The organism is Stenotrophomonas sp. Sm2128 (assembly GCF_030985535.1).
Taxonomy (GTDB): domain Bacteria; phylum Pseudomonadota; class Gammaproteobacteria; order Xanthomonadales; family Xanthomonadaceae; genus Stenotrophomonas; species Stenotrophomonas maltophilia.
This window is the reverse complement of record NZ_JAPTFQ010000023.1, coordinates 1-56,628: the sequence shown is the minus strand read 5'-3', so window position 1 is coordinate 56,628 and position 56,628 is coordinate 1. Positions and strand designations below refer to the sequence as shown.

Genomic DNA, 56,628 nt, shown 5'->3' with positions numbered 1-56,628 from the left:
CGCCGCGGGTCGGCGCAGTGTTCTCGCCGGCCGGGCGCAACGGCGTGCTGCCGAAGTCGTCCGGCAGCTTCCAGCCAAAGCGCACTTCACCGCCGAGGTTGGCCTTGGTTTCCAGGTTGCCGATCGACCCGCCGTAGTGGCTGATCGCGTCCCAACCCCAGCCGTCGGCATTGATGCTGGCATCGCCGGGCCAGCGGCGCATGCGCTCATGGGTCAGCATGAACAGCGGCTCGTTGTGCAACTGGTTGTCCCAGCCCTTGAATTTCTCGTCGCCCAGCACTTCGTGCACGGCATTCTGCACCTGCTTGCCCTGTGCCCACGGGCCGACCACGCCCAGCGTCAGCTGGGTGGTCTGCAGGCGGTCGCCGCTGCGCGCATTGAAACCGAAGTTTGCGATCAGTACGCCGGCGTAAGGACGGTCGTCCTCGATCAGGTCCCTGCGGCTGAAATCGGTCGGGGTGAAGATGCCCTGGCCGATGCTGAAGATCATGTTCTGCTGCTCGAACCTGCCCGGATGCAGCCCTTCCAGGTACTGGTTCACCCAGCGCGCCATGCGCGGCAGGCAGGGGTCGTCGGTGTAGTCGACCAGATTGGGCGAGACCAGGGTCAACAGCGCACCGTTGGTGTAGCCCTGGTCCTGGTGGCGGCCACCAAACAGGTCGTTGTCAACGCGGAAGTTGATCTGCGGCGGGTGGTCGCGCATCGCGTCCGGGCCACATTGTTCGGCCGCCTGGGCGGCAAGGGGGAGGGCAGAGGCCAGCAGGCCGGCCAGCCCCAGGGCTGCGACACTACGCATGGATGGAATGCTCATGGGGAAGGGGACGGTTTTCGGTCGTTATATGCAACGCTACGGTACTCGCGCCCGCGCGGCGGAACGAGCACGTTCGAATCACTTGTCTGTTCCGAAAACAACATTGTCCAGCGGACACAATTTGTTACCCGCGCAAGCGCCGCGGGTCTGGTGTGAAGGTGACCACTGGCCGCCATACGATGCCTGGGCCAGTGCGTGACAGCAGATTGCAGTCAGCTGCCGTTGGGCTTTCGGCCCACGCCTCTGGGTGGCCTGCAACGCAGCAGGCCGCCGGTGCCGTCTTTGACGTTGATGAATACTCTTGGGTTTGTTGCCCTGCGGCCCGATAATGGGTCCATGGAAATCAAGTCCGACAACCCCGACCACGGCTTCCAGTTCCCCGGCCAGTTCGAGCTCAGCGCCATGGGCCCGGCCAACCGCGGCCTGGAACATGAGCTCCCCCGCCTGCTGCTGGCTGCCGGCATCGATGTCGTCAATGAACGCATCAGCTGGAAGCATTCCTCCAACGGCAAGTACGTGTCCGTCCGCATCGTGTTCAAGGCTGAGAGCCGCGAACAGTACGACCTGGCGCACCAGGCGCTGCGCGACCACCCGGAAGTGAAGTGGACGCTGTAGCCGACAGCTGCCCGGCTGAAGCCGCCCCCGAGGACCGCGCGCCGCGTCCGGCGCTGGTGCGTGACCTTGGCCGCCAGGCGTACGAGCCGGTGTGGCGCGCCATGCAGCGCTTCACCGACCAGCGCAGCGACACCGATGCCGACGAATTGTGGGTGGTCGAACACGACCCGGTGTTCACCCTGGGCCAGGCCGGCAAGGATGAGCATGTGCTGGCGCCGGGCGATATTCCGGTGCTGCATGTGGACCGTGGCGGCCAGGTGACCTATCACGGCCCCGGCCAGATCGTGGTCTACCCGCTGCTGCGCCTGCCGCGCCTGGGCATCGGTGTGCGCGATTACGTGTGCCGCATCGAGCAGGCCATCATCGATACGCTGGGCGAGTGGAACATCGGTGCCGAACGCCGCGAGGGCGCCCCGGGCGTCTATGTCGGCGGCGCCAAGATCGCTGCGCTCGGCATCCGCGTGCGTCGCGGCTGCACCTTCCACGGGTTGGCCTTCAATGTGGCCATGGACCTGGAGCCCTTCCACCGCATCAATCCCTGTGGCTATCAGGGGTTGCAGGTGACCTCGGTGGTAGACTTGGGCGGTCCCTCCGGGATGGAGGCCGTCAAGCCGGTGCTGCTGGACCACCTGGCCCGCCAGTTCGGCCTGCTGCTGCAGCACACCCCCGAACTGCCCGATCTTTCTGCGGCCGCCTGACCGCCCCCGGAACTGCCATGACTGAAACCACCGCCCGTTCCATTCCCCTGCAGATCGTGCAGGGCGACTCCCCGTCCGCCGCGCCGTTGCAGGCCGGGGTCAAGCAGCTGGGCGGTGACAAGATCAACCGCTCGCCGGTGCAGTTCGCCGACGCGCCGGTGCTGCGCAAGCCGTCCTGGATCCGCGTGCGCATTCCTTCGGGCAATGCCGTGCAGAACCTGAAGGCCAAGCTGCGCGAAAACCGCCTGGTGACCGTGTGCGAGGAAGCCAGCTGCCCGAACATCCACGAGTGCTTCGGCCACGGCACCGCCACCTTCATGATCCTGGGCGAGGTCTGCACCCGCCGCTGCTCGTTCTGCGACGTGGCCCACGGCCGCCCGAAGCCGCCGGATGCCAACGAACCGGCCAGCCTCGGCCAGACCGTGGCCGACATGGGCCTGAAGTACGTGGTGGTGACCAGCGTGGACCGCGATGACCTGCGCGACGGTGGTGCCCAGCACTTCGTCGACTGCATCACCGCCATTCGCGAGAAGTCGCCGGGCACCCGCATCGAAGTGCTGACCCCGGACTTCCGTGGCAAGGGCCGCATGGAGCGCGCGCTGGAGATCCTGGCGCAGAACCCGCCGGATGTGTTCAACCACAACATCGAGACCGTGCCGGACCTGTACCGCAACGTGCGCCCGGGTGCGGACTACCAGTGGTCGCTGAACCTGCTGAAGAACTTCAAGGCGCAGCATCCGGACGTGCCGACCAAGAGCGGTATCATGCTCGGCCTGGGCGAGGACTTCGAACAGATCAAGGCCACCCTGCGCGACCTGCGCGCACACGACGTGGACATGATCACCATCGGCCAGTACCTGCAGCCGACCGCACACCACCACCCGGTGCTGAAGTACTGGACCCCGGAAGACTACAAGGCGCTGGAAGACTACGGCTACGAGCTGGGCTTCAGCCACGTGGCCTCCGGCCCGATGGTGCGCTCGTCGTACCACGCCGACGTGCAGGCCAAGGGCGCCGGCGTCTCCTGAGGTGGGTGCGGGCCGTTGGTCCGCACGCCTTCGCCAGCCATGGCCTGGCGTTGCCAATGGGTGTCACCACCCTCCTGGTGGGTGCGGACCGTTGGTCCGCACGCCTTCGCCTGCATTCACAATTTGCTACACCGGCCCGGCTAGGCTGGTTTTCCACCGAGCGCGGCCGGGTGACAAACCCGGCAACTTTCGGCACTGTCGTGGTGTCTTAACACCCCGCAGTCTCCCCCTTGGCAAGGCGCCTTCGAGCACGTCAATGAAATTCAAAGCCCCCGCATTCCTGATGGCCCTGGCGCTGGTCGCGCCACTGGCGTTGGCGGCCAAGGCCGACTCGCCCGCATTGCCCGCGGCGGCCACCGCCGACCAGGTGACCACGTCCAAGCTGGTGTACGGCCTGCTGTCCGACAGCCGCTACGCCTACCGCCCGCGCGCGCTGGACGAGGCCACCTCCAAGGACGTGTTCAAGCGCTATCTGGAAACGCTTGACGGCGGCAAGCAGTACTTCACCCAGGCCGACGTGGCGCGCTTCGCACCGTTCGAGGCCAACATCGCCTCGGCCATCCGGGGCGGCGAGCTGGAGCCGGCGTTCCAGGTGTTCGCTGTCTACAAGCAGCGCGTCGGCGAGCGCGTGGCGTACGCGCGCAAGCTGCTCAAGCAGGAGCCGGACTTCACCACCGACGAGCGCTTCGAGTACGACCGCAAGAAGGTGCCGTGGGCGGCCAGCAGTGCCGAGCTCGATGAGCTGTGGCGCAAGTCGGTGAAGAACGATTGGCTGCGCCTGAAGCTGGCCGGCAAGAAGCCGGATGACATCCGCAAGACGCTGGACAAGCGCTACGCGACGCTGGAGAAGTCGGTCAATGAACTGAAGGGCGAAGACGTCTTCCAGTTCTTCATGAATTCGTACACCAGTGCCGTTGACCCGCACACGGATTACTTCACCCCGCGCACCGCCGAGAACTTCAACCAGGCGATGTCGCTGTCGCTGGAAGGCATCGGTGCGCAGCTGCAGCGCCAGGACGATGTGGTGGTCATCCGCGAGATCATTGCCGGTGGCCCGGCCGCGGTGGATGGCACGCTGAAGCCGGGTGACCGCATCGTCGGCGTTGGCCAGGGCAAGTCCGGCCTGGTCGAGGACGTGATCGGCTGGCGCATCGACGATGTCGTGGCCAAGATCCGCGGCGCCAAGGACACCCAGGTCAAGCTGGAATTCATCCCGGCTGCCGAAGGCGCCGATGGCAAGCACCACACCCTGGTGCTGACCCGCCAGAAGGTGCGCCTGGCCGAACAGGCCGCCAAGGGCGAGACCATGACCATCCCGGCTGCCAACGGCGAGCCCGCACGCAGGATCGGTGTGATCAAGCTGCCGACCTTCTACCAGGACTTCGAAGGCCGTCGCCGCAATGCCGCCGACTACGCCTCGGCCACCCGCGACGTGGCCAAGCTGCTGGCCGGCTTCAAGAACGACAAGCTGGACGGCGTGGTGCTGGACCTGCGCAACAACGGCGGTGGTTCGCTGGATGAAGCGATCGAACTGACCGGCCTGTTCATCGAACAGGGGCCGGTGGTGCAGGTGCGCGAATCCGGTGGCCGCGTCACCGTCAACAGCGACCGCAACCAGGGCGTGGCGTGGGATGGCCCGCTGGCGGTGCTGATCAACCGTGGTTCGGCCTCGGCCTCGGAGATCTTCGCTGGCGCCATCCAGGACTACGGTCGCGGCCTGGTGATCGGTGAAACCAGCTTCGGCAAGGGCACCGTACAGAACATCGTCGACCTTGACCGCTGGCCGAGTGGCGAGACCCAGCGCTTCGGCCAGGTCAAGCTGACCATTGCCCAGTTCTTCCGCATCAGCGGCAGCAGCACCCAGCACAAGGGCGTGGTGCCGGACCTGGCGTTCCCGGCCAGCGTCGATGCCACCGAATTCGGCGAGAGCACCTACGACAACGCACTGCCGTGGACCCGCATCGCCGCCGTGCCGCACACCCAGTACGGCAACTTCGCGCCGTTGCTGCCGAAGCTGGAAACCCGTCACGACGCGCGCATCGCCACCGACAAGGAGTTCCAGTGGTGGAACGAGGACGTGCAGCAGTTCCGCACCGAAGCGGCGAAGAAGTACATCTCGCTCAACGAGGCGACCCGTCGCGCTGAGCGCGAGCGCCAGGATACCCAGCGCAAGGAGCGCCAGGTGCAGCGCAAGGAGCTGGGCCTGGCCCTGGACCCGCTGGCCGATGACAGCAGCGATGACGGCCTGACCGGCAACGAGCGCGACATCGTCAAGGATGCCGCGCGCGAGAAGGCTGCCGAAAAGCGCCCGGACCCGCTGCTGCGCGAGTCAGCCTCGATCCTGGCCGACGCGGTGAACCTGCTGGCCAACGACCGCCCGCTGTCGGCGCAGGTGCTGCCGCAGTCCACCGGTGCCGGCCGCTGGGCGGACTGAGCCGGCGACGGCATGTGATACCGGAGGGGCCGGCATTGCCGGCCCTTTTTTCGTTTGGGGGACCTCGTTCACGGTAGCGCCGTGCCATGCGTGGCGGGGCGAAGTGCCACAAACGACTTAATCCCCTCCGTCCCCTTTTCCGTGCATGAACCGGCAGCAACGGCGGGGGCTGGCGGGCGTACTTTCGACCTGCCGCACACGGTCGCAGGACTACCCTTGGCGGTACCGTCCTCGCAGGAGTACCCATGCGGGCCTCCCGTCTTTCCAGTGTTGCCGTGGCGCTCGCCAGCGCCCTGATCCTGTCGGCCTGTGGTGGCCGCGTCGCCGACAGCACGTTGCTTCGCGAATCCTTTGATTCCGGCGACACCTTCTCGCGCACCGTCGATGGCCGTCCCGGTGACGCCTGCGAGGCCGCACGGCGCACACTGCTCAGCCAGGGCTATGCCATCGCCCGTTCCGACGCGGCGCAGGTGGAAGGCAACAAGAACTTCCAGCCGCGCGAGGACGATCACGAGCAGCTGGTGCTGCGTATTTCCTGCGCACCGCGCGGGAGCCAGACACTGGTATTCGTCAGTGCCGTGCAGGATCGCTATGCGTTGAAGAAGAGTCCGACCTCGGCCAGTGTTGGCGTCGGTGCGCTCGGATCTGTATCGCTGCCGTTCGGCAGCAATGACGACTCGCTGGTGAAAGTGGCCAGCAGCACGGTTACCGATGCTGAGTTCTATCGTCGCTTCTTCCAGCGCCTGCAACAGTACCTCCCGGCGGAGGCAGGCAAGCCCGTTCCGCCTGTGGTCACAACCCCGGAGCCCGCACCGGCGAGCACGGACCAGGATTGAACGTGCGCGGCAGATGGATGGGTGTGGCCCTGCTGCTGCCCGCGCTGGGCGCAGCAGCCACGCCGCTGGACTGTACACAAGGCCTGCTGCAGCGCCTGGGGTGGCGCTTCGAAACACGCGCGATCGGTGCACCGCAGGTGCATGGTGGCCCTGTGTGCACGCGCGCGTCGCTGCCGGAGGCTCAGGCGGCAGGCGATCTGCGCGTGAAATGGCCGGCGGACATGCCCGCTGCAGCGCGCAAGGCGTTGCTGCAGCAGGTGCTGGACGACCCGGCTACGGTTTGCGCCTACGCCTTCCAGCTGGGTGCAGCCACGCAACGTGCAGCTGCTGCATTGCAGGGCAATGCAGGATTCCGCTTCTCTGGCCTGCAGCTCGGTTGGATCGGCTTCGGCCTGCACGGCGCACAGGCGCAAGGCTGGCAGCGCACGCGAAGCTTCGGCCGTGGTTTCGTGCCCATTACGGGCAACAGCCAGGCGCTGCAGGCGTTCTACAGCGGCAATGTGCGCGCCGAATGTGGAGTCGGTCGCCAAGTCGCACAACTGGCCACCCAGCGCGAGCTGTATGGCGATGCGGCCTTCGACGCTGGATTCTCCGCAGAAGAACTGTCGATCGGTACGTTCCTCGCGCTGCACGATACCGACAGCATCCTGCTTGGCGCACACGCCGGTGACTACTTCGCCGATGGCAAGGCGGTGCGCACCTCGGCGATGGGCCGCCAGGCCTTCGTCGGTGTGCCTGGTTTCATCGAGCATGTGGACGACAAGGGCACGCTGGACGACCTGAGCAACCAGGCCGAAAACTTCGTGGTGGTGTCGGTGGGCGAGGAGGCCGCGCAGGCGTTGGCCGCGCACGGCGGCCTTGCCTGGTACGACCAGCGCAATGCCGAGCTGTGGGCGCTGGCGCAGGACATCCCGCGTATCGGCCGGCGCTACTTCGAACGCCTGTTGTTCGAGCGCGACCCGGACCTTCGTGCACGGCTGGAACCGCGCTACCACGCCACGCTGGCACGCATGGACCGCCTGCTGGACGATCCGTTCTACCAGCAGTTCGTGATCTATGTGCATCCGCGCGGTATACGTCCCATCGGCTACCACATCGCCCGCCTGCTTGACCGCAACCCGCGAACCCCCTTTTCGATCGACCTGGCGGTGCACAATCTGCATACCACGCTCTACCGGCGTTGGCGCGAGGCGCAGCTGCGCCACTGCGCGGCTACCGGCAGGCCAGGCAGCCTGACCCTAGACCCCAACTGAAGGTGAAACAATGGATATTGCAATGATCGGCCTCGGCCGCATGGGCGCCAACATGGCCCAGCGCCTGCATCGCGGCGGCCACCGCGTCGTCGGCTACGACCCGGGCGAAGGTGCCCGCCAGCGCGCCGCCGAGGCAGGCCTGGAGGTGGTCGATTCGCTGGCCGCCGCGGTGGCCGCGCTGCCGGTGCCGCGCGTGGTGTGGCTGATGGTGCCGGCCGGCGAAACCGTCGACCAGACCCTGGGCCAGCTGACTCCGCACCTGGCCGAGGGTGACATCGTCATCGACGGCGGCAACTCCAACTACCAGGACTCGGTCCGTCGCGCCAAGGCGCTGGCCGAAGACGACCTGGGCTACGTCGACTGCGGCACCAGCGGTGGCGTGTGGGGCCTGCAGGAAGGCTACAGCCTGATGGTCGGTGGTGAAGCGGCGGTGGTGGAGCAGATCGCACCGCTGCTGCGTACGCTGGCACCGGCCGAAGATCGTGGATGGGGTCGTGTCGGCCCGTCCGGCGCTGGCCACTTCACCAAGATGGTCCACAACGGCATCGAGTACGGAATGATGCAGGCCTACGCGGAGGGCTTCGCGCTGATGGAGCGCAAGCAGGAAATGGAACTGGACCTCGCCCAGGTGGCCGAAGTCTGGCGCCACGGCAGCGTGGTGCGCTCGTGGCTGCTGGACCTGAGCACCGAAGCCCTCAAGCGCAATCCGTCGCTGGATGGCATCGCGCCGTACGTGGAGGATTCCGGTGAAGGCCGTTGGACCGTGGCCGAAGCGATCGCGCTCGATGTGCCGGCACCGGTGATCACCCTGTCGCTGCTGGAACGCCTGCGCTCGCGCGAATCCAATTCGTTCACCGATCGCCTGTTGTCGGCGATGCGCAATGAATTCGGCGGCCACGCGATCAAGAAATCGTAAGCACGAAGCCGGGGTCGGATCCCTTTCCGCAGGAAAGGGCTCTGACCCCATGCAGGCAGTCGAGCATGGCTCGACTCTGCAAAAGCCGTCTCCGATGGCTTCCACGTCGATGTGTCGACCAAGGTCGACACCTACCGTCGGGCGCGGGACTCTGTCGAAGGCGGGGTGGGTCCGGCTCCCGCAACCGGACCCATCCTGCCATCTCACGGATTGCCGGTTTTTGCCGTTGCTGTTGAGGTTGCCGGCCAGCGGCCGGCACTACCACGGGTGCAGGGCGCAGCCCTGCCGATCACCCCAACGCGATCCGCCGCCCTTCGCGCGCACTGTCCATGCCTGCCTGCAGCAGCCGCATCAGCTGCAGCGCCTGCACCGGATCGACCGTGGCTTCGCCGTCGCCATGCATGGCCGCGGCGAACTGCGCATACAACCGACGGTAGTCACCGGGCAGATTGTCGACGGTGCTGCGCTGCACGTTGTCCTCGGCATCACAGCGCACCAGCTCGCCATGCCGCGGGTCGATGCCCCAGCCGGGCGCACCGGGCGCCACACCGCGGCGCAGCTGCGCTTCCTGCACATCCAGGCCGTGCTTGATCCAACTGGCCTTGCTGCCATGCACGCTGAAATGCGGCGTGGGAGCTGCCACCAGGGAACCGGAATGCACGATCGCGCGATGCCGCGGGTAGTGCAGCACGGCGTGGAAGTAATCGATGGCGCTGCCGCCATCGCGCTGCACGGCCAGATCAGCATCGATCGCTTCGGGCCAGCCGAACAGCACCAGCATCTGGTCCAGCAGGTGCGGGCCCAGGTCGTACCACAGGCCACTGCCGGGACCGTCCTGCTCGCGCCAGCGGTCGCGCACCTGCGGGCGATAGCGATCGAAGTGCACATGGCACTCGGCGATGTCGCCCAGTGTCCCGTCCGCAAGCAGCGCCTGCAGCGTGAGGAAGTCGGCATCGAAGCGCCGGTTCTGGAACACGGTGGCGATGCGTCCGGCATCGCGTGCCGCAGCCAGAACGGCTTCGGCTTCAGCGACATCCAGCGCGAACGGCTTGTCGACCAGCACGTGCTTGCCGGCGGCCAACGCTGCGATCGCCAGCGGCGCGTGCTGTTCATTGGGCGTGGCGATCACTACGGCATCCACGGCCGGGTCGTCCAACACCTCCTGCGGCGTGGCACGCACGTGCACGTCGCTGAACGCGCGCAGCAACGTGTCTCGCTGCGAACTCACGATGCTGTGCAGCACCAGGCCGGGTGTGTGCTGGATCAGCGGTGCGTGGAAGACACGGCCGGCGAGGCCGTAGCCGATCAGGGCCAGTTGCAGGTCGGGGCGCATGACAGAGCTCCGGCAGTGGGAAGGGCAGGGTAAACGACGCGGGCTCACGGGCCAAAGCTGAACGGTTGTCGTTGCAGGTAGCCCGATTCACAGCGGCATGACCGCAACGCCACGCCTGCTCTACGCCGGCTTGTCCAGACTGGCAGCACATTCCGAAGGAGTACGACACGATGAGCAATACGACCCGCACGCTGATTGCCTCCGCCCTGACGCTGGGCCTGGCGCTGTCCTCCTCGGCCGCATTCGCCAAGGATCCGGCCGCGAAGAGCCCGCCGACCAGCGCGCACCCGGCGACCCATGCTGATCGCCACGATTCCAACGAGCCGGTGACCGATACCTGGATCACCACCAAGGTGAAGGCCGACCTGCTCGCCAGCAGCAACGTTCCGGGTACGGAAATCAAGGTGGAAACCGTGAACGGCGTGGTCAGCTTGAGTGGCGCCGTAGCGAGCCAGGCCGAGAAGGACAAGGCCGTCACCACCGCCAAGGGCATCAAGGGCGTGACCCGCGTTGATGCAGCCGCATTGAAGGTCAGCGCTGCCGCCAAGCGCTGAACCTGATGGGCGCCCCCTCGCGGGGCGCCCGTTGAGCTGTAGGGTCGCGGCCATGTTCGGCTGGAACTCCAAGGCAGCCGAGCATGGCCCGGCTCTACAGGTCTGAGGACTGCGAACCTGTTCAGCCAACCAGGCGGGAAACCCCTGCGTTGTGACCGCCTGCGCTATATTGCCGGTTCCGCCGCAGCCGGACAGGGTCCGGCCGACGCCCTGCGGCCGTGCTGAAGAGGAACTATGGCGCTGGTTTTCAGTGACGACATCTGGGACCGCTGGCGGTTGCCGGCCCTGGCGCTGGCGGCTGCAGCGATCATCGTGGTGCCGTGGTTGACCCTGCGCAAACTGCAGCAGGACAACGAGCAGGCAATGGCCTGGGTCAACCATACCCAGGCGGTGGGCGTGGCCCTGCAGCAGCTGCAGGCTGATGTGCGCGACGTCGAATCGGCCGCATTGACGCTGTCCAAGGGAGTGGACGCACCCGGGCTGCGCGAGCGCATGGCCGCAGCCAACGACATTCCCGGTCGCTTGGCCGAACTGGGGCGGATGACCCGCGACAACCCCGACCAGCTGATCCGCATCGGCCGTATCGAATCGATGCTGGAAGGGCGGATGGCGCTTGCCCGCGAGCTGGCCAGATCTGAACCCAATAGCGATCAACGCGAGCTGGTGAAGGACCTGAGCACGCGCTATCCGATCCGTGGCCTGGTGGAGGAGCTGCAGGCCAGCGAACAGCAACTGTTGACACTGCGGGCCGAGCAGGCGGCGCGCCAGCGCAAGCAGACCGAGCTGGTGTCTTGGAGTTCGCTGGTGATCCAGCTGGGACTGCTCGGCCTGGTGCTTTGGCTCCTGCAGCGGCAGATCGGGCGGCGCCTGCACGCCGAACGCCAATCGCTGCGCTCGGCGGCACGCGCGGCATCGGTGTTGCAGACCGTGCGCGAACCCATCGTGCTGCTCGACCGCGACCTGCGCGTGCAGTTGCATAACCCCGCCTTCGCCGAGCTGTACGGGCTGCAGGACGAACGCGCCGATGGCCTGCTGCTGGAAAGCGTCGGCGACGGCGCCTGGAAGGACGCCGTCGTGCGCCAACGCCTGTCTGACGTGCTGCTGCGAGGCCGCGAGCTGTGGGATTTCGAGCACGAACAGCGCACCGCCGACGGCATGGCGCGCTATATGCTGCTGAACGCACGGCGCATGCCGCTGCCCGATACCGATGATGAAGTGGTGCTGCTGACGGTCAGCGATGTCACCATGCAACGCGCAGTCCAGCTGCGCGTTGAAGAGCTCAACCGCCAGCTGGAAGGCAAGGTCGCGCAGGTGTCCGAGGTCAACCGCGAGCTGGAGGCCTTCAGCTACTCGGTCTCGCATGACCTGCGCGCACCGCTGCGCCACGTCGCCGGATTCTCCGACAAGCTGTCGCGCCACCTGGGCGACGCTGCCGATGACAAGAGCCGTCATTACCTGGACGTGATCTCCAGTTCGGCCCGGCGCATGGCGGCGCTGATCGATGACCTGCTGGTCTACTCGCGCCTGGGCCGCGCGGCGATGCGCCAGCAGGCGGTGGACATGCAGTCGCTGGTGGCCGATACCCGCGCCATGCTCGATTCCAACCTGCAGGCCGAGGCGGAGAACAGTGGCCATGTGCACCAGGTGGAGTGGAGCATCGCGCCGCTGCCGATCGTGGTCGGCGATGAGAACATGATCCGCCAGGTCTGGCTGAACCTGCTCGGCAACGCGGTGAAGTACTCGGGCAACCGCGAACCGGCGAAGATTCGCGTGGACTACCAGCCGCAGCCTGACGGCGGTCATCAGTTCACGGTCAGCGACAATGGTGCAGGCTTTGACATGGCCTACGCCGGCAAGCTGTTTGGTGTCTTCCAGCGCCTGCACAAGGCCAGCGACTACCCGGGTACCGGCATCGGCCTGGCCAGCGTGCGCCGCGTGCTCACCCGTCATGGCGGCCGTATCTGGGCCGAGGCTGAACCGGACGTCGGCGCCACCTTCCACTTCTACCTGCCTCCCGCGATCGATGCGGACAAACAAGGGCCTTCTGCATGACCACTTTGCGCACCATTCTTCTCGCCGAAGACAGCCCGGCCGACGCCGAAATGGCGATCGACGCCCTGGAAGAGGCGCGTCTGGCCAACCCCATCGTGCACGTCGAGGATGGCGTGGAAGTGATGGACTACCTGCTGCGGCGCGGCGCCTTCGCCAACCGCGAGGAAGGCCTGCCGGCAGTGCTGCTGCTGGACATCAAGATGCCGCGCATGGATGGCCTGGAAGTGTTGCGGCAGATCCGCGAACACGAAGAGCTCAAGCGCCTGCCGGTGGTGATCCTGTCGTCCTCGCGCGAGGAAAGCGATCTGGCCCGGAGCTGGGACATGGGCGTGAATGCCTATGTGGTCAAGCCAGTGGACGTGGACCAGTTCTTTGGCGCGGTACAGACGCTGGGCAAGTTCTGGGCGTTGATCAACCAGGCACCGGAACTCGAGTGAGCCCATGCCCTTGACCGGTCCCGCCCTGGGGGCGCTGCGCATCCTGCTGGTGGAGGACTCACCGGAAGATGCCGAGCTGATGTCCGAACAGATGCTCGATGCGGGCCTGGAGGCCCGCTTCGAGCGTGTCGAGAGCGAGGCCGAACTGCGCCAGGCACTGGCCGCGTTCCAGCCGGACATCGTGCTGTCCGACCTGAGCATGCCGGGGTTTTCCGGTGATGACGCGCTGCGCATCGTGCGCGAGACCTCGCCGGAAGTACCCTTCATCTTCGTCTCCGGCACCATGGGTGAGGAGAATGCGGTGGCGGCGCTGCAGAAGGGCGCCAATGACTACATCATCAAGCACCAGCCGGCGCGCCTGCCGTCGGCGGTGGCACGTGCGATCCGCGATGCACGCAGCGCGATCGAGCGCGCACGGGTGGAAACCGAGCTGATGCGCGCACAGCGCCTGGAAAGCCTGTCGCTGCTCGCAGCCGGGCTCAGCCACGACCTGCGCAACATCCTGCAGCCGTTGCTGATCATGCCGGACCTGCTGAAGGCGCGTACCGACGATCCGCAGCTGCACCACCTGGCCGATGTCATCGCCGAGTGCGGCCGCCGTGGCCATGAGATGGCCGAATCGATGCTGTCGTTCGTGCGCGGTTCGCGCAAGCCGAGCGAGCGCATCGAGATCGATGGCCTGTTCGATGCGGTGGCACTGCTGTTGCGCAGCAACGTGCCTGATGCGGTGCGCCTGGAGTTGCAGGTGCAGGACGAAGGCCTGGTGGTCGACGCCAACTACACCGAACTGCAGCAGGTGATGCTGAATCTGGCGCTCAACGCGATACAGGCGATGCCCAACGGTGGCCGCCTGAGCCTGACTGCCAGCCATGCCGGCCATCGCGATGGCGTGGACTGGATGCACATACGGGTCGCCGACGAAGGCATCGGCATGGATGCGGACACGCTGTCGCACCTGTTCAATCCGTTCTTCACCACCAAGGCCGACGGCACTGGCCTGGGGCTGATTTCCTGCAAGCGCATCGTCGAAGGTGCCGGCGGCAGCATTCACGTCAGCAGCCAGCCGGGGCAGGGCACCTGCTTCGAACTGCGCCTGCCGATGCACGAGGCCATCGATGGCAGCGAGCCGATCGAACAGCTGGTGGCCTTGGGCAGCGGCCAATCGATCCTGGTGGTCGATGGCGAAGCCACGCGTCTATCGCTGCTGGGCAATGCGCTGTCCAGCCAGGGCTACCAGCTGCAGTTGGCCTCCGATGGGCCGGCAGCGCTGCGCTGGATGCAGCAGGAGGCGATGCCCGCGCTGGTGATTGCCGATGCCGGCTCCAAGCTGCTGCCGGCCAGCCAGCTGCTGGGCGAGATGGCGACGTTGGGCTATCGCGGCCCAGCACTGGTACTGGAAGACCCGGCAGTGCCGGTCGCGGCCGATGCCTTCCCGGACGGCGTGGAGGTGCATGTGCTGCACAAGCCGCTGCAGATGCAGCAGGTCTTCCGCGCCGTGGCCGAAGCGCTGGGCTGATGCCCCGGTAGTGCCGGCCGCTGGCCGGCATCCCAGTGTGGTGGGATCAATGCGGTTGCCGGCCAGCGGCCGGCACTACCGTTCGGCAGTTTCCCAGGGGAAGCGCGGCAGGGCGTCCACCGTCTGTTCCAGCCGCTGCAGATGCAGCTGGTCTTCCGCGCAGCGGCCGAAGCGCTGGGCTGATGCCCGGTAGTTTCCCAGGGGAAGCGTGGCAGGGCGTCCACCGTCTGTTCCAGCCGCTGCAGATGCAGCTGGTCTTCGCGCGGTGGCCGAAGCGCTGGGCTGATGCCCGGTAGTTTCCCAGGGGAAGCGTGGCAGGGCGTCCACCGCCTGTTCCAGGCGCCGTGACCAGTTCTGGTGGATGTCCGCATACAACGTTGAATCCGCGCCGAGCCGCAGCTGCTGCCCGATGCGCAGGTCACCATCACGCAGCAGCGCCAGGTCGATCGGCAGGCCTACCGACAGATTGGAGCGAATGGTCGAATCCAGCGACACGATTGCCGTGCGCGCCGCGTCCTCCAGGCGTGTGGCCGGGCTGAGGATGCGGTCCAGGATGGGCTTGCCGTACTTGGACTCACCGATCTGAAGATAGGGCGTCTCCGGCGAAGCGGCGATGGCGTTGCCGAGCGGGTAGATCATGTACAGCCCGGGCCGCTCGCCAGCGATCTGGCCACCGAAGATCAGCGTGGCCTGGGTGTTGACCCCGTCATGGCCGTGCTCGCTGTGGCTGCTGTGCACCTGGCTGTCCACCAGCAGCTGGCCGACGTACTCGGCAGCTTCGAACAGATGGGTCATGTCGCGCAGGTTGGGCGTGCGCCGTTCACCGGCGTCGCGCCCCAGGCGTGACACCAGCAGCTGGGTGGTGGCCAGGTTGCCAGCCGCCATCAGCACGTAGGCTGCCTGGCCGGGGTACTCGAACACGTGCAGCTTGCGGTGCACGCGCACATCGTCCAGCGAGGCATTGGTCCGGGTGTCGGCAGCGAAGACCAGGCCTTCGTCCACCTCGATTCCAACGCAATAGGTCATGTCGGTGCCCTATCATGTGCGTCCCGGATTGTAGGCAGGCCGCCGTGACGACGGCATGTCCACGCCCCCCAAGTGCCGTCACCTGAACCGCATGACCACCGTGCTCCTGAGCCTGGGCAGCAACGTCCAGCCCCGCCGCTACCTCCACGCCGCGGTGACGGCCCTGCGCGAGCGCTTTGGCGCACTGCAGGTGTCACCCGCCTACCGTACTGCCGCGGTCGGCTTCGATGGCCCGGCCTTCCTCAACAATGCGGTGGCGATCGAGACCGATCTGCCGCTGCAGGAACTGGACGACTGGCTGCATGCGCTGGAAGACGCGCATGGCCGCGATCGCAGTGGGCCGCGCTTCTCCGACCGGACCCTGGACATCGACGTGGTGTTCTACGGCGACCTGGTGGTGGAAGGCCCCGGCCACCTGCGCATTCCGCGCCCGGAACTGAAGCATGCCTTCGTGCTGAAGCCGCTGGCGGACATCGCGCCGGGCTTCATCGACCCGGTCAGCGGGCAGGACCTGGCCACGCTGTGGCGGGCGCACGCGCAGTTTGGCGAAGCGTTCGAGGTGGTGGACCTGGAATGACGGCGGTTGCCGGCCAGCGGCCGGCACTACCTCAACTGACCGTGCGCCCGCCATCCACGCGCAGGGTGTGGCCGGTGACGAAGCTGGCTTCGGCCACCAGCCAGTAGACCGCTTCGGCGATCTCCTCGACCGTGCCGATCCGCGCCAGCGGCGTGCGCGCCAGCAACGCCTCGCGGGCGAAATCGTCCTTGCCCTGTTCCGGCCACAGGATCGCACCCGGCGCGACCGCATTGACCCGCACCTTCGGCGCCAGCTCCAGTGCCAGCGAGCGGGTGGCCATCTCCAGCGCGGCCTTGGCCATGGTGTAGGCGATGTGGTCGCGCATCGGGTCGGTGCCATGCAGATCGGTCAGGTTGACGATGCAACCCTGCTGGCGGCGCAGGTAGGGCGCCGCCGCCTGTGACAGCAGCAGCGGCGCGCGTGCATTGACCGCGTACAGCTCGTCCATCGCCTCGGCGGTGACCTGGCCGAGCGGGGTGGGGAAGAAGTTGGAGGCGTTGTTGACCAGCGCGTCCAGTCGGCCGAAGTGGGTGACCGCCTGTTCCACCAGGTCGGCCAGGGCGTCGGCGTCACGCAGGTCGGCCTGCAGGGCCAGCACGCTGCCCGGGCGCACGTTGTCGAAATCGAACGCGGCCTGCTGCAGCTCGGCGCTGGAGGTATTGGCGTGCAGCACCACCGACCAGCCACAGGCGTGGAACTGGCGGGCGATGGCCGCACCGATCCGGCGCGCGCTGCCGGTGATCAGGACCACGGGGTGGGTATCGCTCATCGAGGGTCCTCCAAGGCTCGGCTATCCTGTGCACCATTGTCACCGCATTCGAAGACGCCATGCAGCCCACCTTCCCCCTGCCCGAAGCCGATGCCCTGGCCCATAGCGACCAGCTGGCGGCCGCCCTGCGCGCCGAGATCCTTGCGCAGGGCGGGGCGATGCCGTTCTCGCGCTTCATGGAGCTCTGCCTGTATGCCCCCGGCTGGGGCTATTACAGCGCCGGCGCCAGCAAGTTCGGTGGCAGTGGCGACTTCACCACCGCCCCCGAGCTCGGCAGCCTGTTCGCCGGCAGCGTGGCCAATGCGCTGGCGCCGGTGTTTGCCCAGCTGGGTGCGCAGGCGCGCATGCTGGAACTGGGCGGCGGCACCGGCGCCTTCGCCGAGGCGGTGCTGCTGCGCCTGGCCGAGCTGGACGCGCTGCCGTCGCGCTACGCCATCCTGGAACCCAGCGCCGACCTGCGCGAGCGCCAGCAGCAGCGCCTGCAGCAGAACCTGCCGGCGGAGCTGGCCGCGCGGGTGGATTGGGTCGACCGCCCGTTCGAGGAGGACTGGGAAGGGGTGGTGTTCGCCAACGAGGTGATCGACGCGCTGCCGACCCCGCGCTTCCTGATCCGGGACGGCGAGGTCTACGAGGAAACCGTCGAGCTGGACGCCGAGGGCAACTTCATCCGTGGCGCGCAGCCGGCCGACATCCTGCTCAACGGTGCGGTGCGCCATATCGAGCGCTACCTGGAAAAGCCTTTCGCCGAAGGCTACCGTTCTGAAGTGCTGCCGCAGCTGCCGTACTGGCTGCAGGCGGTGGCCGGTGGCATGCAGCGTGGTGCGATGCTGTTCGTCGACTACGGCTACAGTCGCAGCGAGTTCTACCAGCACGACCGCGACGATGGCACCGTGCGTGCGTTCTACCGCCACCACGTGCACAACGACGTGCACCGCTGGCCGGGGTTGCAGGACATCACCGCGTCGGTGGATTTCACCGCGATGGCCGAGGCCGGCATGCACGGCGGATTCGAGCTGGCCGGCTACTGCAGCCAGGCCAGCTTCCTGCTCGGTAATGGCCTGGACCAGGTGCTGCTGCTGGCCGAGGAACGCACCGATGAGGTCGGCCGCATCCAGCTGCGCGACCAGGTGAAGAAGCTGACCCTGCCGACCGAGATGGGCGAGCGCTTCCAGGCCATCGGCCTGCAGCGTGGTGTCGACTTCGAACCGGCCTTCGAGCTGGGTGACCTGAGCTGGCGCCTGTGAGCGAGGTGTTGCCGGCGATCAAGCCGCTGCGGCGGCCGCGGTTGTGGGCCGGGCTGTGGGCGGCGGCAGTACTGCTGGTGATCGTGGTCTGCCTGATTCCACCGCCGCCGATTCCGTTGCCGGAAAACAGCGACAAGGGCGAGCACTTCCTCGCCTACTTCATCCTGGCCGGCAGCGCGGTGCAGCTGTTCCGTCGGGGCCGCCCGCTGCTGTGGGTGGGCGTGGGACTGGTGTTGATGGGCATCGGCATCGAATTTGCCCAGGGTGCGCTGACCAGCAACCGCATGGCCGACCCGATGGATGCCATCGCCAACACGGTCGGTGTGCTCGCCGGCATGGCCACCGCACTGACCCCGCTGCGCGACCTGCTGCTGCGCTGGCGCGGGTAAAGGCGTGCCAACCCAGGTTGGCACCTACCCGTAGATCCACGCCATGCGTGGATGCTCTGCCCGAGGTGCCGACCAAGGCCGGCACCCACCTGGACAGGCCTGCCGTCATTTCCCCAGGGTCACCTCATCCAGCACCCACATCGCCGGGCGCGTGTCGCCGGTGAAGTTGATGCACAGGTCACCGCTGCCCTGCGTCCCCTTCGGCAGCGCCGCACGCAGGGTCACGAAGCCATCGGCATCCGGCTTGGCCGGCAACGGCACTTCCGCCAGCACCTTGCCGCTGCAGTCGCCACGACGCACGAGCATCTCACCGTGTGGCCGCTTGGCCTTCTCGAAGCGACGCTTGGGTTCATCGTGGGCAAGCTGGAAGTAGTACGGAATACGCCCCGCGCGGACCTCCAGGCTGCCGATGCCGTCCAGCTGTGCCTGCGGCCAGCGCCAGCACGGCTGGAAGATGTCCACGTTGAACACCGCACGGTTGCCTTCGCGTGGGCCATCGTCTTCCAGGCGCAGCACCAGGCCCTTCTTGCCCACGCAGCTGAGCAGCTCATCGCTGCGGCGGCTGAGCAGCGACTGTGCGGTGAAGGTGGCAATGGTCGGTTTCGCCGCCAGCATCTGGCCCTGGTAGAACGCGGCAGCCTGCACGGTGGTTGGCAGTTTTCCGGTCAGCGGCTGCTGGTACAGCGGTGACTGCGCGCTCAGCGGTTGCCCATCGGTGCTGTAGCGCACTTCATAGCCCAGCGGATTGGCCAGCGACACCGTCACCGTGTTGTCCGCGCGATTGTCGGTGTAGTCCACGCCCACTTCGAACGGGGTCTGCGCATAGGCCAGGCCCCAGGCACGGTAGCGCTGCAGCTGGGACGGCAGGCGCGCGAGGAAATCGCGGAAATCGCGATGTTCCGGCGTGCTCCAGCCGGTCTCGGCCACGGCGGCCAGGCGTGGGAACAGGTTGTGCTGCAGGCGTGCGTAGCTGCGCGTGTGCTCGGTGAACATGTTGGCCTGCAGGCCGAGGATGTGCCCGCGCTTGTCAGCGGCCAGCTCGGCCGGCACCGGCTCGAAGTTGTACAGCTTGCCGAGGTTGACCTGGGTCGGGCGGCCGGGCGGTTCGTTCGGCGAGGCCGTCTGCAGGTAATCCAGATAGAGGTAGCCGACCGGCGACATGATCACGTCATGGCCGGCGCTGGCCGCAGCCAGGCCGCCTTCGGTGCCCTGCCAGGACATCACCGTGGCCTGCGGCGGCAGCCCGCCTTCGAGGATCTCATCCCAGCCGATCAGGCGCCGGTCGTGCTCCTCCAGGAAGGTCTCCAGGCGCTTGATGATGTGGCTCTGCATGGCCATTTCATCCTTGATGCCCAGCGCACGCATGCGCTGCTGCACCTGCTTCGACGCTTCCCACTGGTCCTTCACCGCCTCGTCGCCACCGACGTGCACGTACTTGGCCGGGAACAGGTCGATCACTTCTTCCAGCACGTTCTCGAGGAAGGTGACGGTGCTGTCTTCAGTGTTGAACAGGTTGGGGAACACGCCCCATTCACTGATCGGTTTCAACGGCGTATCGATGGTGCCCAGCTCCGGATACGCAGCAATCGCGGCAGTCGCGTGGCCCGGCACATCGATTTCCGGAATCACCTGGATATGCAGCTTCGCCGCATAGGCAATCACTTCGCGGATCTGGTCCTGCGTGTAGAAGCCGCAATACGGATGCTCCTTGCCAGTGACCGGATCGATGCCACCGTCGCCGGCCGGCAGGCGGCAGCTGCCCACGTCGGTCAGCTTCGGGTAGCGCTTGATCTCCATGCGCCAGCCCTGGTCGTCGGTGAGGTGCCAGTGGAAGGTGTTGAGCTTGTGCGCGGCCATCGCGTCGAGCACGCGCTTGATCTCGTCCAGGCTCTGGAAGTGACGTGCGGAATCGAGCATGAAACCGCGCCAGCTGAAGCGCGGCGCGTCCTGGATCTGCACCGCCGGCAGCACGCCATTGCTGCCGCCGGTGGCGAGCTGGGCGAGGGTGGTCGCGCCGTAGAACAGGCCGGTTTCGTTGCCGGCCTGGATCAGCACGCCCTGCGCGGTGCTCTCCAGCGTGTAGCTTTCGCCGCTGTCGCGGAAGGTGGGCACGATCTGGAAGCGGATGCTGCTCGACGTGCCTGCCGCCTTGCCCCTGGCTGGTGCAAGGCGCGGACCACCGCTGCGGGCCAGCAGATCGGCGAACTGGCTGGCGACGCGCTGCGCGGCTTCGCCTTCGGCCTGCAGCACGGTGTCGGCGCGGACGGTGATGCCGCTGCCCTGGCCGCGCTGCACGCTGGCCGGGGCAGGAATCAGCATCAGGCTGTCGGCGCGCAGCAGGGGGCCGGGTGCTTCAGTGGCGGGTGTGGGGTCGGCGGCAAGTGCCGGCAGTGCCGGCAACAGGGCGAGCAGGCTGCCCAGCAGCACTGCGCTGCGCATCCGGGCGCGGGAAGGCTTGACCATCGGTACGACTCCTTGGAACGGTGCGATGAACGCTATACATGAAAAACGCCGGGCCCGGAATGACCCAGGCCCGGCGTGCGTGCACGACTCGGCGATGTTGCCGCCGCTGGATCAGTACTTGAAGCGGAAGTTGAGGTAGTACTGGCGACCGTTGCTGTAGAACGAGGTCGGGATGGCCGCGGTCTGGTAGTACTTGTAGGTCGGGTTGTTGAGGTTGAGCGCATCGAAGCTGATGCTCAGCCAGTCGGTGGCCTTGTAGCTCAGCGACGCCGACAGGGTGCCGAAGTCATCCTGGTAGTACGGGTTGGCGCCGGACAGGCCGATCAGGAACGACGAACGGCGGGTGTAGCTGACGCGTGCACCGAAGGTATCGTTCTCGAAGTAGGCACCGACGTTGTAGGTGTTCTTCGAAGTACCCAGCAGGTTGTCGCTGCCATCGGCCCAGGTGTGGTCGGTGCTGCCATCGGCGTAGGTGTAGTTGGCATTGACACCGAAGTACTCGCCGATCGGCTGCTCATAGGCCACTTCGATACCGCGCACCTTGCCGTCGGCATTGCGCGGGCGGGAGATGTTGTATTCCTCGAGACGGTTGGTCAGCTCGCTGAACAGCATTTCCTTCTCGGTGCTGAAGGCGACGTAGTCCTTCAGGCGCATCGAGTAGGCACCGATCGACAACATGCCGCGCGGCATGAAATACCACTCCAGGTTGGCGTCGAAGTTGGTCGACACCACCGGCTTCAACTTCGGATTGCCGCCACCGCCGGTCCGGTTCAGGTCCGAACCGTACGACGAGGCACCCAGTGCCGAGAAGTCCGGCAGGGTCTGGGTCTGCGAGGCGGCCACGCGCAGCACCAGGTCGTCACGCAGGTCGTACTTGAAGTTGGCGCTCGGCAGCACACGGTTGTGCTTGTTCTCGAAAGCTTCGCGGGTCCACGCGCCGAACAGGCTGCTCACGTCCGGCACGGTCGAGCCGGTGGCGGCGGCGTAGGTATCGATATCCTGCTTGATGTTGACGTAGCGCAGGCCGACGTTGCCGCTCCAGCGGTCGCCGCTGAAGTTGCCCTGTACGTAGGCAGCGAAGTTCTTCTCGGACACCGTCCACTCGGCGCCGTAGTTGTGGCGGCCGGTCGGGCCGTCATTGCCGGACAGCCAGGTGGAGTTGTTGGTCACTGCTTCCTTCAGTGCGCCCGGGGTGAAGTACCACAGGTCACGCGGGAAGCTGCCACCGATGCCGTTGGCGAAGCCACCGGGGAAGTTGGCGGTGGCGCCATTCTTCAGCGCATTCCAGATCGCGCCCGGGGTTGCGCCTTCCGGCGACTTGGCCTCGCGCTTGTGGTCGCCGAAGCGGGCGCCGAAATCAATCGAGTTCAGTACGCCAGCGTCGGCGAAGTACTGGTTGAAATCGAGCGTGGCCCACTTTTCCTTGTCGATCGCGGTGACCTGCTGGTTGCCCCAGGTGCCGAAGTCGGTCACGCCGCTCGGGCCGATGTTGCCCCCGACGTTCCAGTCGATCGGCGAGCCGTTGCCGTGGGTTGCCCAGGTGGCGCCGCCACCACGGGCCAGGTTGACTTCGGCGATGTACTGGCGCGGCGTTTCGCCGGTGCCCTTGGTGCTGCCAGCCTGGAATTTCATGCCCAGGTTGTCGCTGATCTGCCAGTCGGCATCGAAGGTGATGTAGTTGGTCTTGGCCTTCGACTCGCGGTAGATCATGTCGTACACCGCGTAGTCGCGGTCGGCCTGGCCGGCGAAGGTGGCGTTGGACAGCACGCCATCCTTGATGACGTAACCCGGATTCGGGGCCTGGCCCGGAATCAGGATCTTGTTGCCATTGGCATCTTCAACGGTGCGGTCATTGAGGATGCGGCCACCCCACAGCATGAAGTTGCGGTTGTAGTTGTTCGCCTTCAATTCCGAGCTGAAGCCTTCCAGGCCCAGGGTCAGGTTGTCCATCGGCTTGAACTGCAGCGACACCAGGCCGCCCTTGCGCTCGCGGGTCTGTTCGAACAGGGTCGAGCCGAGCAGGCCCGGCGCGTATACGCCGGCCAGGTCCGGGTTGGACTTGGCCACGGTGCCATTCGGATCGATCTGGAAGAAACCGCCCGGGATTTCCTGCGCTTCGCGGCGCAGCTCGCGCTTCTGGCTGAAGGCCTGCACCATCACGCCGAAGTTGCCTTCGTCGTTCTTGTAGTTGAACAGTGCCGACAGCTGCGGGTCGTTGGACTTGGCCTGGTCCGAACGCACCATGCCGATGGAGCCTTCCGCAGTGAGCTGCTTGGAGAATTCCAGCGGCTTGCGGGTGAGGATGTTGACGGTACCGGTGGTGCCGCCGTCCTGCAGCTTGGCCTGCGAGGACTTGTTCACTTCCACCGAGCGCACCAGTTCCGACGGCAGCAACGAGTAGCTCACGCTGCGGCCGACGTTGTTGCCCTGGCTGAGCACGAACCAGTCGGCGGTGCCGACGGTGTGGCCGTTGATCAGGGTCTGGGTCAGGCTCGGGCTGGTACCACGCAGGCTGACGCGGTCGGCTTCGTCGAAGCCGCCTTCGTCGGCGCTGGACGAGCTGATGTTCACGCCCGGCAGGCGCTGCAGGGTGTCGGCGACGTTGTGCGCGGGCAGCTTGCCCACGTCTTCGGCGGTGACCACTTCCACGCGCGCATTGGCTTCGCGCTTGGTGTCCAGCGATTTTTCCATCGACCCACGGATGCCGGTGACCTGCACGGTATCCAGGTCGGTGGCGGTCTGGGCGGCCTGCTGCGCATGTGCACTGAAGGCGATGCAGCTGACGATGGCGGCCGAAAGCAGGGTCTTGCGGGTGTTCATGATGTCTCTCCTCATCACTCGATTGGATGCCGGCGGCGGTGTTCGATTACGGTTGCGATGACATGCGCGGGGCGGCGGCGAAGTCCCGTGCGTTGGCGTGCCACGTACTGCGTGCTGCGATTGCGTTGAAGCCTGTTGCGGTGTCAGGCGACCGACTGCTGCTGCAGGTACCAGCTGGCAGCGCCGACCACGCCCAGCTGGCCGTGCTCGACGACCTTCACCGGGATGCGTGCCAGCGCTTCGCCCATCGGCCCCTTCTGCAGGTAGCGTTCGACGAAGGTGCTGGCGTGCAGGTATTCGCGGATCTGCGGCAGGATGCCGCCGGCCAGGTAGACGCCACCATGGGCGCCGTAGAACAGCGCCATGTCGCCGATGGTGCTGCCGAGCAGGCCGCAGAACACATCCAGCGCCTGGCGCGCATGTGCATCGCTGTCGGCCATGGCCGCAGCGGTGACCGCGTCGGGGCTGGCCAGGGTCGGCGCCTGGCCCTGCAGCGCGCATACCGCGCGGTACAGGTTCATCAGGCCCGGGCCGGAGATCGCGTGTTCGATCGACACGTGCGCGCGGTCGCGCTGCATGTGGCGGACGATGGCCATTTCCAGTTCGGTGCTGGCGGCCAGGGTCGGTTGGCCGGCTTCGGTCGGGAGCACCACCGGGCCGTGCGCGGTGGGGATCCACAGCGCGGCGCCGAGGCCGGTACCGGGGCCGACCACCAGGGTCGGGCCGCGGGCGGCGGTTTCCGGTCCGCACAGGTGCAGCACGCCACTGGCGTCAACCTGCGCGGCGGCATAGGCCACGGCTTCGAAGTCGTTGACGATGTAGACCCGCTGCAGGCCGACGTCGGCTTCCACCTGGCGCGCCGACAGCGGCCACGGCAGGTTGGCGGTGATCACCGTGCCGTCCTCGCGGGCGTAACCGGCACTAGCGACCACGCAGTGCGTGGGCCGCGGGCCTTCGCCGAGGAAGTCGGACAGGATCGCGCTGAGGCCTGCATGGTCGGCGTTGCGGTACTTGCGGTACTCCAGCACCTGCACCGGATGGGCGGCATCACCGCTGGCCTGGACCCGGGCCACGCGCACATGGGTGCCACCGACGTCGGCGGCCAGGAACGAGGGCGCGATTCGGGACAGGACATGGGCCGGGGCGGGGTGGCTGGCGGTCACGCGGGCTCCTGCTGCAGGTGGGGCCGTCCCCAAGGCTCGAGGGCGGCGATTGGGGCGGAGTCTGTAACCGCGCTGACAACGATGTCAACGAGTTCGTGACACTTTCGTTGCTGCGTCGCAACGAATGCGGCGTGCAGTAAACGTTTACATGGCGTGAGCATGGGTTTCACGCTGGAGCCGTTGCTGCACGGGGCTCAAGGGCTGCGGCGCATTCAGCACGATCCGCTGCCATCGGGTTGCGCAGTGCAGCACGAGGTTCCCGCGGCCTCGCGGGGAAGTTGACAAACCTCGGTTGTCCATCGAAAGAATGTGACAACGTTGTTCCCAGCCACTCTCCGACGCCGCGTTCTGCGGCCGTCGCCGCAGGAGCCCTTCCCGATGTCCGCCGTCTCCGCTGCAAGCGTGCGCCCGAACGTGGCCACCTCCATCGCCATCGTCGGCGTGCTGTTCTTCCTGATCGGCTTCTTCACCTGGCTCAACGGCCCGCTGATCACCTTCGTCAAGCTCGCCTTCGAACTCAGCGAGGTCGGCGCCTTCCTGGTGCTGATGGTGTTCTACCTGTCCTACTTCTTCCTGGCCCTGCCGTCATCGTGGATCCTGCGCCGCACCGGCATGAAGAAGGGCCTGAGCCTGAGCCTGCTGGTGATGGCCGGGGGCGCCGCGCTGTTCGGCGAATTCGCCACCCAGCGCTGGTACCCCGGCGCACTGGGCGGCCTGTTCGTGATCGGCAGCGGCCTGGCCCTGCTGCAGACGGCCATCAACCCGTACATCTCCATCCTTGGGCCGATCGAAACGGCGGCGCGGCGCATCGCGTTGATGGGCATCTGCAACAAGATCGCCGGCATCCTGGCGCCGATCCTGATCGGCACGGTGGTGCTGCATGGCATTGGCGATCTGGACGTGCAGGTGCAGGCGGCCGATGCCGCGACCAAGGCCGTGCTGCTGAACCAGTTTGCGGCCAAGATCCATGCCCCGTACCTGGCCATGGCGGCGCTGCTGGTGGTGTTGGCGGTGGCGATCCTGTTCTCGCCGCTGCCGGAAATCAAATCGTCCGAAGCCAACGCGACGCCGGTGGCCGCCGGTGCGGTCGAGCGCCGCAGCATCTTCCAGTTCCCGCACCTGTGGCTGGGCGTGCTGTGCCTGTTCGTCTACGTGGGCGTGGAAGTGATGGCCGGTGATGCCATCGGCACCTACGGCCATGGCTTCAACCTGCCGCTGGACGAGACCAAGATGTTCACCGCCTTCACCCTGGGCGCGATGCTGGTCGGTTACGTGGTCGGCCTGCTGGTGATTCCGCGGGTGGTGTCGCAGTCGCGCTACCTGACCATTTCGGCGGTGCTGGGCGTGGTGTTCTGCCTGGGCGCGTGGGCAACGCACGGCTATGTGTCGGTAGCCTTCGTGGCCCTGCTGGGCTTTGCCAACGCCATGATGTGGCCGGCCATCTTCCCGCTGGCGATCCGTGGCCTGGGCCGCTTCACCGAAACCGGCTCGGCCCTGCTGGTGATGGGCATCGCCGGTGGCGCGATCATTCCGCAGCTGTTCGCCGTGCTCAAGCAGCACATCGACTTCCAGCTGGTGTTCGTGCTGCTGATGGTGCCGTGCTACCTGTACATCCTGTTCTATTCGGTGATCGGGCATCGCGCCGGCCTGCCGCAGGACAAGGCCTGATCGGCGATGATGGACGGCAGCCAACCCCAGGGAAAACCCATGCGCAGAGCGACCATCAAGGACGTTGCGGAGAAGGCCAAGGTCTCGCTGAAGACGGTCTCGCGCGTGATCAACAACGAGCCCTCGGTGATGCAGGCCACCCGCGCGCGGGTGCTGCGTGCCATCGCCGAGCTCGACTACGAACCCGATCCGTCCGCGCGCAACCTGCGCAGCGGCACCACCTTCGTGATCGGGCTGGTCTACGACAACCCGAACCCATACCACATCATCGGCGTGCAGAACGGCGTGCTCGCCGCCTGCCGCGAGACCGGGTTCGGGCTGCAGATCCATCCCTGCGATTCCAGCTCGCCGCTGCTGGCCGATGAACTGGCCGACTGGGTGCAGCGTTCACGCCTGGCCGGGCTGGTGCTGACCGCACCGATGTCCGAGCGCCGCGACCTGATCCAGGCGCTGACCGCGCGTGGCATCAAGCTGGTGCGCATCATCGCCGCCACCGAAGACCCGGCCGATGGCGCCTGTGTGTTCGTGGACGACCGCGAGGCCGCCTACGAGATCACCGAGCACCTGATCCAGCTGGGCCACCAGCGCATCGGCTTCCTCTGGGGCGGCAGCTCGCACCGGTCTTCGGGCGAGCGCTACGCCGGTTACGAAGCCGCGCTGAAGGACTACGGCATGACCGTGGACAAGCACCTGGTGGTGCAGGGCGACTACACCTTCGATGACGGTTTCCGCGGTGCGCGCCGCCTGCTGGCGCTGCGCGAGCCACCTACCGCCATCTTCGGTTCCAACGATGAAATCGCCGCCGGGGTACTGGCAGCCGCAAAGTCGGCCGGCATGAACGTGCCGTACGACCTGTCCATCGCCGGTTTCGAGGACAGCCCGTTCTCGCGCCAGTCGTGGCCGCCGCTGACCACGGCCAAGCAGGCCACCGAAGACATCGCCCGCCACGCCGCGCGCCTGCTGATCGCGCAGCTGCGCAGCGATGCCTACGACGACGCGCCGGCGCCGCTGCACAACCAGGGCTTCGTGCCGCAGCTGGTGGTGCGTGGTTCGACCGCGCCGATGCGCCCCGCCGGCGCACGCCCCCTTCCTTCCGATCCTGCCTGAGCCTGCCATGTCGCTGTCAGACCCCACGTCCACCCTGATGTTCGCCGAGGCCGCTGAAGCGGCCGACGTGGTCGCGCGCCAGTTCTCGCGCAACCACGCCACCATGGAAACCCTGGCCGCCAGCCTGCGTGCTGAACCGCCGCCGTTCGTGGTCACCTGTGCACGCGGCAGCTCCGACCACGCCGCCACCTATGGCAAGTATCTGCTGGAAACCCAGCTGGGCCTGGTGGTCGCGTCGGCCTCGCCATCGGTGGGGTCGGTCTACGCCGCACCATTGCAGCTGCGCGGCGCACTGTTCATCGTCATCTCGCAGTCGGGCAAGAGCCCGGACCTGCTGCGCAACGCCGAGGCCGCCAAGGCGGCCGGTGCGCGCGTGATCGCGCTGGTCAACGTCGAGGATTCACCGCTGGCGCAGCTGGCCGACACGGTCATTCCGCTGCACGCGGGTGCCGAAAAGAGCGTGGCGGCGACCAAGAGTTACCTGGCGTCGCTGGCCGCGCTGCTGCAGCTGGCCGCGTACTGGAAGCAGGACAGCAGCCTGCGCGCGGCGCTGGACCTGCTGCCCGACGCCCTGCGTGAGGCGTGGCAGTGTGACTGGAGCGCGGTGACCGAAGGCCTGGTCGAGGCCACCAACCTGTTCGTGCTCGGCCGTGGCCTGGGCCTGGGGGCGGCGCAGGAAGCGGCGCTGAAGTTCAAGGAAACCTGCAGCCTGCATGCCGAAGCCTACAGCTCGGCTGAAGTGAAGCATGGCCCGATGGCGCTGGTCGACCGCGGCTTCCCGGTGCTGGCCTTTGCCCAGCCGGATGAAACCGGCGCCGGCACCCGTGCCGTCGTCGAAGAATTCACCGCGCGTGGCGCACAGGTATGGATGGCCGGTGCTGGCGGCAACCTGCCGGTGGCTGCTGCGCCGCACCCGCTGTGCGCACCGCTGCTGACCGTGCAGAGCTTCTACCGCGCGATCAATGCGCTGGCGCTGCGTCGTGGCTTCAACCCGGACCTGCCGCCGCACCTGAACAAGGTGACGGAGACCGTGTAATGGCGACCGTCCTGCGCAATGCCCGCATCCTGGCGGGCGACGACTTCCGCGATGATCTGGCGCTGGTGATCGAGAACGGTCGCATCAGCGCGCTGTTGCCCGACGCCGCACCGCAGCTCGGCCATGCCGCCGAGCAGGTGGACCTGGGTGGCGGCTGGCTGCTGCCCGGCTTCATCGATGTGCAGGTCAATGGTGGCGGTGGTGCGCTGTTCAACAACACGCCGGACGTGGCGGCACTGCGCACCATCGCGCAGGCGCACCGCCGTTTCGGCACCACGGCGATGCTGCCGACCCTGATCAGTGATGACGTGGCAGTGATGCGCGAAGCGATCGCTGCGATGCGCGAGGCGATCACGCAGGGTGTACCAGGCGTGATCGGCATCCACCTGGAAGGCCCGTACATCGCACCGGCGCGCAAGGGCACGCACGATGCCAGCAAGTTCCGCGTGCCGGACGAAGAAGAAATCGCGCTGGCGGCATCGCTGGACAACGGTGTGACCGTGCTGACGCTGGCGCCGGAGCGCGTGCCGCTGGAGACCATCCGTGCGCTGGTCGAGCGTGGCGTGATCGTTGCTGCCGGGCACACCGCAGGTACCTACGAAGCGATCCGTGCCGGCCTGGATGCCGGTGTGCGTGGCTTCACCCACCTGTACAACGCGATGTCGCCGCTGCAGGGCCGTGAGCCCGGTGCGGTGGGCGCCGCGTTGGAGGACCGCGACAGCTGGATCGGCATCATCGTCGATGGCGTTCACGTGCACCCGGCCAGCCTGCGCGTGGCACTGGCGGCCAAGCCGCGAGGCCGCCTGCTGCTGGTGACCGATGCGATGCCGCCGGTCGGTGCCGACGATCCCAGCTACGTGCTGTACGGCGAAACCATTACCGCCGTCGACGGCGTGGTGCGCAATGCTGCCGGTTCGCTGGCCGGCTCGGCGCTGGACATGGCCACCGCGGTGCGCAACACCGTGCAGCTGCTTGGCCAGCCGCTGGCCGAAGCGGCGCGCATGGCATCGACATACCCAGCGCAGTTCCTCAATGTCGATGATCGCCTGGGCCACATCGCCGAGGGCTACCAGGCCGACCTGGTGCTGCTGGACGACGCCCTGCAGGTGCGGGGTACCTGGATTGCCGGACAGTACGAGGCCGCCTGATGAACAGTTCGCCGCCACGCCGGCTGGGCTCGATCGATGCCCTGCGCGGCATCACCGTGGCGGCGATGCTGCTGGTCAACAATCCGGGCGACTGGAGTGCGGTGTTCGCGCCGCTGCGTCACTCGGAATGGCATGGCTGCACGCCCACCGACCTGGTGTTCCCGTTCTTCCTGTTCCTGGTGGGCGTGTCGATGGCCTTCAGCGTGGCACCGCGCGCGCAGGATGCGGCGGCGCGACCCGCGTTGGCGCGCGGCGTGCTGGAGCGCGCGCTGCGCATCCTGGTGGCCGGTGCGCTGCTGCACCTGCTGATCTGGTGGGCACTGGATACGCATCACTTCCGCATCTGGGGCGTGCTGCAACGCATCGCGGTGTGTGCGGCGTTGGTGGGCGTACTGGCGGTCTACGCGCGACCGCGCGTGCAGGTGGGCGCTTTGATCGCGCTGCTGGTGGGGTACACCGTGTTGCTGCTGGGCAGCGGCGACCTGGCGCCGTGGACCAACCCGGCCAGCCGCCTGGATACCGCGCTGTTCGCACCGTGGATCTACCAGTGGCATGCCGATACCGGACTGGGCCATGACCCGGAAGGATTGCTGAGCACGCTGGGGGCGCTGGCCAGTACCGTGCTCGGCCTGCTTGCCGGTGGCCTGCTGCGCAACGGGCGTTCGGCGGCATTGGCAGGGCTGGGCGTGGCGACCGCTGTGCTGGGCCTGCTGCTGGCCGTGGTTCTGCCGTTGAACAAGCAGCTGTGGACGCCCAGCTACGTGCTGTGGACCGGCGGCCTGGCCGCGCTGGCACTGTGGCTGGGCCACGTGCTGATCGACCAGAAGGGTTGGCCGGCACTCGGCCGGCGCTTCGGGGTCAATGCGATCACCGCGTACCTGGGGGCATCGGTGATGTCGGTGGTGCTGATGGTCACCGGGATCTGGGGGTGGATCTGGCAGCAGCTGGCCACCGCGATGCCGCAGGCGCTGGAGCTGGCGTCGATGCTGCAGGCGCTGGTGTTCGTCGCACTGTGGTGGGGCGTGGCGTGGTGGCTGGATAAGCGGAAGATCTACCTGAAGATCTGACCCCACCCGCCAACTGCATCCACGCATGACGTAGATTGACCAGGTGCCGTGAGCGAATCTATTGGCGATGCAGGATCAGTAGATCCACGCCATGCGTGGATGCTTTGCGCGTGATTCCGGATGCCGGAAAAATGAACGGTTTCAGCCACATCACATCGGCGTGAGGGCTGGGCGATTTCACATCTGAACTGTGATTTCCCGCACGCAAGTTCACCTATTCGAAATGGTTCACCACACGGCAGACTGCAAGCGCCGTGCCGCACATACGCAGTTCCTGATTTCCCGCCCAGGAGTGCCCCATGTACCGTGCCGTTCCGCGTGCGTTCCGTCCGCGCCGCCTTGCTGTTTCCGTGTTGCAGGCCCTCGCCGTTCCCTCCCTGCTTCTGACGACCGCCAGCGTTGCGTGGGCCGGCTGCAACAGCCCGGCACCGACCGCCGGCCAGACGGTCACCTGTGATACAAACGCGCCGAATCCGCAGACCACTCCCGTTACCGCAAATGGTGCGGCCGGCATCACCGTCAATGTCGCCGCCGGTGCACAGCTGCAGCAGAGTGGTGGTGGATCGGCCATCGCGCTGGTCGGCGCCGGTGGTCACCTGCTGTCAAACCAGGGCGCGATCAGTTCGGTCGGCGGTGTAGCCGTGCAGCTTGGGGGTGGCAGCCGCGTCGACAACACCGGCAGCATCAGCACCGGCAACAACACCGCCCTGCAGTTCGTCGGTGCGGGCGACAGCGTGCTGGTCAATCGAGGAACGATCAGCGGGCGCACCGGCGTACAGTTCGATGCGGGCAATGATCGCCTCGAGATGCAGAGCGGCAGCATCACCGGCGGCGTCCTGCAGGGCGATGGCAATGATGTGCTGCTGCTCAGCGATGGCACGATCGACAGCGTCGACCAGGGCGGCGGCGATGACCAGATGACCGTCACCGGCGGCGCCGTCACCGGCGTGGTGGCGCAGGGCAGTGGCCGCGATGATTTCATCATGAGTGGCGGCACGATCGGCGCGCTGCAGCAGGGCGACAACATCGATACCTTCCGCATGAGCGGTGGCCGCATCATCGGCGCGTTCGAGGATGGCGACCAGGCCTGGATGACCGCTGGCCGCATCGGCCGCGTCAACATGAAGCTGGACAAGAACCTGTGGGACCAGTCCGGCGGTACCGTGGATGGCAACGTGGTGACCGGCTTCGACACCGACACCATCATCATTTCTGGCACGGCCTATATTGGCGGCAACATCAGCGTCAGCGGCGGCAACGACAGCGTGACCATCACCGACGGCACCGTGCGCGGGCAGGTGCTGCTCAGTACCGGCGATGACACCTTCAACTGGAATGGCGGTGGCATCGTCTACGGCGCGATCGACATGGGGCCGGACAACGACGTCGCCACCCTCGGCAACCTCAACCAGGGCAACCTCGGTGCGGTGCCGCTGTTCGACGGCGGCAGTGGCATCGACCAGCTCAACTTCAACAACGTCAAGACCACGGGCGTTGGCCGCTTCCAGAACTGGGAGGCGATCAGCCTGGCCAACAGCACCGAGCTGACCTTTGATGGCGATCTGGTGCTGGGTGACAGCAGTACCGGCACCGGAACGCTCACCGTGGATGACACCAGCACCGTCTACGCGGGCAGTGGCAGCCATGCCGTCCGTCCGTTCAACAGTGGTGCACTGGTGGAGATGGTCAATGCCGGGCGCATCGACCTGACCGGTACTGGCGCCGGCGACGTGTTCACCGTGCGTGGCAACTACCGCGGTGACGGTGGTGGTCTGTACCTGCGCACCGTTCTGGGGGCGGACAATTCCACCAGCGACCGCCTGGTGATCGATGGCGGTGCCGCCACCGGCACGACCGGCATCGGGGTACTCAATGCGGGCGGCAGCGGTGCCGCCACGCTGGCCGATGGCATCCTGGTGGTGCAGGCGTTGAATGGTGGCCGCACCGCGCCGGGCGCGTTCTCGCTGTTTGCGCCGGTCGCGGCCGGTGCCTACGAGTACTTCCTGTTCAAGGGCGGTGTCAGCGCCGGCACCAGCGAGAACTGGTACCTGCGATCGACGCTGGTGACCGGGCCAACGCCGGCACCCAACGGTGATGGCAGCGCCGCGCCACCGCCGCTGACGCCGCCGGTCGCACCGCCGCCGGCGATCACCCCGGCACCGCCGCCGCCACCGGAAGGCGCCACCGATCCTGACCTGACCGCCGGCGAGACCGCGCCGCCACCGCCGCCACCGGAACCGGCGCCGGGGGCGCCGCCCAGTGACCCGGCGGTGCCGGACGTGCCAGTGGCCGGCGGTGCGCTGCCCGGTACCGGCGCCCCGCCAACGCCGGGTGCACGCCCGGCCGAAGGCGCGGTGGTGCCGCTGTACCGCGTGGAGGCCGCCGCCTACGCGGTGGTGCCACCGCTGCTGCGCGAGACCTCGCTGGCCAGTCTCGGCACGTTCCACGAGCGGCAGGGCGAGCAGCGCCTGCTGTACAACCAGGGCGCATTCCGCACCGCCTGGGGCCGGTTGGTGGGGCAGAGCAGCGAGATCCACTGGAAGGGGGATGCGCAGCCGGGCTTCGATGGCGATGTGATGGGCCTGCAGGCCGGCCTCGACGTGTGGGCTGCGGCGTCTGACAACCACCGCAACCAGATCGGCGTATTCGTTGGCCGCACCCGCGCGCAGGGCAAGACCACCGGCCTGGCCCTGGGCTGGGAGAACGTGCAGGTAGGCCAGAACCGCCTGGATGACAAGCACGTGGGCCTGTACTGGACGTTCACCGACAGCAGTGGCGGCTACATCGACGCCGTGGCGATGCAGAGCCGCTACGACGGCCGCGTGCGTTCCTCGCGTGGGCTCGGCTTCGGCATCAAGGGCGATGGCACCAGCGTGTCAGTGGAGGCCGGAAAGCCGCTGCTGCACGTCGGGCAGTCCGCATGGTGGCTGGAACCGCAGGTGCAGGTGATCTGGCAGCGCGCTTCGCTGGATGACCGTCGCGATGAAGTATCGAGCGTGCGCTTCGACAACGACAACGCCTGGACCGGCCGCATCGGCCTGCGCCTGGCCGGCGATTATCAGTTGGCCGACAACGGCTGGCAGCCGTATTTCAAGCTCAATTACTGGCATGGCCGTTCCGGCGAGGACCGCATCCGTTTCGACGACGACGTGATCGTCAATTCGCAGCGCTCGCGCGCGCTGGAAGCCGGCGTGGGTGTGGTCGGTCGCTTCAACCGCACCATCAGTGCGTACGCCGTGGCCGACTACACGCGCGAGCTGGGCGGCGACCGCAACGAGAAGCGCCGCATCATCGAAGGCAACATCGGCCTGCGCGCGGACTGGTGACAACCGCAACCTTGGGTAGGTGCCGACCTTGGTCGGCACGAATCCCACCCACGCCATGACCTCTGCGCAGCCGGGCATAGGCGCAGCTCTATAGCAGCGGTGCGCACGCATCCGGTTCCACCAACGCTCCGGCATGATCGGCCAATACCACCACTGCGTGCAGCAAGCCTTCCTCCACCTGCGGCGGACACTGCGCCTGCGCATCATCCATCTCGCGTGCCGACTGCGCCGCCAGCAACACGCCCCCACACGCAGACACTGCCGCCAGGCAGCGCGTTGCCTCCGCCAGGTCCCGGCCGCGCGCCTCGCTGAGTTGCCGCTCGCGCCACGCCTGGCCGTCGGCTGCGTGGCTGTGCGCGATGCCGCGCAAGCGCGCGAAGAATGCGGAGGGCGGCGCCTGTTCGTTGGCTTCGGCGAGTGCATCTTCCAACGCTTCGGCGGCGGTAGTGGGCAGCTGCAGGCCGGGCAGTGCAGCGCCGAGCAATGCCTGCAGGCGTGGATAGGTGGGGTGGGGCGTGTTCATGGCGGCAACCTCACGAGGCAAGGCCACCTGCGGCGTGCAAGGTGGCGGGCGGTGCGGGTTGGCGTGCCGGTCAAAATCGAAACGAAAAAAAGCCGACGGATCACGAGGATCCCCACGCACCGCCCGCCATGGGCAAGCCGGTGCATTGTCGCGATTGCCGCTGAGGCGGCAACTCGATCGTTTCGATGTTTGATTCAGGACGCCAATCCCGGCCAGCGCAGGAGGCGCCGACGGAGGCAACCTTCTCGCGTTCTACGTGGCAATGACATGGGCAAAGTTGCAATTTACTGATCGCGTGCACGCTGTCTTGCTGCAACCCGCGGCGGGGCCAGATACGACAGTTCGCGCATGGCGAAAGCCATCACCTGCGGGCTATGCTGTGCGCCTGCCTCAACGACAAGGAAACGTCACATGCAGGTTCGCAAGGGAGTGCGTCGCATCGGCGCGCTGATGCTCGTGTTGCTGGCGACCGGCGCCATGGCCGATACGCCAGGCGCGGTCGAGGTGCCCTCGCCGGAGGCCCAGGCCGAGATCCTCAATCTGCTTGAACGGCAAGCGCTGTATCGCGATCGGGTGGACTGGGCCGCCACCCGCGTACGCCTGCAATCGGCGCAGGGCGACCCCGCGCAACGGCTGGCCGTTCTGCGCGAAGCCATTGCGGTCAGCACGGGCAATCATGGCGGATGGACGACGACCCAGCGCCAGAGCGAATCCCTTGCGCGCGCGCAGCAGGCCGGCGCCGCCGCCGTGGACCGGGCCAAGGCGGCCGATGCGGTGGATATGCGCATCGGCTGGGTGGTCATCGAGGGCTATGCCTCCACGCCGGGCGCGACGCCGCAGGAAAAATTCCGCCAGGACATCCAGCGTGCCGCGCGGTGGCAGCAGGTCATCCGCAGCAAGGACGACGGCGCGCGCTGTGGCTGGATCGTCGACCTGCGTGACAACAGCGGTGGCAACATGTGGCCGATGCTGTTGGGCATGGCACCGCTGCTGCGCACCTCGGTAGTGAACAACGAAGATGTGGGGTCGTTCGAAACTGCACAGGGGCCCGAGCGCTGGACGTTGACCGCGACCGCCGTGCAGCGTGCAGGCAAGTCGGTGCTGGACTTCGGCCAGTCCGGCTATGTGCTGCGGCAGCCCGGCGCGCCGGTGGCGGTGCTGTTCGGGCCGCGCACCGGCAGTTCGGGCGAGGCCTCGGTGCTGGCGTGGCGTGGTCGTCCGCAGACGCGGAGTTTCGGTCAGCCCACTGCGGGTGTCTCCACTGGCAATGTCGTGCACACGCTTGCCGATGGCAGTCGCCTGCTGCTGACCACCACCGTGATGCGCGACCGCAATGATCGTGGTGATGGCTTGAAGATCGAGCCCGACCAGCGTATCGAGGGTGATGCCGCCACTTTGGCCGCCGCCCAAGCCTGGCTGCTGGCCCAACCCGCCTGCCAGGGCCGCTGATCCATGATCCTGATCGGCCAGCAGGAGCGGGTGGTGGTGGTCGGCCCAACCGAAGCCCACCATTGCCTGCGCTGCCAGACGGAAACCGAGTTCGCCCCGCAACTGCGCTACAAAATGGCGCGCATCGACCTGCTGTTTGGCCTCACCTACCAGCGCCGCTACGAGCTGGCCTGCACCCGGTGCGGGCACGGCTGGGTGCTGGATACCGAGACCATGGACCAGCAGCTGGGCGGGGTGCCGATCCCGTGGCGGCACCGCTTCGGCCTGCCGTTGATGCTGGTCGGCGTGGCCGGGCTGGCCGCGCTGGGCTGGCTGTGGCGGCACGGATTCCTCGGTTGAGGAGCGGGCCTGTTAAAGTCTGCCCTGCAACCACGTACCGGAACCGACCATGGACCACGACACCCCGTTCGAACCCCTCAACGACCTCGAGGTGCGCCTGCTGCAGGCCCAGGACGGCACGCTGACCGCATCGCAGTTCCTCGATGGCCTGCTGACCTCGACGGCGTTCGTGCTGCTGGACAAGGCCATCGGCGAAGACGGTGCCTGGGACGAGAGCATCTCGCCGCTGGTGCTGACCAGCGAGAGCGGCGAGCCGATGTTCGCGGTGTTCACCGCGCCCGAGCGCGCGGGCCTGTGGCACGAGCAGCTGCCGCAGTTCGCGCATGCCATGCCGATCGCGGTGCACGCGCTGCTGGCCGGGATCGGCGACGGCGTCGGCCTGGTGCTGAACCCCGGCCTGGACGTGGGCATGGAGATGATTCCCGATGCCGTGGCCCAGCTGAAGCAGCGCGCCGCGGCGATCACCCGCGGCATGGCGCACTGAGCCAGGAACCACGTTCGGCAAGGGGCGCATGTGGCTGCAATGCTCTGCACGAAACGGGCAGGGCAGGCGAGCGGCAGGGAAAGTGGGCACGCGCGGACCCAGGGGGCATCCCCCGCTCATGGGGGAGGCAGTTCAGGATGGACCTGCTGGAGAACGGAATGGTGGCTTCGAAGCTGCGGCTGGCGTTGTTCGCATCGACTTCACTGATGTACAGCGCCATTGCCGGCGCACAGGTCGTCACCTACGTCCATACCGACGCCCTCGGGTCGGTTGTCGCTGAAACCAACGGGGCGGGCGCCGTCATCACACGCTATGACTACGAACCCTACGGAGCCGCGATCGGTGAAGGGGTGGCCGATGGTCCTGGCTATACAGGGCATGTAAGCGACGCGGCTACTGGGTTGAGCTACATGCAGCAGCGGTACATGGACCCACAGCTGGGAGTATTCCTGTCGGTGGACCCGGTGACGGCATATGGACAGCCGGTTGGGCAGTTCAACCGCTACCACTACGCCAACGGAAATCCCTACCGGTTCACGGATCCGGATGGACGATGCCCGGAAGGGGCCGGCCGGTCCACGTGCATCGATGCCAGGCGTTTCGACCAGAGCCGATCAAGTGGCCTGGACATCCAGCTTTCGGCGCAGACGGAGAAGACCGCTCTGGCCAACACCGATTCGGTGAGAGTCGGTAGTGGCAACCGGGAGAAGGCTGTCACCATCGAGGCAAGCAGCAACGGTACCGAGTCGATCCGGGTGGATCCATCAATGGCGACGTCCTCGGATGCCTCCGGGTTCTATGCGGAACTGACGCCGACCGCCGATACCGTGGCTGTGATGCACGGCCATCTGGAGCAGAGTGGCCTGGTGGATCGGCTGACGCCAGGAGATTCGGGTCCCCTCGTGAGCCCGGGGGTTCCCAACATCACGGTGGACAGCACGGGTTCGCGGGTCGGTGTGCGTGAGCTGGTCGACGGCAAGGTGCAATTCCGGATGATTCAGGGCCGCATGACGCCGACCGAGCAGCGGCTCATCCAGCAGAACATCACCAAGCAGCAGGAGCTGTTCTACCTACCAGGAAGTGGGCGATGAAGTGGTTCCTGCCTGGCGTCTTCCTGTTGTTCGCAACCGTGGCCGGGTGTGCAACTTCCGGGCAGGCACCTTCCTCCAACCCGGCGGCGCTGCTGCCAAGCAAGGCCATCAAGGGAAGCGCGGAGCTGGATGGGTCTCAGGTGGAACTTCGCGGCTACCTGGTGGCACAGTTCGAGGATCGTGGCATCTGGGACAGAAAAGCGGAGTACCGCCGGTACAACAGTGAAGCAAGCTGTGTGTCGCTTTTGATCCCCAAGCGCATGATTGACCAGGTTGAACGACGCTCTGGTGCCTACGCGACCATCAGGGGGAAACTGATCGGGGACCTGCGATCCCGAGGGACCGTGCTGCTGGGTGGATGCAATGTCGTGGCAATTGAAGTCCAGGAGTTGGGTGAGAACTGACTCCTGTGGCGGCAACCTGGGGTTGCCGGCCAGCGGCCGGCACTACCCATGGGAGTCGGTGCGCGGCCGCCACGGCGGTTGCGGATCAGCGGGCGGCGGCGATGGCTTTTACGCGTGCCTTGGCCAACGCTTCACCGATGGCCGGGCCCTTCAGATGGGTGGTATCCAGGTCCCGCGCCTGTACTGACAGTGCCGCCTGGTGCAGGCGCTTGAGCGTTTCGCCCTGCGGGTAGTCGGCGTCCTCGAAGCCGAGCCGGCCGCGTTTGTCGGCCTCGCAGCACAGTGCGATGCGGGCCACGCGCTCCGGCCGGCGCAGCGCATCACAGCGGCCCAGTAGTTCCAACACGGTGGCACCGCGGAGTTCGTCGATGCGGTGCACGTTCAAGTGCTCCCGGCAGACCGCTTCGGCCAGCTGCTGGTGCTCGGCAGGAATCTTCAACCGCGCGCACAGCGCCTTCAGGGGTTTGATACCGCGCTGTTCGTGCATGATGTGGCGCGGCCACTCCTCCGGCGGGGTCAGGCCCTTGCCGAGATCGTGGGTAAGCGCGGCAAAGCCGACCAGGTCATCGCCGGGGGCCAGCTTCGCCGCCATGTCGCTGACCATTTCCTGGTGGATGCCGGTATCGACTTCCGGGTGGAATTCGGCACGCTGCGGCACGCCATACAGCGCTTCCAGCTCGGGCAGGATCGGGCCCAGTGCATGTGCATCGTGCAGCGTGCGCAGGAAGGCGGAGGGCCGCTCACTGACCAGCGCCTTGCGCAGTTCCTGCCAGACGCGTTCCGGCACCAGCGCGTCCAGTTCGCCACTGGCGGCGATCTCGCGCATCAGATCCATCGTTTCCGGCGCAACGGTGAAGCCCAGCGGCGCGAAGCGCGCCATGAAGCGCGCCGCGCGCAGCACGCGCAACGGATCTTCCACGAACGCAGGGCCGACATGGCGCAGCACGCGCTGCTCGATATCACGCACGCCGCCGTAAGGATCGACCAGCGCCCCGCTGTCTTCGTCGCAGGCAATCGCATTGATGGTGAAGTCGCGGCGCTGCAGGTCTTCTTCCAGCGTCACTCCCGGGTCGGCATCGACCACAAAGCCGCGATAGCCGCGGCCGGATTTGCGTTCGGTGCGCGCCAGTGCGTACTCCTCACCGGTCTTTGGATGCAGGAATACCGGGAAATCGCGGCCGACCGCGGTGTAGCCCTGCGCTTCCATCTGCGCGGGCGTGGCGCCAACCACCACCCAGTCATGGTCGCCGGCGGGGCGCTGCAGCAGGCGGTCGCGTACGGCGCCGCCGACAAGATAGATCTTCATGGCTGGAATCATCGCATGCCCGGCACTACCGATACAGCGGCCAGCCTGATCCAGGCCAGCAGGCTCATCGTTTCACTCCAAGGCGTGGATACCGGGGAATGCCGGCCAGCGGCCGGCACTACCGCAGTGCGATCAATCCCCGCCCTGCTCGGCGTTGGCGGCGCAGCTGAAGTTCTTGCGCTTGTCCACCAGGCGGCCCATCAGGCGGTCGCTCAGCGGCAGTGCATCACCATTGAGGCGCCAGTCGTAGATCACGCTGAAGGCCAGCACACGGGCGACGTACTCGCGGGTTTCCTTGTAGCTGATGGTCTCGATCCACAGGTCCGGGTCAAAGCCCGGGCGCTGGCTCTGCCAGCGCGCGGTCGGGGTCGGGCCGGCGTTGTAGGCGGCGATGGTCACGTACGGCAGGCCGTCGTACTTGTTCATCAGCTGGCGCAGGTAGGCGGTGCCGATGGCGATGTTGGTGTCCGGGTCGTAGAGGCTGTCGGCGCCGCCGTAGCCGGTCAGGCCGATCGACTTGGCCACACCGGCACCGGTGGCCGGCAGCACCTGCATCAGGCCCATGGCGTTTGCAGGCGAGCGCGCACGCGGGGTGAACGTGCTCTCGGCGCGGATTTCCGCCGCCACCCAGGCCGGATCGATCGCGTTGCGTGCCGATTCGCGGCGGATGGTGGCGTCGTGGTGCAGCGGGAAGCGCAGGTCGTACAGGCGCTGTTCCTGCGGCTGCTTGCCGAGCGCGAACACGGCGCGGTCGAACCAGCCGTTGTCCTGCGCGACGCGTACCGCGAGGCGGCGCTGGGTGTCATCGAAGCGCGACAGCGCGCTGTTCCATTCGGCCACGGCCCAGCCGGTGCGGTCGATCTGGTACAGCGCCATCGCGCGCTGGATGGCCGGGTCGCGCGCGATCACCGCCTGTGCCTGCGCGCTGTCGTTCGGCTTCCAAGGGCACAGCGTGTAGCCCTGCTGCAGCTTGTCGGCAGCCAGGAAACCGTGGAAGGTCGGTGCGCGCGCCGCATCGCGGAACAACGGCTGCGCCTGCTGGGCCTGGCCGGTCTTCTCCAGCATGCGGCCTTCGAAGTAGCGCCAGCGCGGGTCGCTGCGCTGCTTGCTGGCCATCTTGCGGATCGCGGTCAGTGCCGCCGGCCAGTCACCGCGCGACATCGCCTCGCGCACGCGCCATTCGTGCAGGCGTTCGTCATACGCCGATTCCGGCACTGCGTTGAGGCGGCGTGCCGAATCGGGCAGGTAGGAAGCCACCGTCCACAGCGCGATCTGGTACAGCACCTGGCCCTCCTGCTCGGCACTCAGGCCGAGCGCCTGGGCGTACTGCGGCAACTGCTGTTCGGTGGCGGCCGGGTCGGCCTTGGCCAGCTTGGCCAGGCCGTCGGTGGCGATGCGCCGGCTGCGCTCGTTGCGCGGCCAGTTCAATGCGCTGGCATTGGGCTTGTCGACAAAGGCGGCGTAATTGTTGGCCAGCGCCAGGTCGGTGGCAGGCAGGCCACGTGCGGCGCTGCGCATCACGGCCGGCTGCTGGGCGTCGGCGGCGGCATCGATGCGTTCCCAGCGCAATGCGTCACTCAGTCCGCCCTGTGCCTGCAGCACGGCGAAAACGGCGTCACAGCCGTCTGGCAGCGACTTGCCGTTCTTGCGCCACAGGTCCTGTGCCTCGCTGATCCACTGCGGATCGACCTTGCCCGTCACCTTGCGCGCGGTCAGCTGCGCACAGCGCAGGCCTGCGTTGTCGGTGGGCACCCAGTTGGCGAGCAGGGTGGGCCAGTCCTGGCGGCGTGCGACCGAGGGCAACCACACGCTGCGGAACGTGTTGGCCACGGCCTGGCCGTCATAGCGCTTGAGGAAGGCCTGGGCCTGCGCGGTATCGACGGTGTCGATGTTGCGGCGCAGGTTGGCGTACTCCAGCCAGCCGTAAGCCGGATGGCGGCTGAGTGCGGCGGCCTGGCCGGGATCGAACTGGCCGCGTTCGGCGGCAGCGATCGCGGCCTTCAGCTGCGCGTTCTGGGCGTCGAGGGACTGGGCATTGGCGCAGCCGATCAGCAGCGTGGTGGCCAAGGGCAGCAGGGACAGGGCGGTCGAGGAGCGTCGGGTCATGGCACTCAGCATAGCGGGGGATGGCTGAATTCAGTTTCGCATTGTGTGGACGCCGGGCGTTGGCAACGACAGCTGAATGAACCCGTACAGGCCACTGCCGCAGGTGACGGAAGGCGACGTACTGTCGGCCTTGGGCGAACGGCCCGGCTGCACGGAGCGGCACATGGCGTTCAGTAGCGCAGGAAGAAGCGGCCCGCTGGCGGACATCAATGTCACGCCACTGGTGGATGTGATGCTGGTGCTGTTGATCATCTTCATCGTGACCGCGCCGATCGTGGCCCGGCCGATTGCCGTGCAGCTGCCACAGTCCACCGATCGCACGATCGATCGCCTCGAACCGCCACCGCCGATCGAGCTGAGCCTGGACGCTGGCAACCAGCTCAGCTGGAATGGCCAGCCGATGGTCATCGGCGATCTGCAGGCGCGCCTGCAGGCACAGGTGGGCGAACATGCCGGCAACCTGCCGGAGCTGCGCATCGCCACCGATCCGGCGGCCGAGTACGAAGGCATGGCGCGGATTCTGGCCGCTGCCGAGGCCACCGGTATGGAGCGCATTGCGTTCGTGCGGTAGGGCGTTGTCTCACTGCCGCTCATGCGGTGATTGCTGCATGAGCGGCGCTTGCCCTGCTGACAGTGTCGCATCCAGGATCCGCAGAAAAGCCATTTCAATCTGCGCTGGAACCGCTGTCGGATGTGCTCGCCACTTTCTGCTCTCAGGGTCATGTTCAACGTCGAAAGCAGTCAACTCGGCTCTCTCGAAATCCACCACAACCGTCAGTCCCTCTCCCGAGGCCAAGGCCGCATCGCTGGGAGAGGGGCAGTTGTTGCACTCGATCACGCCGCCTGCCCTTGATTCGCCTGCCAAGGAAAGAAGCAGCGTCAGTACCATCATGACGCCCGGCACGGCAGTTGCTGCTTTCATGATCGATCCTCCCGCGAATGGCTGCAGGTGCGAGTCTGCACGGGGTCGACTAGCGGGGCCTTCTAAACGAAGGAATTTCAAACTATTCCTGAAACGGTCCGGCAAAGACCTTTTTCATGAATGCGGCAGCTCCCGGCGCGCGCTGTCGCAGCCAGCATCAAGGCTGCCTGCTGCGAACAGTATCGTCCGGTCATAACCTGCAGCTATCTGACGTAATCGGCCTGCAATTGCGTCAATTCCGCGTGAAATAGTGTCGATCATCACGCCTTGGTTTTTACCACTTGTTTACAAAGGAGACGCTGCCGCCATGCAGGGGGGAGCGCGGCAGTCCAAGTCCCGACATTCCTTTGGAGAGAGAGCGAATGATTCACCTGCATCACCGCCCGTTGGCGGTTGCCGTTGCGCTGTGCGTGACGGCCCTGGCACCGTTGGGTGCCGCTGCGCAATCCACCACCAACCTCGATGCGGTGGAAGTGACCGGTACCCGCATCAAGCGCGCTGAAGTCGAAGGCCAGGTGCCGATCCAGACATTGACGCGCGGTGACATCGAACGCACCGGCCTGACCTCGATCGGCGAAGTGCTGCAGCAGCTCACCGGTTCCGGTTCGGCGCTCAACGCCAAGTTCAACTCGTCCGGCAACTTCGGTTTCCCGCCCGATGGCAGTGGCGTGGGTGCCGGCTCGGCGCAGGTCGATCTGCGCCACCTGGGGGCCAAGCGCGTGCTGGTGCTGGTCGATGGCATCCGCTGGGTCAATGAGTCGTCCGCCTCCGGCGTCGGCTCGGCTACCGATCTCAATACCATTCCGCTGGCCATCGTCGAGCGCATCGAGGTGCTGGAAGATGGCGCGTCGTCGCTGTACGGCTCCGATGCCATTGCCGGCGTGGTCAACATCATCACCCGCCGTGACTTTGATGGTGGGCAGGTGACGCTGAACTACGGCGAGTACAGCAAGGGCGACGGCACGCAGAAGGGCGTGGACCTGGCCTGGGGCAAGAGTGGCGACCGCTTCAGCCTGTTCCTGGGCGCCAGCTGGACCAAGCAGGATCCGGTATTCGCCAAGGACCGCGAGCAGTCGCGCTTCCCGATTCCCGGCACCGGCCTGGCGTTCGGCAGCGGTGGCATTCCGCAGGGCCGTTTCATGTTCACCGACCCGAACACCGGTGCGGTGCAGAACATCGTGCCCAATACCGGCGTGAGCAATCCGCGCTACGACGGCAGCGCCGGCTGCAGCCGCACGGATGACTACCACTGCTTCACCACCGCCGACCGCTTCAACTTCGCCGAATACAACATGGTGCTGACGCCGTCGGAGCGCAAAGGCCTGTTCGGTCAGTTCCGCTTCGACATCACCGACAACGTGCAGTGGTACGTCAAGGCACTGGGCAACCGTCGTGAGTCGACCAACCAGGCCGGCCCGGAGCCGCTGTTCTTCGGGCCCGATGGTGCCACCGGCAATCCGCTGGCCGACAACATCGTGGTCTCGCGCCTGAACCCGTACAACCCGTTCGGCTTCGATCTCGTTTCCGGCGACAACATGAGCCTGATCGGTCGTCGCCCGGTGGAAGGCGGTGCGCGCGTGTTCAAGCAGAAAGTGGACACCACCTACTTCGCCACCGGCCTGGTCGGTGACTTCCATGCCGCCGACCGCAGCTGGTACTGGGACGTCAACGGCATGTACAGCAAGAACAAGGCCGAACAGACCAACTACGGCAGCTATGACATCTACAAGGTGAACATGGCGCTGGGCGATCCGTCCGTCTGTGCGGCCACGCCGGGCTGCGTGCCGCTGAACATCTTCGGCGGCGTCGGTTCGATCACCCCGGACATGCTGAAGTGGATCCAGCCGGTGGTGCGCGACCGCAGCCAGAACGAACTGAGCCTGTTCACCGCCAACCTGTCCAGCGAGCTGTTCTCGCTGCCGGCCGGTCCGGTATCGTTCGCCACCGGCTTCGAGTACCGCAAGTACAAGGGCTCCTACCAGCCCGATCCGCTGACGGTGATCGGCCACTACAACGGCGTACCGTCGCAGCCGACCTCCGGTTCCTACGACGTCAACGAGGCCTACCTGGAGTTGAGCGTGCCGATCTTCGCCGATTCCTCGTTCGGCAAGAAGCTGGACCTGAGCCTGGCCGGCCGCTATTCGGACTACTCCACCTTTGGTGGTGAATTCACGCCCAAGTACGGCCTGCGCTGGCAGGTGACCGATGACTTCGTGCTGCGCACCACCTACGCCGAGGGCTTCCGCGCACCGTCGATCGGTGAACTGTACGGCTCGGCGGCGCGTGCCGACCTGCAGCTGTTCGACCCGTGCTCGGTGGGTCTGGGCGGCACTCCGCCGCGTGGCAGCGCCGCCAACTGTGCCGCGCTGGGCGTGCCGGCCGGCTTCCAGCAGGCCAACTCGCAGATCTCGGTGACCACCGGCGGCAACCGCGAGCTGGAGCCGGAACGCTCGCGCAGCTTCAGCGCCGGCTTCGTGTGGAGCCCGTGGTTCGGCAACAATGCGTCGTGGTCGGAGCGCTTCGATGTGGAAGTGACCTTCTACCGCCACGCCATCGATGGTGCGATCCAAGCGATCAACGCGCAGACCCAGCTGGACCTGTGCGTGGATACGCTGGACCCGGTCTACTGCGATGGCATCACCCGTGCCAGCACCGGTGCGGTCAGCAGCTTCAACAACCGCCTGACCAACCTGGGGTCGATCAAGACCGACGGCTGGGACGTGGATCTGTTCTGGACCCTGCCGCAGACCTCCATCGGCCAGTTCAAGCTGGCGTGGAAGAACACCTTCGTCGGCCGTTACGAGGCCACCGGCGCGGCCGGGCAGAAGCAGCCGCAGAAGCCGGGCGTGGAAGTGGCCGACAGCTCGATTCCGGAGTGGACCAGCAATGCCAGCATCGGCTGGACGATGGACCGCTGGAGCGCCAACTGGACGGTGCGGCACGTCTCCGAGCTGACCGAGAACTGTGGCGATGCCGCGGCCTTCCCGGTGTGCAGCAACCAGGCAGCGGGCACCAACACGCTGTCGGCCACCACCTTCCACGACATGCAGGTGGGCTACAAGATCGACTGGATGAAGGGGGTGCAGCTGACCGCCGGCCTGAACAACGTGTTCGACAAGGATCCGCCGATCTGCCTGTCGTGCTCGTTGAACGGCTACGACGCTTCGACCTACGACATCCCGCGTGGCCGCTACTGGTACCTGCGCGCGGATCTGCGGTTCTGATGAGGGACCGGTGCCGGGCATGTCCCGGCACCGGTCATCAGGGATCAATCCGGAATGTCCTGTTTCGGGGCGTCCTGCTCAAGGGCCGCGCGGCGGAAGGCTGTGCGCGCCCAACCCAGCCCGACCACGATCATCATCGGCCCAGCCGCGAAGGCGGGCAGTGACGGGATGCGAAACTGCGATTGGTGCTCGATCAGCAGGTTGTAAAGGATCCAGACAACCAACAGCAGGCCGATGACCGCACACAACAGCCCGAACAGCACCTGCGGAACGCCCATTGCCAGGCCGAGCGCTCGCTCGGTACGGGTGGGGCTGGGGATGGCACGCAGTTCACGGCCCAGATCGAACCAGGACAGGATGGCGGCGGGCAGGCCGATCAGCAGAAGCAGGATGAAGTAGCCGTTGCCGGTGCCGATCATCAGCGGTAGCGACGAGAACAGGGCCATGAGCGAGAGACCGAGTTTCGTGCGGGTGCGCATGGCCGGTCGTCCTTGAAGGGGAGGCGCAAGGTGTCCGTATGGCACGGGTCGAAGTTAGGCCACCGTGTCCGCGACGCTACACCTGCCGGGGCGCCGCCGCAACGAGGGCGCTGAGCGCCCCCGTTGTAGAGTCGAGCCGTGCTCGACTGCCCTCTGTGGCCGAGTCGGGCATGGCTCGACGCTACAAAGCCGGTTGGATCAGAACGACCAGGTGAACGTCAGCGAGCCGTTGCGGCCATCGCCGTACGCACCGTAGCCGTTGATCTGCGACAGGTACTTCTTGTCCAGCAGGTTGTTGAGGTTGGCCTGCACGCTGAACTCCGGCGAGATGCGGTAGCGCACGAAGGCGCTGACCAGTGCATAGCCACTCTGCTCGATGCGGCCGTAGGCAGGCACCGCGTAGTAGATGCGGTTCTGCCAGTTGGCACCGCCACCGACGGTCAGTTCCTGCAGCGACTGCGGGGTGTAGCTGGTGAAAAGCTTCAGGGCGGTCTGCGGCAGGTTGGTGTTGATGTCGGCGTCGTTGATGTCCTTGGCCACGTAGCGCGAGGCGCCGAAGGTGGCATTCCAGCCCGGTGCCAGTTCGCCGTTCACCTCGAACTCGAAGCCACGGCTGACGGTGCCGCGTGCGGCGATCGAGGCGAACTCACCCGGGCGGCCGATGATCGGCTCGCTGGTGACCTGGGCGACGTTGTCCTGCTCGATGCGGAACACCGCCAGCGAGGCATTCAGGCGGTTGTCGAACCAAGCCCCCTTGACGCCCACCTCGTAGCTCTTGCCGTCGACCGGGTCGAGATAACGGTCGTTGCGGTCGCGGGCGGTCTGCGGCTGGAAGATCTCAGTGTAGCTGGCGTACGCGGAGTAGGTGTCGTTGATGTCATACACCAGGCCGGCGTACGGGGTGGTCACCTTGTGTTCGCGGTCGTCGTTCTCGCCTTCGCTCTTCCAGTCGGTGTAGCGGGCGCCGATGATCAGCTTCAACGGATCGGCCAGTGACAGGCGTGCGGCGGCGTAACCGGCCTTCTGGGTGATGGTGCCCTGGCTGGCCAGTGCCAGCGGGTTCCAGTTCGGCTCGCTGATGTTGCCGGTCCAGTGCAGGTAGCTGGTGAACGGGTCCCAGGTCTTGCCGGCGCCACCGACCTGGTAGTCGCCGTAGTTGGCATAGTCGCGCTTGTTGTAGCTCAGTCCGGCCATGAACTGGTGCTCGCGGCCGAACAGCTGGAACGGACCGTCAATATAGCCATCAACACCGGTGACCTTGCGCTCGGTGTTGTAGAAACCCGCGGAAGGCGAGATGCCCGTGCCGTTGGTTCTGTCGAAGTTCGATGCGCCCGTGGTCCAGTCGTTGTATGCCGGGTAGAACAGCTTGTCGTCGGCCTTGGTCTCATCGTGCGTGGCACCGACCTTGAACTTCCAGCCATTGCTGAAGGCGTGCTGCAGGGTGGCGAACGCGCGCTTGCTGGTGGTGTCCCAGTAGGTCCAGTTCGGGCTGGCGTTGAACGATTCGTCATAGCCGGTGCGCGAGCCATCGGAGTACAGCATCGGGAAGCCGCCCCAGGTCGCGCCGTTGGCGCGCTTCTGCTGGTAGTCGTAGCCCACGCTCAGCTGGGTGTCCGGGGTCAGGTCGGCGTCGATGACCGCATAGCCCAGCGTCTTGCGCTGGTTGTAGCGATCCATCTGGCCGTCGGTGTCCAGGTAGCTGCCGATCACGCGGCCGCGCACGGTGCCGCTGGCGTTCAGCGCACTGCCCACGTCCACGGTGGTGCGGGTGCGGCCCCAGCTACCGACGTTCACCGAGACGCTGCCGTTCAGTTCGGCGCTGTCGGCATGCTTGCGGATCAGGTTCACCGACGCGGACGGATTGCCGGCACCACTGAGCAGGCCGGTGGCACCACGCACCACTTCCACGCGGTCGTACAGCGCCAGGTCCAGGCCGGAATCACCGTAGCTCCAGTTCTGCACCATCTGCGTCGGCAGGCCATCGAACTGGTAGGCATCGATGTAGAAACCGCGCGCGTAGAACTCGGTGCGTTCGCTGTCGGACTGGGTGCTGGTCACGCCGGTGGTGTTGGCCAGCACGTCGATGATGTCGTCCAGGTTCTGATCTTCGATGCGCTGGTGGCTGATGATGCTGATCGACTGCGGGATCTCGCGCGGGGCCAGGTCGAAGCGGGTACCGGCCGAGGTGCGGCGCACCGAATAGCCTTCGGCGCGTTCACCCTTCACCACCACCTTGTCGAGGTTGGTCGGATCGGCGGCGGTTTCGGCGAAGGCGGCCGGGGCCACGGCGCAGAGAACGGCGAGCACGGCAACGGACAGCCGTTGTGGCTGCGGCGTACGGAAGACGGAACGGGTCATGGGGGTCCTGGACGAGCACGCGCGCTCGGCCGGCATCCAGAGGCGAGGCGCTACGGGTGGGAAACGGACGGGCAGGCCGTCCTGGCACCACCGGAAACGAAAGAAATGGTAATACGAACTATTCCTATTTACAAATCATGAACAGATCGGTCTGCGGGTGTGCAGTGGCAGTCAGCGCAGCAATGGCAGCGGGTTTCGCGCGCCGTCGGTGCCGTAGACGCCCCAGTGCAGGTGCGGCGGCGTGCCCTTGGCGTTGCCGCTGTCGCCGACATGGCCGAGCAGATCGCCGGGTTGCACCACCTGGCCGCGTGCCAGGCCGTCGGCCCAGTCCTCCAGATGCGCGTAGTAGTAGCGTTCGCGCCCGGGCCCGATCACCCAGACCTGACGCCCGCCGAGCCCGCGTTCGCTGACATCCGCGACGACACCGGCCGTGGCGCTGCGCACTGGGGTGCCGCGTTTAGCGAAGATGTCGATGCCGGCGTGGGAGCGGTCACGGCCACGTGGCGCGCCGAAGGTATCGGCGATTTGGCGTGGCCGCACGCCGTCCACCGGCACCGGTAGTTGCGTTGCCGGCGGCATCCGCGAGAGCGCCCACAGCATCTTCGGTGCGACCGCCCATGGGCTGTTCCACAGCGTCATCGCCGCGACGAGCGCAATGGCCAGCCACAGGCCACGCAGCAACCAGCGGCGAAGGCGGTGGGCGTGGGAGGACGGTGTATTCATGGCTCGACGCTACAGAACCGGTGTCAGCGGGACCTCGAAACTCCGCTTCAACGTGCCCAGTGCCACCGAGGTGCGGAAGCGCTCGATGTTGTCATCGCCGCCGAACAACCGCTCGGTGATGGCCTCGTACTCTTCCATCGACGCCGCCGAAAGCAGCAGCAGGAAATCGCCATCGCCGGTGATGGAGTAGCACTGCTGCACCGCAGGGTCGTCCTGCACGCGGCGCCTGAACGGCGCCACGCGGTCGCGCTGCTCGCTGACCACGCGCACCTCGACGATGATGGTCAGCGGCCGACCGATCTTGGCTGCGGCGACCACCGCCACGTTGGCCGCGATCACGCCACTGTCCTGCAGGCGCTTGATGCGCCGTTGCACGGCCGGGGTGGACAGGTGCACGGACTCGGCGATTTCGCGCTGCGGCAGGGTGTTGTCCCGCTGCAGGAGGTCGAGGATGGCGCGGTCGAAACTGTCGAGCACGGGAGCGATGGCCATGGCGAGCAGAAGTTGCACGAACAGGCTGTCAATTGAGCCAAGTGCTCGACGCCGACGCAATAGACTTTGCGCATGCAGACCTCACGACTTGCGCCGATGTTGCCGGCGCTGGCGGTGCTCGGCTCGGTCACCTCGCTGGCCATCGGCACTTCCTACGCAAAACACCTGTTCCCGCTGATCGGTGCGCAGGGCACCAGCGCGCTGCGCGTGGGCTTTTCAGCGCTGTTGCTGCTGCTGTTCTGGCGACCATGGCGCTGGAAGACCAGCCGCGTGGATGCGATCACCATCCTGCGCTACGGGCTCACCCTGGGGCTGATGAACCTGCTGTTCTACATGGCCCTGCGCACGATTCCCTTCGGCATCGCGGTGGCCATCGAGTTCACCGGGCCGCTGACGGTGGCGATGCTGTCATCACGACGCCCGATCGATTTCCTCTGGGTAGGCTGCGCGGCGGTGGGGCTGCTGTTGCTCCTGCCGATCGGCGGTGGCCCCGCGCTGGACCCGGCCGGCGTGCTGTACGCGATGGGCGCTGCGGCCTGCTGGGGCCTGTACATCGTGTTCGGCAAGCGTGCCGGTCATCTGCATGCCGGGCACTCGGTCTCGCTGGGGCTGCTGGCGGCGTCTCTGGTGGTCGTACCGGTGGGCGTGGTGCATGCCGGTGCCGCGCTGCTCGACCCGAAGATCCTGGCGGCGGGCCTGCTGGTGGCACTGGTGTCCAGCGCGATCCCGATGTCGCTGGAAATGATGGCGCTCAAGCGCCTGCCGAAGGAGACCTTTGGCATCCTGATCAGCATGGAGCCGGCGGTGGCCGCGCTGTGGGCGATGCTGTTGCTGCACGAGCATCTGCACGGGCTGCAGTGGCTGGCGATCGGCTGCACGGTGTTGGCCTCGGTGGGCAGCACGATGACCGCGCGGCGGTTGAAGGCACCCGTCACCGCCTGAAAAAAAGGGGACGGAGGGGATTAAGTCGTTTATGCCCCGATTTAGAGGGCGCGGGGCGGCGCCCGGCGCAGAGCGTGCGGACCAACGGTCCGCACCTACCGTAACGGCGAGTCAGCGCAGGGCGTCGGCCGGGACGTCGATCTGCATCGCCAGGGCGAGGTGATCGGAGAACGCGGCCGGTACGGCTTCCACGGTGCGGGTCTGCAGGCCGCTGCTGACCAGGATGTGGTCGATGGCGCGGTCCGGGCGCCAGCTGGGGAAGGTTGGCACGATGCAGCCCGGGGGCTGCAGCCGGGTCTTCTGGTACAGCACCTGCATTTCCGGGCGTTCGGCCAGGCAGTTGAAGTCACCCATCAACACCGCGTTCGGGTGGTCGGACAGCAGCTCGGCGATGAAGCCCAGCTGCGACATCCGCGATCCCGCGCCCAGCGACAGATGCGCCACTGCCACCGCCAGGCCATCGGTGCCGTCGCCGAACTTGGCCAGCAGCACGCCGCGCCCGCCGATGCGGCCGGGCAGGGCGTGATCCTGCACTTCAACCGGTTCCAGCTTGCTCAACAGGCCGTTGGCGCTGGAGGCGACCCCACCCATGCGCCGGTTCGGCTGGTGGCTCCAGTAATTGAAGCCGGCGCGCTGGGCCAAATAGTGGGTCTGGTTGGTGAAGCCCGAGCGCAGGCTGCCCGGGTCGGCCTCCTGCAGGCCGACGATGTCATGGTCGCGCGCCAGGGTGGCGATTGCGTCAAGGCTGCTGCGCTTGCGACCCGCCGGCAGCGCATGTGACCAGCTGCGGGTCACATAGTCGCTGTAGCGGCGGGTACTTGAGCCGGCCTGGATGTTGGCCGTCAGCAAGCGCAGGGTCCGTGTACGGGGGGAATTCACGGCCGGGAAACGCTTCTCTTGGATCAGTGAGCCTGGGCCGCACCGCGTTCGCGGGCGATCAGGTGGTCGGCGATGCGCAGCATGTCCGGGAAGCTCTTGCCCTTCACCAGGTACTTGCCGTTGACGATGATCGACGGGGTGCCGCTGATCTGGCTGCGCTGCGCGAACTGCTTGGCCGAGTTGGTCTTGGCATTCACTGCGAAGCTGCCCATGGTGGCGGCGAACTGCTTCGGATCCACGCCGTAGGCACCGTAGAACTTGGCGATGTCTTCCACCGAATCACGGCCGCGCTCGCCCTTCAGGGTCTTCTGCGAGTGGATGGCGGCGTACAGCGCTTCGTGGGTCTTCTCCTGCACGCCCAGGGTCTGCGCGGCGTAGAAGGCACGGGCGTAGTCATCCCAGGTGCCGCCGAACATGGCCGGCACGTAGACGAAGTTCACGTCGCTCGGCAGGCCGGCCTTCCACGGGCCGACCAGCGGCTGGAATGCGGCGCAGGCCGGGCAGACGTAGCCGAAGATCTCGGTCACTTCGATCTTGCCGGTGGCCGGCTGGAACGGCTGGCCGTTCGGGATCACCTGGTAGTCGGCACCTTCCACCGGGGCCGGGCCGGTCAGTGCGGCGGTGGTCGGGGCCGGTGCGGTGGCCGGAGCCGCTTCGGCCGGGGCCTTCTCGCCTTCAGCGGCAGCCGGCGCGGCGCCTTCGCTGCCCGCCGCCGGCGCAGCAGCCGGTTCGGTGGTGGCTGCCGGGGCTGCAGCCGGTTCGGCCGGGGCCGCGGTGGTGTTGGTGCTGCCATCATCAGCCTTGCAGGCAGCCAGGATCGGCAGCAGCGCTGCGAGGGCGAGGGCGTAACGGATCTTCATGGAAACGTCTCCAGCATCTGGAATGGTGGGGCCGGCGCCAAGCGCCGGCCAGAGGGAAATGATGACATGCGGCGGCGACGGCGCCGTGTCGGTGGTGGGTGTTGGTTCAGCGGCCGCGGGCAGCGCGGGCCTGGGCGATCAGCGCCGAGGCGATGCGCAGCTGGTCGTCGAAGCTGTTGCCACGCACCAGGTACTGGCCGTTGATGATCAGCGCCGGGGTCCCCGGGATCCTGGTGCGCTGGGCGAACGCGCGCGCGGCATCGACCTTCTTCTGTACGGCGTCGCCGCGCAGGGCCTGCAGGTAACGGTCCGGGGTCACGCCATACGCCTTGTAGAAGGTGGCGAGCTCATCGGCCGAGACGTTCTGCATCGGCAGCGATCCCTGCTCGTGCAGGGCCTTGAACACGGCAGCGTGGCTGCGCTTGGCCACGCCGACCTCGTCGGCGGCGTAGTAGGCCAGTGCCCAGGCATCCCAGGCGCCACCGAAGGCAGCCGGGACCGGGGTGAAGCGCACGTCGGCCGGCAGCTTGGCCGCCCAGGCTTCCAGCTGCGGTTCGAAGTGGGCGCAATGCGGGCAGGTGTAGCCGAAGACCTCGACCACCTCGATCTTGCCGGCCAGCGGCTGGAACGGGCCCGGCTGGGCGATGCGCTCGTAGTCTTTGCCCTCGACCAGCGGGGCATTGGCGGGGGTAGCGGCGCAGGCTGCCAGCGGCAGCAGCACCAGCACGGACAACAGCAGGCGGGAAATCAACCTCATCGACACGCATCTCCGTTGAAAAAAGCAACGCCGGCGCGGTCGCCGGCGTGAAGGAAACATACCGCAGGCGCGGGCCGTGGTGGCGGCCCGGGCCGACCAGTGGTGGTCAGGGGGCGGCAGCCGGTTGCGCCGACGGGGGGGCAGTGGCCACATCGTCGGCCTTGTTGTGCAGGCCCTGCAGGTAGCTCGACAGCGCCTGCACCTCCTGCTCGCTCAGCTTCTGCGCGACTGTCGCCATGATCTGGAAGTGGGCCTTGTCGGTCTCGTTGGTCTGGCCGGCCTGGTATTCCTGCAGGCGGCGCGCGACATAGCTGGCGTGCTGACCACCGATGTGCGGATAGGCCGGACCCGGATTACCGGCACCGCTGGGGCCGTGGCACGCCATGCAGGCCGGCAGGCCGCGCTTGGCGTCGCCGCCACGGTACAGCTGCTGGCCGATCTCGTAGAACTTCATGCCCTTGTACGGGCCGTCGGTGACTGCCGTGTCATCGGCGATGCCGGCGGTGGCCTTCTGCGTGGCGAAGAACGCGCCGATGTCGCGCATGTCCTGCGGGGTGAGGTTCTGTACGAATGGCACCATCGCCACCGGCGCGCCGGAACTGCGCTGCCCATTGGCGATCAGGGCCATCTGCTGGGCGACGTAGCGTTCGCTCTGGCCGGCGATGGACGGGTACATCTCCACCGTGGAATTGCCGTCGGCGCCATGGCAGGCCGCGCAGGCCGAGGCCTTGGTCTGGCCGGCCTTGGCATCGCCCCAGTGGGTCTTGCTGAAATCCACCTCCAGCGAGGCGGTGTTGATCGGCCCGTTGTCGGGCAGCGGGGTCAACGTGGTCTGCGCGAACGCAGCAGCGGCAACGACTACAGCAGTGGCAAGGGCGGATACGGCAAGAACGCGAGCGTGGCGCATGCTGAAGCTCCGTATGGACCGGGCCGGGCGGTGGCCGCCGGCATCGCCCGGATTATCAACGCCGTTTCCGCGCACGGTCAACGCAGCAGTGCAGCAAAATGCCCGCAGAGGCCGCCGGCACGGGCGCGCGGCGCCGCAACATGCGATCCTAGGCACATGTCATTGCTCATCGAACGCGCCCGTTACCACCTTTCGGCCCACAACGTGCGGCAGCTGCCGCCCGACGAAGGGGCCGAAGTGGCCTTCGCCGGCCGCTCCAACGCCGGCAAGTCCAGTGCGCTCAACGCGCTGACCCGCCAGAACGCCCTGGCCCGTGTCTCCAAGACCCCTGGCCGTACCCAGCAGCTGGTGTTCTTCCAGGTCACCCCGGAAGCGCATCTGGTCGACCTGCCAGGTTATGGCTATGCAAAGGTGCCGCTGGACCTGCAGGCGCACTGGCAGGCCTTCATCGACAAATATTTCCGCACCCGCGAAGCCCTGAAGGGGCTGGTGGTGGTGATGGACATCCGCCATCCGCTGAAGGACTACGACCGGCAGATGCTGTCCTACGCCGTGCAGCGCGGCCTGCCGGCGCACGCCCTGCTGACCAAGGCCGACAAGCTCAGCCGCAGCCAGCAGATGCAGTCCCTGCAGAAGGTGCGCAAGGAACTGCAATCGGCCTACGGCGACAGCGTCAGCGTGCAGGTGTTCTCCGGCGAAGACCGTACCGGCGTGGACGAAGCCCGCGGCGTGATCGGCGGCTGGCTGGGGCTGGAATAAGGTATTTCCGGTCGCCCGGCTGGCAGCCGGGCGCTACCCGATCGGTGGGTGCCGGCCTTGGTCGGCACACCCTCACAACGGCGAATACTCCGCCGGCACCCACGCATAGGCCTTGCCCTCGCCACGCACATGGCCCAGGCCGGGGAAGGGCAGGTGCGCACCGGCTACCCACCAGCCGTTGGCGGTGGCCTGCTGCAGCAGCCCGCGACGGCTGGCGATGGCCGCTGTGCGGTCCGAATCGGCCTCGAATGCCGCCTCCGGGTGCGCGAACTGCACCGCATGGAAGTGCAGCACATCACCCCATACCAGCAGTGACTGGCCCTGGCTGTCGAGCCGGTAAGAGACATGGCCGGGCGTATGGCCATGGGTGTCCATCGCCACCGCGCCGCCGGGCAGGGCGTCGCCGGGGCTGAAGGTGCGCAGGTGGCCGCTGGCCTGGTATGGCGCGACCGCATTGCGTGCCAGCGGGAAGGCGAAGCGCACGCCCGTCGGCGCGGTGGCCTCGCTGGCCGGGTTGAGCCAGTAATCGGCATCCGCCTTGGACAGCCACACCGTGGCATTGGGATAGGCCGGCTTGCCCTGCGCGTCGAGTACGCCGCACAGGTGGTCCGGATGGGCGTGGGTCAGCAGCACCTCATCCACCTCGGCCGGGTCCACGCCGGAGGCGCGCAGATTGCCCAGCACCTGGCCCAGGCCGGGGCCGAAGCACTGCGCGGTGCCGGTGTCGACCAGGGTCAGGTGGTTGCCCTGGCGGATCAGGAACGCATTGATCGCGGTCTGCAGGCCCTTCTTGTCTTCCGGCACGTAACGGCCTTCCAGCAGGCGGCTGACCAGCGTCGGCGGCACGTCCACCACTTCCTGCCGACCCAGCGCGACCACGCCGTCGAACAGGGCGGTGACCTGCAGCGCACCGACGCGCTGGTGGTAGACGCCGGGCACCTGCTGGGTGGGGGCGGGCGAGGTGGCTTCGGCCAACGCGGCCAGTGGCAGGGAAGACAGGGCCAACAGCAGGGCGCCGTGCAGCGGCAGGTGACGCAGGGTCATGGCGGTTCTCGGTGGACGACGGACGATTCCGTTGCTGCATAGCGTGCCGTGGCCGACGTGTGCGCGGCGCTCAAACCACTACGCGGAATGCTCAGGGAAGGGGTGTTGTCTGCAGGGCTGCGCCCTGCACCCGCAGAGGCAATGGCAACGGCAACGGCCGAAGCAAAAGCTGGTTTCCTGTTGGATGGCGGGGTGGGTCCGGTTGCGGGAGACGCCGTAAACCCGTCCATGGGGGCTTGGCCGCGGCCGACCTGCCCCCGCCCCACCCCCCCCACCCCCCCCCCCCCCCCGCCC

The 56,628-nt window shown here is 66.8% G+C and carries 48 protein-coding genes and 1 pseudogene; 29 read left to right on the top strand and 20 right to left on the bottom strand.

Features of this window, described 5'->3' with window-relative positions; genetic code table 11:
* Positions 1-796: lipid A deacylase LpxR family protein (locus tag O0K41_RS09040; RefSeq protein WP_308304489.1), on the bottom strand; the 796-nt coding region annotated here is incomplete at its 3' end.
* Between the two features lie 351 nt (positions 797-1,147).
* Between O0K41_RS09040 and O0K41_RS09035 the strand changes: the two genes are divergently transcribed.
* The 7 genes from O0K41_RS09035 to gnd all read left to right on the top strand — a co-directional run bounded on the left by O0K41_RS09035 (position 1,148) and on the right by gnd (position 8,591).
* Entirely contained in the window at positions 1,148-1,426 is a 279-nt protein-coding gene (locus O0K41_RS09035) for a YbeD family protein (RefSeq protein ID WP_005411067.1), read from the top strand.
* The gene (lipB, locus tag O0K41_RS09030) at positions 1,414-2,124 is read left to right on the top strand and encodes a lipoyl(octanoyl) transferase LipB (protein WP_005411066.1); all 711 of its coding nucleotides are present in this window, start codon (positions 1,414-1,416) and stop codon (positions 2,122-2,124) included. Before O0K41_RS09035 ends, lipB begins: the two co-directional genes overlap by 13 nt.
* Positions 2,125-2,141: 17 nt before the next feature.
* Positions 2,142-3,152, top strand: a complete 1,011-nt coding sequence (lipA, locus tag O0K41_RS09025; protein WP_005411065.1) for a lipoyl synthase — start codon at positions 2,142-2,144, stop codon at positions 3,150-3,152.
* A gap of 256 nt (positions 3,153-3,408) precedes the next feature.
* The gene (locus O0K41_RS09020; RefSeq protein WP_005411064.1) at positions 3,409-5,586 is read left to right on the top strand and encodes a carboxy terminal-processing peptidase; all 2,178 of its coding nucleotides are present in this window, start codon (positions 3,409-3,411) and stop codon (positions 5,584-5,586) included.
* A gap of 245 nt (positions 5,587-5,831) precedes the next feature.
* Positions 5,832-6,422, top strand: a complete 591-nt coding sequence (locus O0K41_RS09015; RefSeq protein WP_049449946.1) for a DUF2242 domain-containing protein — start codon at positions 5,832-5,834, stop codon at positions 6,420-6,422.
* A 17-nt stretch (positions 6,423-6,439) separates the two neighbouring features.
* A complete protein-coding gene (locus O0K41_RS09010) occupies positions 6,440-7,675 on the top strand; it encodes a hypothetical protein (RefSeq protein ID WP_088437014.1) in 1,236 nt (411 codons plus the stop codon).
* Positions 7,676-7,685: 10 nt separating this feature from the next.
* Positions 7,686-8,591 carry a phosphogluconate dehydrogenase (NAD(+)-dependent, decarboxylating) gene (gene gnd, locus O0K41_RS09005; protein WP_088437013.1) on the top strand — a complete coding sequence of 302 codons (906 nt, stop codon included), beginning with the start codon at positions 7,686-7,688 and terminating at the stop codon, positions 8,589-8,591.
* Between the two features lie 289 nt (positions 8,592-8,880).
* On the opposite strand, the gene O0K41_RS09000 is transcribed toward gnd, so the two are convergent.
* Positions 8,881-9,924, bottom strand: coding sequence for an oxidoreductase (locus O0K41_RS09000; protein WP_164222078.1), 1,044 nt, complete (start codon positions 9,922-9,924; stop codon positions 8,881-8,883).
* A gap of 170 nt (positions 9,925-10,094) precedes the next feature.
* Between O0K41_RS09000 and O0K41_RS08995 the strand changes: the two genes are divergently transcribed.
* The 4 genes from O0K41_RS08995 to O0K41_RS08980 all read left to right on the top strand — a co-directional run bounded on the left by O0K41_RS08995 (position 10,095) and on the right by O0K41_RS08980 (position 14,483).
* Entirely contained in the window at positions 10,095-10,478 is a 384-nt protein-coding gene (locus O0K41_RS08995) for a BON domain-containing protein (protein ID WP_005411059.1), read from the top strand.
* Positions 10,479-10,712: 234 nt separating this feature from the next.
* Entirely contained in the window at positions 10,713-12,530 is a 1,818-nt protein-coding gene (locus O0K41_RS08990; protein WP_005411058.1) for an ATP-binding protein, read from the top strand.
* Entirely contained in the window at positions 12,527-12,967 is a 441-nt protein-coding gene (locus O0K41_RS08985; RefSeq protein WP_005411057.1) for a response regulator, read from the top strand. Before O0K41_RS08990 ends, O0K41_RS08985 begins: the two co-directional genes overlap by 4 nt.
* Positions 12,968-12,971: 4 nt before the next feature.
* Positions 12,972-14,483, top strand: a complete 1,512-nt coding sequence (locus O0K41_RS08980) for a hybrid sensor histidine kinase/response regulator (RefSeq protein ID WP_049449951.1) — start codon at positions 12,972-12,974, stop codon at positions 14,481-14,483.
* Positions 14,484-14,777: 294 nt separating this feature from the next.
* Here the strand turns inward: O0K41_RS08980 and O0K41_RS08975 are convergent.
* Positions 14,778-15,509: pseudogene (locus tag O0K41_RS08975) on the bottom strand (20S proteasome subunit A/B); the annotation flags it as partial.
* 91 nt (positions 15,510-15,600) lie between these two features.
* Here O0K41_RS08975 and folK point away from each other — a divergent pair.
* Positions 15,601-16,086, top strand: coding sequence for a 2-amino-4-hydroxy-6-hydroxymethyldihydropteridine diphosphokinase (gene folK / locus O0K41_RS08970; protein ID WP_012481279.1), 486 nt, complete (start codon positions 15,601-15,603; stop codon positions 16,084-16,086).
* A 31-nt stretch (positions 16,087-16,117) separates the two neighbouring features.
* Here the strand turns inward: folK and O0K41_RS08965 are convergent, their stop codons facing one another.
* The gene (locus tag O0K41_RS08965) at positions 16,118-16,855 is read right to left on the bottom strand and encodes a pteridine reductase (protein WP_024957037.1); all 738 of its coding nucleotides are present in this window, start codon (positions 16,853-16,855) and stop codon (positions 16,118-16,120) included.
* A gap of 59 nt (positions 16,856-16,914) precedes the next feature.
* Between O0K41_RS08965 and O0K41_RS08960 the strand changes: the two genes are divergently transcribed.
* Together O0K41_RS08960 and O0K41_RS08955 are read left to right on the top strand one after the other, a co-directional pair.
* Positions 16,915-18,099: an SAM-dependent methyltransferase gene (locus O0K41_RS08960; protein WP_012481278.1), complete on the top strand. Its 1,185-nt coding sequence runs from the start codon at positions 16,915-16,917 to the stop codon at positions 18,097-18,099.
* Complete coding sequence (locus O0K41_RS08955; protein ID WP_049402429.1) at positions 18,096-18,488, top strand: membrane protein; 393 nt, start codon at positions 18,096-18,098, stop codon at positions 18,486-18,488. The genes O0K41_RS08960 and O0K41_RS08955 overlap by 4 nt, the downstream gene beginning before the upstream one ends.
* 105 nt (positions 18,489-18,593) lie before the next feature.
* Here O0K41_RS08955 and O0K41_RS08950 read toward each other — a convergent pair whose 3' ends face one another.
* The 3 genes from O0K41_RS08950 to O0K41_RS08940 form a co-directional block, all read right to left on the bottom strand.
* The gene (locus O0K41_RS08950; RefSeq protein WP_164222080.1) at positions 18,594-20,951 is read right to left on the bottom strand and encodes a family 20 glycosylhydrolase; all 2,358 of its coding nucleotides are present in this window, start codon (positions 20,949-20,951) and stop codon (positions 18,594-18,596) included.
* 111 nt (positions 20,952-21,062) lie between these two features.
* Positions 21,063-23,771, bottom strand: coding sequence for a TonB-dependent receptor (locus O0K41_RS08945; protein WP_005414491.1), 2,709 nt, complete (start codon positions 23,769-23,771; stop codon positions 21,063-21,065).
* A gap of 143 nt (positions 23,772-23,914) precedes the next feature.
* On the bottom strand, positions 23,915-24,934 hold the full coding sequence (locus O0K41_RS08940; protein WP_049450611.1) for a glucokinase family protein: 1,020 nt from the start codon (positions 24,932-24,934) through the stop codon (positions 23,915-23,917).
* 378 nt (positions 24,935-25,312) lie between these two features.
* Between O0K41_RS08940 and O0K41_RS08935 the strand changes: the two genes are divergently transcribed.
* The 6 genes from O0K41_RS08935 (at position 25,313) to O0K41_RS08910 (ending at position 34,286) form a co-directional block, all read left to right on the top strand.
* Entirely contained in the window at positions 25,313-26,602 is a 1,290-nt protein-coding gene (locus O0K41_RS08935; RefSeq protein WP_197592289.1) for a sugar MFS transporter, read from the top strand.
* Positions 26,603-26,641: 39 nt separating this feature from the next.
* A complete protein-coding gene (locus O0K41_RS08930) occupies positions 26,642-27,709 on the top strand; it encodes a LacI family DNA-binding transcriptional regulator (RefSeq protein ID WP_005411045.1) in 1,068 nt (355 codons plus the stop codon).
* A gap of 7 nt (positions 27,710-27,716) precedes the next feature.
* A complete protein-coding gene (locus O0K41_RS08925) occupies positions 27,717-28,745 on the top strand; it encodes an SIS domain-containing protein (protein WP_049450606.1) in 1,029 nt (342 codons plus the stop codon).
* Positions 28,745-29,893 carry an N-acetylglucosamine-6-phosphate deacetylase gene (nagA, locus tag O0K41_RS08920; RefSeq protein WP_005414488.1) on the top strand — a complete coding sequence of 383 codons (1,149 nt, stop codon included), beginning with the start codon at positions 28,745-28,747 and terminating at the stop codon, positions 29,891-29,893. Before O0K41_RS08925 ends, nagA begins: the two co-directional genes overlap by 1 nt.
* Positions 29,893-30,960, top strand: coding sequence for a heparan-alpha-glucosaminide N-acetyltransferase domain-containing protein (locus tag O0K41_RS08915; protein WP_164222084.1), 1,068 nt, complete (start codon positions 29,893-29,895; stop codon positions 30,958-30,960). Before nagA ends, O0K41_RS08915 begins: the two co-directional genes overlap by 1 nt.
* 299 nt (positions 30,961-31,259) lie before the next feature.
* Complete coding sequence (locus O0K41_RS08910) at positions 31,260-34,286, top strand: autotransporter outer membrane beta-barrel domain-containing protein (RefSeq protein WP_308304488.1); 3,027 nt, start codon at positions 31,260-31,262, stop codon at positions 34,284-34,286.
* A gap of 88 nt (positions 34,287-34,374) precedes the next feature.
* On the opposite strand, the gene O0K41_RS08905 is transcribed toward O0K41_RS08910, so the two are convergent.
* Positions 34,375-34,809 carry a hypothetical protein gene (locus O0K41_RS08905; protein WP_049450599.1) on the bottom strand — a complete coding sequence of 145 codons (435 nt, stop codon included), beginning with the start codon at positions 34,807-34,809 and terminating at the stop codon, positions 34,375-34,377.
* A gap of 411 nt (positions 34,810-35,220) precedes the next feature.
* On the opposite strand from O0K41_RS08905, the gene O0K41_RS08900 reads away from it, so the two are divergent.
* From O0K41_RS08900 to O0K41_RS08880, 5 genes are all read left to right on the top strand, one after another.
* Positions 35,221-36,258, top strand: a complete 1,038-nt coding sequence (locus O0K41_RS08900; protein ID WP_164222087.1) for a S41 family peptidase — start codon at positions 35,221-35,223, stop codon at positions 36,256-36,258.
* Between the two features lie 3 nt (positions 36,259-36,261).
* Entirely contained in the window at positions 36,262-36,597 is a 336-nt protein-coding gene (locus tag O0K41_RS08895; protein ID WP_043034012.1) for a hypothetical protein, read from the top strand.
* Positions 36,598-36,646: 49 nt separating this feature from the next.
* Entirely contained in the window at positions 36,647-37,081 is a 435-nt protein-coding gene (locus O0K41_RS08890; RefSeq protein ID WP_005411035.1) for an SseB family protein, read from the top strand.
* Positions 37,082-37,218: 137 nt separating this feature from the next.
* On the top strand, positions 37,219-38,172 hold the full coding sequence (locus O0K41_RS08885) for an RHS repeat-associated core domain-containing protein (RefSeq protein ID WP_024957024.1): 954 nt from the start codon (positions 37,219-37,221) through the stop codon (positions 38,170-38,172).
* Positions 38,169-38,576 carry a hypothetical protein gene (locus O0K41_RS08880; protein WP_164222089.1) on the top strand — a complete coding sequence of 136 codons (408 nt, stop codon included), beginning with the start codon at positions 38,169-38,171 and terminating at the stop codon, positions 38,574-38,576. The genes O0K41_RS08885 and O0K41_RS08880 overlap by 4 nt, the downstream gene beginning before the upstream one ends.
* A gap of 85 nt (positions 38,577-38,661) precedes the next feature.
* Here O0K41_RS08880 and O0K41_RS08875 read toward each other — a convergent pair whose 3' ends face one another.
* Positions 38,662-39,882: a multifunctional CCA addition/repair protein gene (locus O0K41_RS08875; protein WP_049450595.1), complete on the bottom strand. Its 1,221-nt coding sequence runs from the start codon at positions 39,880-39,882 to the stop codon at positions 38,662-38,664.
* Between the two features lie 132 nt (positions 39,883-40,014).
* Positions 40,015-42,000: a transglycosylase SLT domain-containing protein gene (locus O0K41_RS08870; protein WP_164222091.1), complete on the bottom strand. Its 1,986-nt coding sequence runs from the start codon at positions 41,998-42,000 to the stop codon at positions 40,015-40,017.
* Between the two features lie 151 nt (positions 42,001-42,151).
* Between O0K41_RS08870 and O0K41_RS08865 the strand changes: the two genes are divergently transcribed.
* The gene (locus tag O0K41_RS08865) at positions 42,152-42,559 is read left to right on the top strand and encodes a biopolymer transporter ExbD (RefSeq protein WP_043034017.1); all 408 of its coding nucleotides are present in this window, start codon (positions 42,152-42,154) and stop codon (positions 42,557-42,559) included.
* Positions 42,560-42,568: 9 nt separating this feature from the next.
* Here O0K41_RS08865 and O0K41_RS08860 read toward each other — a convergent pair whose 3' ends face one another.
* On the bottom strand, positions 42,569-42,910 hold the full coding sequence (locus O0K41_RS08860; protein WP_134948574.1) for a hypothetical protein: 342 nt from the start codon (positions 42,908-42,910) through the stop codon (positions 42,569-42,571).
* Between the two features lie 362 nt (positions 42,911-43,272).
* Between O0K41_RS08860 and O0K41_RS08855 the strand changes: the two genes are divergently transcribed.
* Positions 43,273-46,134, top strand: coding sequence for a TonB-dependent receptor (locus tag O0K41_RS08855; RefSeq protein ID WP_164222093.1), 2,862 nt, complete (start codon positions 43,273-43,275; stop codon positions 46,132-46,134).
* 44 nt (positions 46,135-46,178) lie between these two features.
* Here O0K41_RS08855 and O0K41_RS08850 read toward each other — a convergent pair whose 3' ends face one another.
* The 4 genes from O0K41_RS08850 to O0K41_RS08835 all read right to left on the bottom strand — a co-directional run bounded on the left by O0K41_RS08850 (position 46,179) and on the right by O0K41_RS08835 (position 50,186).
* The gene (locus tag O0K41_RS08850; protein WP_234411856.1) at positions 46,179-46,613 is read right to left on the bottom strand and encodes a hypothetical protein; all 435 of its coding nucleotides are present in this window, start codon (positions 46,611-46,613) and stop codon (positions 46,179-46,181) included.
* Between the two features lie 198 nt (positions 46,614-46,811).
* Positions 46,812-48,971: a ferric-rhodotorulic acid/ferric-coprogen receptor FhuE gene (fhuE, locus tag O0K41_RS08845; protein ID WP_108270537.1), complete on the bottom strand. Its 2,160-nt coding sequence runs from the start codon at positions 48,969-48,971 to the stop codon at positions 46,812-46,814.
* Positions 48,972-49,142: 171 nt separating this feature from the next.
* Positions 49,143-49,694, bottom strand: a complete 552-nt coding sequence (locus O0K41_RS08840) for a M23 family metallopeptidase (protein ID WP_043034019.1) — start codon at positions 49,692-49,694, stop codon at positions 49,143-49,145.
* 9 nt (positions 49,695-49,703) lie between these two features.
* Complete coding sequence (locus tag O0K41_RS08835; RefSeq protein WP_005411028.1) at positions 49,704-50,186, bottom strand: Lrp/AsnC family transcriptional regulator; 483 nt, start codon at positions 50,184-50,186, stop codon at positions 49,704-49,706.
* A 72-nt stretch (positions 50,187-50,258) separates the two neighbouring features.
* Between O0K41_RS08835 and O0K41_RS08830 the strand changes: the two genes are divergently transcribed.
* A complete protein-coding gene (locus O0K41_RS08830) occupies positions 50,259-51,128 on the top strand; it encodes an EamA family transporter (RefSeq protein ID WP_012481254.1) in 870 nt (289 codons plus the stop codon).
* A 111-nt stretch (positions 51,129-51,239) separates the two neighbouring features.
* Here the strand turns inward: O0K41_RS08830 and O0K41_RS08825 are convergent, their stop codons facing one another.
* The 4 genes from O0K41_RS08825 to O0K41_RS08810 all read right to left on the bottom strand — a co-directional run bounded on the left by O0K41_RS08825 (position 51,240) and on the right by O0K41_RS08810 (position 54,531).
* A complete protein-coding gene (locus tag O0K41_RS08825) occupies positions 51,240-51,977 on the bottom strand; it encodes an endonuclease/exonuclease/phosphatase family protein (protein WP_021202520.1) in 738 nt (245 codons plus the stop codon).
* Between the two features lie 53 nt (positions 51,978-52,030).
* Positions 52,031-52,867, bottom strand: coding sequence for a thiol:disulfide interchange protein DsbA/DsbL (locus tag O0K41_RS08820; protein ID WP_005414471.1), 837 nt, complete (start codon positions 52,865-52,867; stop codon positions 52,031-52,033).
* Between the two features lie 106 nt (positions 52,868-52,973).
* Positions 52,974-53,624, bottom strand: coding sequence for a thiol:disulfide interchange protein DsbA/DsbL (locus tag O0K41_RS08815; RefSeq protein ID WP_005411024.1), 651 nt, complete (start codon positions 53,622-53,624; stop codon positions 52,974-52,976).
* A gap of 106 nt (positions 53,625-53,730) precedes the next feature.
* Positions 53,731-54,531, bottom strand: coding sequence for a c-type cytochrome (locus O0K41_RS08810; RefSeq protein ID WP_308304487.1), 801 nt, complete (start codon positions 54,529-54,531; stop codon positions 53,731-53,733).
* Between the two features lie 156 nt (positions 54,532-54,687).
* Between O0K41_RS08810 and yihA the strand changes: the two genes are divergently transcribed.
* Positions 54,688-55,290, top strand: a complete 603-nt coding sequence (gene yihA, locus O0K41_RS08805; RefSeq protein ID WP_005411022.1) for a ribosome biogenesis GTP-binding protein YihA/YsxC — start codon at positions 54,688-54,690, stop codon at positions 55,288-55,290.
* Between the two features lie 72 nt (positions 55,291-55,362).
* On the opposite strand, the gene O0K41_RS08800 is transcribed toward yihA, so the two are convergent.
* Positions 55,363-56,334: an MBL fold metallo-hydrolase gene (locus O0K41_RS08800; RefSeq protein ID WP_164222095.1), complete on the bottom strand. Its 972-nt coding sequence runs from the start codon at positions 56,332-56,334 to the stop codon at positions 55,363-55,365.
* Positions 56,335-56,628 lie beyond the last annotated feature (294 nt).

Bases quoted from the DNA above. Each gene is read 5' to 3' on its own strand.
- O0K41_RS08870 (WP_164222091.1), bottom strand. From the start codon at position 42,000: ATGCTGAGTGCCATGACCCGACGCTCCTCGACCGCCCTGTCCCTGCTG.
- O0K41_RS08965 (WP_024957037.1), bottom strand. From the start codon at position 16,855: ATGAGCGATACCCACCCCGTGGTCCTGATCACCGGCAGCGCGCGCCGG.
- O0K41_RS08895 (WP_043034012.1), top strand. From the start codon at position 36,262: ATGATCCTGATCGGCCAGCAGGAGCGGGTGGTGGTGGTCGGCCCAACC.
- lipA (WP_005411065.1), top strand. From the start codon at position 2,142: ATGACTGAAACCACCGCCCGTTCCATTCCCCTGCAGATCGTGCAGGGC.
- O0K41_RS09035 (WP_005411067.1), top strand. From the start codon at position 1,148: ATGGAAATCAAGTCCGACAACCCCGACCACGGCTTCCAGTTCCCCGGC.
- O0K41_RS08910 (WP_308304488.1), top strand. From the start codon at position 31,260: ATGTACCGTGCCGTTCCGCGTGCGTTCCGTCCGCGCCGCCTTGCTGTT.
- O0K41_RS08935 (WP_197592289.1), top strand. From the start codon at position 25,313: ATGTCCGCCGTCTCCGCTGCAAGCGTGCGCCCGAACGTGGCCACCTCC.
- O0K41_RS08865 (WP_043034017.1), top strand. From the start codon at position 42,152: ATGGCGTTCAGTAGCGCAGGAAGAAGCGGCCCGCTGGCGGACATCAAT.
- O0K41_RS08960 (WP_012481278.1), top strand. From the start codon at position 16,915: ATGCAGCCCACCTTCCCCCTGCCCGAAGCCGATGCCCTGGCCCATAGC.
- O0K41_RS09015 (WP_049449946.1), top strand. From the start codon at position 5,832: ATGCGGGCCTCCCGTCTTTCCAGTGTTGCCGTGGCGCTCGCCAGCGCC.
- O0K41_RS08875 (WP_049450595.1), bottom strand. From the start codon at position 39,882: ATGAAGATCTATCTTGTCGGCGGCGCCGTACGCGACCGCCTGCTGCAG.
- O0K41_RS08900 (WP_164222087.1), top strand. From the start codon at position 35,221: ATGCAGGTTCGCAAGGGAGTGCGTCGCATCGGCGCGCTGATGCTCGTG.
- O0K41_RS09010 (WP_088437014.1), top strand. From the start codon at position 6,440: ATGGGTGTGGCCCTGCTGCTGCCCGCGCTGGGCGCAGCAGCCACGCCG.
- O0K41_RS08820 (WP_005414471.1), bottom strand. From the start codon at position 52,867: ATGAAGATCCGTTACGCCCTCGCCCTCGCAGCGCTGCTGCCGATCCTG.
- O0K41_RS08830 (WP_012481254.1), top strand. From the start codon at position 50,259: ATGCAGACCTCACGACTTGCGCCGATGTTGCCGGCGCTGGCGGTGCTC.
- O0K41_RS08800 (WP_164222095.1), bottom strand. From the start codon at position 56,334: ATGACCCTGCGTCACCTGCCGCTGCACGGCGCCCTGCTGTTGGCCCTG.
- O0K41_RS08985 (WP_005411057.1), top strand. From the start codon at position 12,527: ATGACCACTTTGCGCACCATTCTTCTCGCCGAAGACAGCCCGGCCGAC.
- yihA (WP_005411022.1), top strand. From the start codon at position 54,688: ATGTCATTGCTCATCGAACGCGCCCGTTACCACCTTTCGGCCCACAAC.
- O0K41_RS08905 (WP_049450599.1), bottom strand. From the start codon at position 34,809: ATGAACACGCCCCACCCCACCTATCCACGCCTGCAGGCATTGCTCGGC.
- O0K41_RS08890 (WP_005411035.1), top strand. From the start codon at position 36,647: ATGGACCACGACACCCCGTTCGAACCCCTCAACGACCTCGAGGTGCGC.
- O0K41_RS08815 (WP_005411024.1), bottom strand. From the start codon at position 53,624: ATGAGGTTGATTTCCCGCCTGCTGTTGTCCGTGCTGGTGCTGCTGCCG.
- O0K41_RS09020 (WP_005411064.1), top strand. From the start codon at position 3,409: ATGAAATTCAAAGCCCCCGCATTCCTGATGGCCCTGGCGCTGGTCGCG.
- gnd (WP_088437013.1), top strand. From the start codon at position 7,686: ATGGATATTGCAATGATCGGCCTCGGCCGCATGGGCGCCAACATGGCC.
- O0K41_RS08945 (WP_005414491.1), bottom strand. From the start codon at position 23,771: ATGAACACCCGCAAGACCCTGCTTTCGGCCGCCATCGTCAGCTGCATC.
- O0K41_RS08885 (WP_024957024.1), top strand. From the start codon at position 37,219: ATGGACCTGCTGGAGAACGGAATGGTGGCTTCGAAGCTGCGGCTGGCG.
- O0K41_RS08950 (WP_164222080.1), bottom strand. From the start codon at position 20,951: ATGGTCAAGCCTTCCCGCGCCCGGATGCGCAGCGCAGTGCTGCTGGGC.
- O0K41_RS08995 (WP_005411059.1), top strand. From the start codon at position 10,095: ATGAGCAATACGACCCGCACGCTGATTGCCTCCGCCCTGACGCTGGGC.
- fhuE (WP_108270537.1), bottom strand. From the start codon at position 48,971: ATGACCCGTTCCGTCTTCCGTACGCCGCAGCCACAACGGCTGTCCGTT.
- O0K41_RS08810 (WP_308304487.1), bottom strand. From the start codon at position 54,531: ATGCGCCACGCTCGCGTTCTTGCCGTATCCGCCCTTGCCACTGCTGTA.
- O0K41_RS08835 (WP_005411028.1), bottom strand. From the start codon at position 50,186: ATGGCCATCGCTCCCGTGCTCGACAGTTTCGACCGCGCCATCCTCGAC.
- O0K41_RS08925 (WP_049450606.1), top strand. From the start codon at position 27,717: ATGTCGCTGTCAGACCCCACGTCCACCCTGATGTTCGCCGAGGCCGCT.
- O0K41_RS08915 (WP_164222084.1), top strand. From the start codon at position 29,893: ATGAACAGTTCGCCGCCACGCCGGCTGGGCTCGATCGATGCCCTGCGC.
- O0K41_RS08930 (WP_005411045.1), top strand. From the start codon at position 26,642: ATGCGCAGAGCGACCATCAAGGACGTTGCGGAGAAGGCCAAGGTCTCG.
- O0K41_RS09000 (WP_164222078.1), bottom strand. From the start codon at position 9,924: ATGCGCCCCGACCTGCAACTGGCCCTGATCGGCTACGGCCTCGCCGGC.
- O0K41_RS08980 (WP_049449951.1), top strand. From the start codon at position 12,972: ATGCCCTTGACCGGTCCCGCCCTGGGGGCGCTGCGCATCCTGCTGGTG.
- O0K41_RS08855 (WP_164222093.1), top strand. From the start codon at position 43,273: ATGATTCACCTGCATCACCGCCCGTTGGCGGTTGCCGTTGCGCTGTGC.
- folK (WP_012481279.1), top strand. From the start codon at position 15,601: ATGACCACCGTGCTCCTGAGCCTGGGCAGCAACGTCCAGCCCCGCCGC.
- O0K41_RS08860 (WP_134948574.1), bottom strand. From the start codon at position 42,910: ATGAAAGCAGCAACTGCCGTGCCGGGCGTCATGATGGTACTGACGCTG.
- O0K41_RS08990 (WP_005411058.1), top strand. From the start codon at position 10,713: ATGGCGCTGGTTTTCAGTGACGACATCTGGGACCGCTGGCGGTTGCCG.
- O0K41_RS08850 (WP_234411856.1), bottom strand. From the start codon at position 46,613: ATGCGCACCCGCACGAAACTCGGTCTCTCGCTCATGGCCCTGTTCTCG.
- O0K41_RS08840 (WP_043034019.1), bottom strand. From the start codon at position 49,694: ATGAATACACCGTCCTCCCACGCCCACCGCCTTCGCCGCTGGTTGCTG.
- nagA (WP_005414488.1), top strand. From the start codon at position 28,745: ATGGCGACCGTCCTGCGCAATGCCCGCATCCTGGCGGGCGACGACTTC.
- O0K41_RS08880 (WP_164222089.1), top strand. From the start codon at position 38,169: ATGAAGTGGTTCCTGCCTGGCGTCTTCCTGTTGTTCGCAACCGTGGCC.